This is a genomic window from Vogesella mureinivorans (assembly GCF_007644035.1).
GTDB lineage: Bacteria > Pseudomonadota > Gammaproteobacteria > Burkholderiales > Chromobacteriaceae > Vogesella > Vogesella mureinivorans.
Genome location: NZ_VMTV02000800.1, coordinates 1 through 57129 on the forward strand (window position 1 = coordinate 1; position 57129 = coordinate 57129).

General features: G+C 61.0%; 52 protein-coding genes (1 of these 52 only partly in view). 26 read left to right on the forward strand and 26 right to left on the reverse strand.

Annotation, left to right across the window (positions count from 1 at the left end):
- The first annotated feature begins 338 nt into the window (after positions 1-338).
- From FLQ44_RS19375 to serS, 4 genes are all read left to right on the forward strand, one after another.
- Positions 339-1931 carry an NAD+ synthase gene (locus FLQ44_RS19375; protein ID WP_147695689.1) on the forward strand — a complete coding sequence of 531 codons (1593 nt, stop codon included), beginning with the start codon at positions 339-341 and terminating at the stop codon, positions 1929-1931.
- Positions 1932-2074: 143 nt separating this feature from the next.
- On the forward strand, positions 2075-2680 hold the full coding sequence (gene lolA / locus FLQ44_RS19380) for an outer membrane lipoprotein periplasmic chaperone LolA (protein WP_147695690.1): 606 nt from the start codon (positions 2075-2077) through the stop codon (positions 2678-2680).
- 4 nt (positions 2681-2684) lie between these two features.
- Positions 2685-4001: a replication-associated recombination protein A gene (locus FLQ44_RS19385; protein ID WP_147695691.1), complete on the forward strand. Its 1317-nt coding sequence runs from the start codon at positions 2685-2687 to the stop codon at positions 3999-4001.
- Positions 4002-4004: 3 nt separating this feature from the next.
- Complete coding sequence (gene serS / locus FLQ44_RS19390; RefSeq protein ID WP_147695692.1) at positions 4005-5291, forward strand: serine--tRNA ligase; 1287 nt, start codon at positions 4005-4007, stop codon at positions 5289-5291.
- A gap of 146 nt (positions 5292-5437) precedes the next feature.
- On the opposite strand, the gene FLQ44_RS19395 is transcribed toward serS, so the two are convergent.
- A complete protein-coding gene (locus tag FLQ44_RS19395) occupies positions 5438-7951 on the reverse strand; it encodes an EAL domain-containing protein (protein WP_147695693.1) in 2514 nt (837 codons plus the stop codon).
- Between the two features lie 297 nt (positions 7952-8248).
- Between FLQ44_RS19395 and FLQ44_RS19400 the strand changes: the two genes are divergently transcribed.
- The 4 genes from FLQ44_RS19400 (at position 8249) to FLQ44_RS19415 (ending at position 15478) form a co-directional block, all read left to right on the forward strand.
- Entirely contained in the window at positions 8249-8902 is a 654-nt protein-coding gene (locus FLQ44_RS19400) for a hypothetical protein (protein ID WP_147695694.1), read from the forward strand.
- Between the two features lie 99 nt (positions 8903-9001).
- Entirely contained in the window at positions 9002-12955 is a 3954-nt protein-coding gene (hrpA, locus tag FLQ44_RS19405) for an ATP-dependent RNA helicase HrpA (protein ID WP_147695695.1), read from the forward strand.
- Between the two features lie 144 nt (positions 12956-13099).
- The gene (locus tag FLQ44_RS19410; RefSeq protein WP_147695696.1) at positions 13100-14257 is read left to right on the forward strand and encodes an HD-GYP domain-containing protein; all 1158 of its coding nucleotides are present in this window, start codon (positions 13100-13102) and stop codon (positions 14255-14257) included.
- Positions 14258-14311: 54 nt separating this feature from the next.
- The gene (locus FLQ44_RS19415) at positions 14312-15478 is read left to right on the forward strand and encodes an HD-GYP domain-containing protein (protein ID WP_147695697.1); all 1167 of its coding nucleotides are present in this window, start codon (positions 14312-14314) and stop codon (positions 15476-15478) included.
- 73 nt (positions 15479-15551) lie between these two features.
- Here FLQ44_RS19415 and FLQ44_RS19420 read toward each other — a convergent pair whose 3' ends face one another.
- The 13 genes from FLQ44_RS19420 to FLQ44_RS19480 all read right to left on the reverse strand — a co-directional run bounded on the left by FLQ44_RS19420 (position 15552) and on the right by FLQ44_RS19480 (position 27093).
- Positions 15552-16283, reverse strand: a complete 732-nt coding sequence (locus FLQ44_RS19420; protein ID WP_147695698.1) for a pseudouridine synthase — start codon at positions 16281-16283, stop codon at positions 15552-15554.
- A 93-nt stretch (positions 16284-16376) separates the two neighbouring features.
- Complete coding sequence (gene flgL / locus FLQ44_RS19425) at positions 16377-17276, reverse strand: flagellar hook-associated protein FlgL (RefSeq protein ID WP_147695699.1); 900 nt, start codon at positions 17274-17276, stop codon at positions 16377-16379.
- A 15-nt stretch (positions 17277-17291) separates the two neighbouring features.
- Positions 17292-19169, reverse strand: coding sequence for a flagellar hook-associated protein FlgK (flgK, locus tag FLQ44_RS19430; protein ID WP_147695700.1), 1878 nt, complete (start codon positions 19167-19169; stop codon positions 17292-17294).
- A gap of 51 nt (positions 19170-19220) precedes the next feature.
- Entirely contained in the window at positions 19221-20123 is a 903-nt protein-coding gene (gene flgJ / locus FLQ44_RS19435; protein ID WP_147695701.1) for a flagellar assembly peptidoglycan hydrolase FlgJ, read from the reverse strand.
- A gap of 134 nt (positions 20124-20257) precedes the next feature.
- Positions 20258-21355: a flagellar basal body P-ring protein FlgI gene (locus tag FLQ44_RS19440; protein WP_147695702.1), complete on the reverse strand. Its 1098-nt coding sequence runs from the start codon at positions 21353-21355 to the stop codon at positions 20258-20260.
- A 16-nt stretch (positions 21356-21371) separates the two neighbouring features.
- Entirely contained in the window at positions 21372-21941 is a 570-nt protein-coding gene (locus tag FLQ44_RS19445; RefSeq protein WP_240801346.1) for a flagellar basal body L-ring protein FlgH, read from the reverse strand.
- 134 nt (positions 21942-22075) lie between these two features.
- The gene (flgG, locus tag FLQ44_RS19450; protein WP_147695704.1) at positions 22076-22855 is read right to left on the reverse strand and encodes a flagellar basal-body rod protein FlgG; all 780 of its coding nucleotides are present in this window, start codon (positions 22853-22855) and stop codon (positions 22076-22078) included.
- A gap of 31 nt (positions 22856-22886) precedes the next feature.
- Complete coding sequence (locus FLQ44_RS19455; RefSeq protein WP_147695705.1) at positions 22887-23621, reverse strand: flagellar basal body rod protein FlgF; 735 nt, start codon at positions 23619-23621, stop codon at positions 22887-22889.
- Positions 23622-23644: 23 nt separating this feature from the next.
- Positions 23645-24931, reverse strand: a complete 1287-nt coding sequence (flgE, locus tag FLQ44_RS19460; protein ID WP_147695706.1) for a flagellar hook protein FlgE — start codon at positions 24929-24931, stop codon at positions 23645-23647.
- Between the two features lie 29 nt (positions 24932-24960).
- Positions 24961-25638 (reverse strand): flagellar hook assembly protein FlgD, encoded by a 678-nt coding sequence (locus tag FLQ44_RS19465; protein ID WP_147695707.1) that lies wholly within the window; start codon positions 25636-25638, stop codon positions 24961-24963.
- A gap of 15 nt (positions 25639-25653) precedes the next feature.
- Entirely contained in the window at positions 25654-26064 is a 411-nt protein-coding gene (gene flgC, locus FLQ44_RS19470) for a flagellar basal body rod protein FlgC (RefSeq protein ID WP_147684209.1), read from the reverse strand.
- A gap of 2 nt (positions 26065-26066) precedes the next feature.
- Entirely contained in the window at positions 26067-26477 is a 411-nt protein-coding gene (gene flgB, locus FLQ44_RS19475; RefSeq protein WP_147695708.1) for a flagellar basal body rod protein FlgB, read from the reverse strand.
- Between the two features lie 196 nt (positions 26478-26673).
- Positions 26674-27093: an OsmC family protein gene (locus FLQ44_RS19480; protein WP_147684212.1), complete on the reverse strand. Its 420-nt coding sequence runs from the start codon at positions 27091-27093 to the stop codon at positions 26674-26676.
- A gap of 106 nt (positions 27094-27199) precedes the next feature.
- Between FLQ44_RS19480 and tsaD the strand changes: the two genes are divergently transcribed.
- Both tsaD and FLQ44_RS19490 read left to right on the forward strand, forming a co-directional pair.
- Positions 27200-28225 carry a tRNA (adenosine(37)-N6)-threonylcarbamoyltransferase complex transferase subunit TsaD gene (tsaD, locus tag FLQ44_RS19485; RefSeq protein WP_147695709.1) on the forward strand — a complete coding sequence of 342 codons (1026 nt, stop codon included), beginning with the start codon at positions 27200-27202 and terminating at the stop codon, positions 28223-28225.
- Between the two features lie 130 nt (positions 28226-28355).
- Positions 28356-30269 carry an ATP-binding cassette domain-containing protein gene (locus FLQ44_RS19490; RefSeq protein WP_147695710.1) on the forward strand — a complete coding sequence of 638 codons (1914 nt, stop codon included), beginning with the start codon at positions 28356-28358 and terminating at the stop codon, positions 30267-30269.
- Positions 30270-30379: 110 nt separating this feature from the next.
- Here FLQ44_RS19490 and FLQ44_RS19495 read toward each other — a convergent pair whose 3' ends face one another.
- Complete coding sequence (locus tag FLQ44_RS19495) at positions 30380-31165, reverse strand: Cof-type HAD-IIB family hydrolase (RefSeq protein ID WP_147695711.1); 786 nt, start codon at positions 31163-31165, stop codon at positions 30380-30382.
- Between the two features lie 154 nt (positions 31166-31319).
- On the opposite strand from FLQ44_RS19495, the gene FLQ44_RS19500 reads away from it, so the two are divergent.
- Entirely contained in the window at positions 31320-32102 is a 783-nt protein-coding gene (locus tag FLQ44_RS19500; protein WP_147695712.1) for a DeoR/GlpR family DNA-binding transcription regulator, read from the forward strand.
- Positions 32103-32178: 76 nt separating this feature from the next.
- On the opposite strand, the gene rimO is transcribed toward FLQ44_RS19500, so the two are convergent.
- Together rimO and phaR are read right to left on the reverse strand one after the other, a co-directional pair.
- Positions 32179-33498: a 30S ribosomal protein S12 methylthiotransferase RimO gene (rimO, locus tag FLQ44_RS19505; protein ID WP_147695713.1), complete on the reverse strand. Its 1320-nt coding sequence runs from the start codon at positions 33496-33498 to the stop codon at positions 32179-32181.
- Between the two features lie 100 nt (positions 33499-33598).
- A complete protein-coding gene (gene phaR / locus FLQ44_RS19510; protein WP_147695714.1) occupies positions 33599-34171 on the reverse strand; it encodes a polyhydroxyalkanoate synthesis repressor PhaR in 573 nt (190 codons plus the stop codon).
- Positions 34172-34387: 216 nt separating this feature from the next.
- On the opposite strand from phaR, the gene FLQ44_RS19515 reads away from it, so the two are divergent.
- Positions 34388-34945 carry a phasin family protein gene (locus FLQ44_RS19515; protein ID WP_147695715.1) on the forward strand — a complete coding sequence of 186 codons (558 nt, stop codon included), beginning with the start codon at positions 34388-34390 and terminating at the stop codon, positions 34943-34945.
- A gap of 129 nt (positions 34946-35074) precedes the next feature.
- On the forward strand, positions 35075-36202 hold the full coding sequence (locus FLQ44_RS19520; protein ID WP_147695716.1) for a M14 family metallopeptidase: 1128 nt from the start codon (positions 35075-35077) through the stop codon (positions 36200-36202).
- A 55-nt stretch (positions 36203-36257) separates the two neighbouring features.
- Here the strand turns inward: FLQ44_RS19520 and FLQ44_RS19525 are convergent, their stop codons facing one another.
- The 3 genes from FLQ44_RS19525 to ygfZ form a co-directional block, all read right to left on the reverse strand.
- A complete protein-coding gene (locus tag FLQ44_RS19525; protein WP_147695717.1) occupies positions 36258-37931 on the reverse strand; it encodes a cyclic-di-GMP receptor FimW-related protein in 1674 nt (557 codons plus the stop codon).
- A gap of 138 nt (positions 37932-38069) precedes the next feature.
- The gene (locus FLQ44_RS19530) at positions 38070-38402 is read right to left on the reverse strand and encodes an H-NS histone family protein (protein ID WP_147695718.1); all 333 of its coding nucleotides are present in this window, start codon (positions 38400-38402) and stop codon (positions 38070-38072) included.
- Positions 38403-38499: 97 nt separating this feature from the next.
- Positions 38500-39486 (reverse strand): CAF17-like 4Fe-4S cluster assembly/insertion protein YgfZ, encoded by a 987-nt coding sequence (ygfZ, locus tag FLQ44_RS19535; protein WP_147695719.1) that lies wholly within the window; start codon positions 39484-39486, stop codon positions 38500-38502.
- 142 nt (positions 39487-39628) lie between these two features.
- On the opposite strand from ygfZ, the gene FLQ44_RS19540 reads away from it, so the two are divergent.
- Positions 39629-40441 carry a DMT family transporter gene (locus tag FLQ44_RS19540; RefSeq protein ID WP_147695720.1) on the forward strand — a complete coding sequence of 271 codons (813 nt, stop codon included), beginning with the start codon at positions 39629-39631 and terminating at the stop codon, positions 40439-40441.
- 97 nt (positions 40442-40538) lie between these two features.
- On the opposite strand, the gene FLQ44_RS19545 is transcribed toward FLQ44_RS19540, so the two are convergent.
- Both FLQ44_RS19545 and FLQ44_RS19550 read right to left on the reverse strand, forming a co-directional pair.
- Entirely contained in the window at positions 40539-40985 is a 447-nt protein-coding gene (locus tag FLQ44_RS19545; protein WP_147695721.1) for a hypothetical protein, read from the reverse strand.
- A 27-nt stretch (positions 40986-41012) separates the two neighbouring features.
- Complete coding sequence (locus FLQ44_RS19550) at positions 41013-41894, reverse strand: LysR family transcriptional regulator (RefSeq protein WP_147684239.1); 882 nt, start codon at positions 41892-41894, stop codon at positions 41013-41015.
- A gap of 327 nt (positions 41895-42221) precedes the next feature.
- Between FLQ44_RS19550 and FLQ44_RS19555 the strand changes: the two genes are divergently transcribed.
- From FLQ44_RS19555 to rraA, 12 genes are all read left to right on the forward strand, one after another.
- The gene (locus FLQ44_RS19555) at positions 42222-42530 is read left to right on the forward strand and encodes a DUF485 domain-containing protein (RefSeq protein ID WP_147695722.1); all 309 of its coding nucleotides are present in this window, start codon (positions 42222-42224) and stop codon (positions 42528-42530) included.
- Positions 42531-42538: 8 nt separating this feature from the next.
- Positions 42539-44212 carry a cation acetate symporter gene (locus FLQ44_RS19560; protein WP_439144951.1) on the forward strand — a complete coding sequence of 558 codons (1674 nt, stop codon included), beginning with the start codon at positions 42539-42541 and terminating at the stop codon, positions 44210-44212.
- A 68-nt stretch (positions 44213-44280) separates the two neighbouring features.
- Positions 44281-46248, forward strand: coding sequence for an acetate--CoA ligase (gene acs, locus FLQ44_RS19565; RefSeq protein ID WP_147695724.1), 1968 nt, complete (start codon positions 44281-44283; stop codon positions 46246-46248).
- 255 nt (positions 46249-46503) lie between these two features.
- Positions 46504-47085, forward strand: a complete 582-nt coding sequence (rsxA, locus tag FLQ44_RS19570; RefSeq protein WP_147695725.1) for an electron transport complex subunit RsxA — start codon at positions 46504-46506, stop codon at positions 47083-47085.
- On the forward strand, positions 47082-47645 hold the full coding sequence (rsxB, locus tag FLQ44_RS19575) for an electron transport complex subunit RsxB (RefSeq protein WP_147695726.1): 564 nt from the start codon (positions 47082-47084) through the stop codon (positions 47643-47645). The genes rsxA and rsxB overlap by 4 nt, the downstream gene beginning before the upstream one ends.
- Positions 47642-49726 (forward strand): electron transport complex subunit RsxC, encoded by a 2085-nt coding sequence (rsxC, locus tag FLQ44_RS19580; protein ID WP_147695727.1) that lies wholly within the window; start codon positions 47642-47644, stop codon positions 49724-49726. Before rsxB ends, rsxC begins: the two co-directional genes overlap by 4 nt.
- Positions 49723-50748, forward strand: coding sequence for an RnfABCDGE type electron transport complex subunit D (locus tag FLQ44_RS19585; RefSeq protein ID WP_147695728.1), 1026 nt, complete (start codon positions 49723-49725; stop codon positions 50746-50748). The genes rsxC and FLQ44_RS19585 overlap by 4 nt, the downstream gene beginning before the upstream one ends.
- Positions 50741-51361, forward strand: coding sequence for an electron transport complex subunit RsxG (rsxG, locus tag FLQ44_RS19590; RefSeq protein ID WP_147695729.1), 621 nt, complete (start codon positions 50741-50743; stop codon positions 51359-51361). Before FLQ44_RS19585 ends, rsxG begins: the two co-directional genes overlap by 8 nt.
- Positions 51358-52062, forward strand: coding sequence for an electron transport complex subunit E (locus tag FLQ44_RS19595; protein WP_147695730.1), 705 nt, complete (start codon positions 51358-51360; stop codon positions 52060-52062). The genes rsxG and FLQ44_RS19595 overlap by 4 nt, the downstream gene beginning before the upstream one ends.
- Positions 52059-52691: an endonuclease III gene (nth, locus tag FLQ44_RS19600; protein ID WP_147695731.1), complete on the forward strand. Its 633-nt coding sequence runs from the start codon at positions 52059-52061 to the stop codon at positions 52689-52691. The genes FLQ44_RS19595 and nth overlap by 4 nt, the downstream gene beginning before the upstream one ends.
- A gap of 73 nt (positions 52692-52764) precedes the next feature.
- Positions 52765-54243 (forward strand): DegQ family serine endoprotease, encoded by a 1479-nt coding sequence (locus FLQ44_RS19605; protein WP_147695732.1) that lies wholly within the window; start codon positions 52765-52767, stop codon positions 54241-54243.
- A gap of 94 nt (positions 54244-54337) precedes the next feature.
- Positions 54338-54817, forward strand: coding sequence for a ribonuclease E activity regulator RraA (gene rraA, locus FLQ44_RS19610; protein ID WP_147695733.1), 480 nt, complete (start codon positions 54338-54340; stop codon positions 54815-54817).
- On the opposite strand, the gene FLQ44_RS19615 is transcribed toward rraA, so the two are convergent.
- From FLQ44_RS19615 to panB, 4 genes are all read right to left on the reverse strand, one after another.
- Positions 54769-55218 carry a GFA family protein gene (locus FLQ44_RS19615; protein WP_240801347.1) on the reverse strand — a complete coding sequence of 150 codons (450 nt, stop codon included), beginning with the start codon at positions 55216-55218 and terminating at the stop codon, positions 54769-54771. The genes rraA and FLQ44_RS19615 overlap by 49 nt on opposite strands.
- A gap of 214 nt (positions 55219-55432) precedes the next feature.
- A complete protein-coding gene (panD, locus tag FLQ44_RS19620) occupies positions 55433-55813 on the reverse strand; it encodes an aspartate 1-decarboxylase (RefSeq protein ID WP_017509304.1) in 381 nt (126 codons plus the stop codon).
- A 29-nt stretch (positions 55814-55842) separates the two neighbouring features.
- On the reverse strand, positions 55843-56676 hold the full coding sequence (gene panC / locus FLQ44_RS19625) for a pantoate--beta-alanine ligase (RefSeq protein ID WP_147695734.1): 834 nt from the start codon (positions 56674-56676) through the stop codon (positions 55843-55845).
- A 58-nt stretch (positions 56677-56734) separates the two neighbouring features.
- On the reverse strand, positions 56735-57129 hold the final stretch of the coding sequence (gene panB, locus FLQ44_RS19630) for a 3-methyl-2-oxobutanoate hydroxymethyltransferase (RefSeq protein WP_147686875.1). The gene runs 397 nt beyond the window's last position; only the last 395 of its 792 coding nucleotides appear in the window; the start codon falls outside the window, past its right edge — the gene reads right to left on this strand; it ends in the stop codon at positions 56735-56737.

The following is a 57129-nucleotide window of genomic DNA, read 5'->3' on the forward strand; positions in this document are numbered from 1 at the left end:
CGAACCCCCGTCAGGGTATTACCCTGAACACGCTTTCCAGGCGTGCGACTTAAGCCACTCATCCACCTCTCCAGATGGCTCTTTTCGACCTGCCTTGCGGCGTTTTGTCGTCAGAGGCTGCGCATTCTAGTGAAGCCCCCCTGCCTTGGCAAGCTTTTTTACAAAAAAATGCCTACCCCCGCGCCATGCCAGCGCCAGGCCGCTGCCTGCCCGCCACACACAGCCACGGCAAGCCCTTGATCGCATTGCGCATTCCCGCTCCAGCACGCCACCTACCCCCAGCCTGCGCGGCTTCAGGTAGAATTGCGGCATTGCAAAACACACCCCGTGAAAACACGATGCGCATTGCCTTAGCCCAGTTCAACCCGGTTGTTGGTGACATCACCGGCAATACCCAGAAAATCCTGGCCCTGGCCCACGCCGCCATGGCACAGGGCGCCGATATCCTGGTCACCCCGGAGCTGGCCCTGACCGGCTACAGCCCGGAAGACCTGCTGCTGCGCGACCATTTCTACCGCGCCATTGCCGCCGGCCTGGACGAGCTGGAGCAGCTGGACGGCATTACCCTGGTGATCGGCCACCCGGCCAAGCTGGGTAACGAGCGCTTTAACGCCGCCACCGTGCTGCGCGACGGCCACCGCCTGGGCCAGTACCACAAGATGCTGCTACCCAATAACGAAGTATTCGACGAATGCCGCTACTTCACCCCTGGCGCGGCGCCGCTGGTATTCGAGCAAAACGGCGTACAGGTAGGCGTGCTGATCTGCGAAGACGTGTGGTCCATCGAGCCGGCAGCAGAAGCCGCCGACGCCGGCGCCGACGTGATCGTGTCGCTGAACGCCTCGCCCTTCCACCGCAACAAGATCGACACCCGCCACGACATGCTGCGCTACCGCGTACAAGAAACCGGCCTGCCCATCGCCTACGTCAACCTGACCGGCGGCCAGGACGAGCTGGTATTCGATGGCGGCTCTTTCGCGCTGAACAAGCAAGGCGAGCTGGTGGCCCAGGCCGCCGCCTACGACGACGAGCTGCTGCTGCTGGACTACGACGGCAGCGACCTCGCCCCCGCCAGCCAGGCCACCCTGCCCGGCGAGCTGGAAAGCGTGTACCGCGCCCTGGTAGTAGGTGTGCGCGACTACATCAATAAAAACGGCTTCCCCGGCGCGCTACTGGGCCTGTCCGGCGGCATCGACTCCGCCCTGACGCTGGCCATTGCCGTGGACGCGCTGGGCGCCGAGCGCGTGCACGCCGTAATGATGCCGTCGCGCTACACCGCCGACATCAGCGTGGACGACAGCCGCGACATGGTGCAGCGCGTGGGCGTGAAGTACGACGAAATCGAAATCTGGCCCATGTACGAAAGCTTCATGGCCGCGCTAGCACCGTCGTTTGACGGCCTGGCCATGGATACCACCGAAGAAAACCTGCAGGCGCGCATCCGCGGCACCCTGCTGATGGCGCTGTCCAACAAAACCGGCAAGCTGGTACTGACCACCGGCAACAAGTCGGAAATGACCACCGGCTACTGCACGCTGTACGGCGACATGGCCGGCGGCTTTGCCGTACTGAAAGACGTGGCCAAGACGCTGGTATTCGACCTGTGCCGCTGGCGCAATACCCAGGGCGACATCATCCCCGAGCGCATCATCACCCGCCCGCCGTCGGCCGAGCTGCGCCCGGACCAGAAAGACCAGGACAGCCTGCCGCCGTACGAGGTGCTGGACGCCATCATGGCGCGCTACGTGGAACACAATATGTCGGCCGCCGACATCATCCGCGACGGCTTTGCCGAAGCCGACGTGACCAAGGTGGTGCGCCTGCTGAAGATCAACGAATACAAGCGCCGCCAGGCGCCGGTAGGGCCGCGCATCACCCACCGCGGCTTCGGCAAAGACTGGCGCTACCCCATCACCAACCGTTTCAGTTAAGCAACGGTTGCGGCCAACCTGCACAGGTTGGCCGCACACCGCTGGCGGCACGCACTGCCCGCCAGTGTGTTAAGCCTTGTTAAGCAGTGCGAATCCCCCGCCGCCACGGCGGTCACACTGCCATCACCCCCACAAGGAACACCATGAAAACCCTCGCCAGCGCCCTGCTCTGCCTTGCCCTCGCCGCCCCGGCCCACGCCGCGGCCATTGCCCAGCTCAAACAGTTTGTCAGCAGCACCAAAACCCTGTCTGCCAGCTTTAGCCAGACCGTCAGCAGCAAAGGCAAGCAGGAAACCGCCAGCGGCATCATGGAGCTGCAGCGCCCCGGCAAGCTGCGCTGGGCGTACAGCAAACCGTTTGAACAGCTGATCGTGGGCGACGGCAATACGCTGTGGATCTACGACAAAGAGCTGGCGCAAATCACCAAACGCAAACAGGCCGGCGCACTGGGCAGTAGCCCGGCCGCCCTACTGGCCGGCAGCAATGCCATCGAGCGCGACTACCTGCTGCGCGAAATGGGCAAGCAAGGCGACGTGGAATGGCTGGCCGCCAGCCCCAAAAAGGCCGACAACACCTTTGAATCCATCAAGATGGGTTTCAGCAACAACCAGCTGGTGGAAATGGAGCTGGGCGACAGCTTTGGCAACCAGACCCGCATCCGCTTTAGCGACATCAAGAAAAACCCCGCGCTGCCTGCGGCCAACTTCAGCTTTACCCCACCCAAGGGCGTAGACCTGGTCAGCGAGTAAGCCCATGGACCTGTTTGCACGCGAGCCGCACAAGCCGCTGGCCGAGGCGCTGCGCCCCGCCACGCTGGACGACGTCATCGGCCAGCAGCACCTCATCGGCCCCGGCAAACCGCTGCGTATGGCCATCGAGGCGCAAGTACCGCACAGCATGATGCTGTGGGGGCCACCCGGCGTGGGCAAAACCACGCTGGCGCGCATTCTGGCCGGCGCGTTTGACGCCGAGTTCATCCCGCTGTCTGCCGTGCTATCCGGCGTAAAAGACATCCGCGAAGCGGTAGAGCGCGCCCACGCCACGCTGCAGCGCAGCGGGCGGCGCACCATCCTGTTTGTGGACGAAGTACACCGCTTCAACAAAAGCCAGCAGGATGCGTTTTTGCCATTTGTGGAATCCGGCCTGCTCACTTTTATTGGTGCCACCACCGAAAACCCCTCGTTCGAAGTCAATGCCGCGCTGCTGTCGCGCGCCCAAGTCTACGTGCTCAAGCCGCTGACCCAGGCCGACCTGCACGCCCTGTTCGACCGCGCTGCGGCCAACGGTGCGCTGGATGGTCTGACATTTGACGACGACGCCCGCGCCGCGCTGACCGGCTACGCCGACGGCGACGCCCGCCGCTTCCTGAACCTGCTGGAACAAACCCGCACCGCCGCACTGGCGCGCAAAACCGCCCGCATCGACAGCGCCTTTCTGGCCGAGGTGCTCAGCGTCAACGCCCGCCGCTTCGACAAAGGCGGCGACGCCTTCTACGACCAGATTTCGGCGCTGCACAAATCGGTACGCGGCTCCAACCCCGACGCCGCGCTGTACTGGCTGACGCGCATGCTGGACGGCGGCGCCGACGCGCGCTACCTGGCGCGGCGCATCGTGCGCATGGCGTGGGAAGACATCGGCCTGGCCGACCCGCGCGCCATGCAGATCGCCAACGACGCCGCCACCACCTACGAGCGCCTGGGCAGCCCCGAGGGCGAGCTGGCGCTGGGCCAGGCGGTGATCTACCTGGCCATAGCGGCCAAGAGTAATGCCGGCTACATGGCGTATAATGCTGCCCGCGCCTTCGTGGCAGGCGACAGCTCGCGCCCGGTACCGGTACACTTGCGCAATGCGCCAACCCGGCTGATGAAAGAGCTGGGCTACGGCCACGAATACCGCTACGCCCACGACGAGCCGCACGCCTACGCGGCGGGCGAAACCTATATGCCGGAAGGCCTGGAAGACGTGCGCTGGTATGAGCCGGTGCCGCGCGGGCTGGAAAGCAAGATTGCCGACAAGCTGGCGTTTTTACGCCAGCTGGATGACGAAGCCAATACCAAGAAACAGGACTGAAACATGCTGGACATTCAACTGCTGCGCAGCAATATCGATGAAGTAGCGGCCCGCCTGGCCGCCCGTGGCTACACTCTGGAAGTAGACGCTTTCAACAGCCTGGAAGCCGAACGCAAAAGCCTGCAAACCCGCATGCAGGACCTGCAATCCCAGCGCAACAGCAGCTCCAAGCAGATTGGCATTGCCAAGAAAAACGGCGAAGACGTGTCCGCCATCATGGCGCAGGTTGCCTCGCTGGGCGACGAGCTGAAAGCCGCCGAAGAAGCCTTTGCCGCCGTGCAAAGCCGCCTGGACAACTGGCTGCTCACCATCCCGAACGTGCCGCACGAATCGGTACCGGCCGGCAGCGACGAAAGCGGCAACGTGGAAGTACGCCGCTGGGGCACCCCGCGCAGCTTTGATTTCGATATCAAAGACCACGTAGACGTGGGCGCGCCGCTGGGCCTGGATTTCGAAACCGGCGCCAAGCTGTCCGGCGCACGCTTTACCGTGCTGCGCGCCGACATCGCCCGCCTGCACCGCGCGCTGGCGCAGTTCATGCTGAACACCCACACCGAACAGCACGGCTACAGCGAAACCTACACCCCGTACATCGTGAACAGCGACGTACTGTACGGCACTGGCCAGCTGCCCAAGTTTGCCGAAGACATGTTCCGCGTAGAACGCGGTGGCGAAGCCGCTGCCCAGGCGCAGTACCTGATTTCCACCTCGGAAATCACCATGACCAATATGGTGCGCGAGTCGGTACTGAAGCACGATGAGCTGCCGCTGAAATTTACCGCCCACTCGCCTTGCTTCCGCTCCGAAGCCGGCGCCTACGGCCGTGATACCCGTGGCCTGATTCGCCAGCACCAGTTCGACAAGGTGGAAATGGTACAGATCGCCCACCCGGAGCACTCGTTTGCCGCGCTGGACGAAATGGTCGGCCACGCCGAGGTGATTCTGCAGCAGCTGGGCCTGCCCTACCGCGTGATGGCGCTGTGCAGTGGCGACATGGGCTTTGGCTCGCACAAGACTTTCGACCTGGAAGTCTGGCTGCCGGCACAAAACACCTACCGCGAGATCAGTTCCTGCTCCAATATGGGCGATTTCCAGGCACGCCGCATGATGGCCCGCTTCAAGGACGCGGATGGCAAAAACCGTTACGTCCACACGCTGAACGGCTCCGGCCTGGCCGTAGGCCGTACGCTGGTGGCGGTACTGGAAAACTACCAGAACGCCGACGGCAGCGTGACCATCCCCGAGGTGCTGCGCCCGTACATGGGTGGCCGCGACAAGATCGGCGGCTAAGCCAGACCTGCACAGGGTTGGCCGCATGCGGCCAACCTGGCAAACAAAAAGCCGATGCACATGCATCGGCTTTTTTGATTGATGGCAAAGCGGCAGACTCCGCCATAGCGCCAGCCTGGCAGGCATAACCCGCCAGGCCGCCCCAGCTACACAGGGTTGTTCGCCAGCTCGGCCTGCAGCATGCTGCGGAACGCTTCTGCCGGCATGGGTTTGCCAAACAAATAGCCTTGCGCCATATGGCAGCCCTCGGCTTGCAGGAAATCGCGGTGCGCCGGCAGCTCCACCCCTTCGGCCACAATGGACAGCCCCAGGCTGCGGCCCATGGAAATAATGGCCGAAGCAATGGCCGCGTCGTCACGGTCGTGGTCCAGATCCTTGATAAAGGAGCGGTCGATTTTCAGCACCTGCACCGGCAGGCGCTTCAGATAGGCCAGCGAGGAGTAGCCGGTGCCAAAGTCGTCAATCGCCAGCGTCACGCCAATGGCACGCAGCCCTTCCAGCGCCTTCATCACCTCCACGTCGGTATCCATGGCCGTGCTTTCGGTCATTTCCAGCTCCAGGCAGGCGGCTGGCAAGCCGGTATCGGCCAGGGTTTCGCGTACGCTGTCCACGATCTGGCCGAATTTCAGCTGGCGCCCGGACAGGTTTACCGCCACGCGGCCCTGAAAGCCGAACTCGTCCAGCAAAGCCTTGCTGAAACGGCAGGCCTGCTGCAACACCCAGCTGCCCAGCGGCACAATCAGCGCGCACTCTTCGGCCACCGGGATAAAGTCCACCGGCGACACCATGCCCATTTCCGGGTTGTCCCAGCGTATCAGCGCCTCCATGCCCACCAGTCGGCCGCTGCCCACCTCTACCTTGGGCTGGTACCACACCTGGAATTCCTGTTTCATCAGCGCACGATGCAGGCTGTATTCCAGCTTGAGCCGCGCCATGGCACTGGCGTTCATGTCGGCGGTGTAAAACTGGAAGGTATTCTTGCCACGGCTTTTGGCCCGGTACATGGCCGCATCGGCATTCACCAGCAGGCTTTCGGCGGTATTGCCATCGTCAGGGAACATGGCAATGCCCAGGCTAGCCGACACAAACACCTTGTTACCCGCGCCCAGCACCACTTCGCCGGTAATATTCTCCAGCATGGCCTGCGCCAGGCTGGCCACGCTGTTAGGCTGGGCGATGCCCGATAGCAGAATGGTGAACTCGTCCCCCGCCAGGCGCGCCGCTACCGCCCCCGGCGGCAGCTGGTTCTGGATACGGCAGGCTATTTTCACCAGCAGCTCGTCTCCGGCTTGGTGGCCCAGGGTGTCGTTGATCAGCTTGAAGCGGTCCAGGTCGATGAAAATCAGCGCCAGGCGCTGCTCCTGCTCGATGGCGCGCTCCACGGCCAACTGCAGTTTTTCGCCAAACAGCGTGCGGTTGGGCAGGCCGGTCAGCGCATCGTGGTTGGCCAGAAAGTGCAGCCGCTCTTCGGCCTGCTTGCGCTGGGTAATATCGGTAAACACCGCCACATAGTGCCGGGCGCCGCCGTGGCCATCCGGAATCGCCGTAATGGTGAGGTGCTCGGTATACAGCAGGCCGCTTTTGCGGCGGTTGACTACCTCGCCCTGCCACATGCCCTGCTGCTTGAGCTGGCCCCACATGCGCTGGTAGAAATCTTCCCCTTGGCGGCCGGATTTCAGCAGCGCCGGGGTCTGGCCTACTGCCTCGTCGCGGCTGTAGCCGGTGATGCGGCTAAATGCCGGGTTCACCGACTGGATCACGCCGTTCGGGTCGGTAATCAGGATGCCTTCCATGGTGGACTCGAACACCTTGTCGGCCAGCTGCAGGCTCTCGCGCGAGCGCAGCAGCGCCTCGTCGCGCTCGCGCAGTACGGCGCGCAGCTCGGACAAATACTCTTGTTCGATAGACGCCAGAATATCCGCCATGCTAATGATGGCCAGCAGCTTGCCGTCTTCGCTTTCCACGCCCAGGTGGCGGATCTGGTACTCCATGAACACCTTGCGTGCGGCCAACAAGGTCATGCCGGCCGGCACCGAGCGCAGCGGGTAGCTGGCCAGGTCAGCGGCGCAGCGCGTTTCGTCTGGCTGCGCCAGGAAACGCACCATGTCACGGCGGGTGATAATGCCCCAGCTGCCGTCGGCGTAGCGCACCGCCAGCGCCTCTACCGAAAAATCGCGCATGCACTGCATCACTTCTGCGGCTGGCGCTTCGGCGTAAATCACCACCAGCGACTCGCGCGCCAGGCTGTCCAGCCGCTTCATGCGCAAAAACAGCTCGGCGTCCTGGTTCAGCAAAATATCGGTGGCCGATACCACGCCCACCATCCGCCCTGCGTCATCGCGCACAATCAGATGGCGAACGTTATTTTCCATCAGCACACGGGTAGCGTCCTGCAGCGGGCAGCCCAGCGCAATACCCAGCACCGGGGCGCTCATCACCTCCCCCATGCACTGGCTGGCCATATCGTCCTGGCGCAGGTCCAGCTTGATGGCGTCGGTTTCGGTCCAGATACCTACCGGCTCGCCCTGTGCATCCACCACCACAATCGAGCCGCACAAGGCGTCGCACATGGCACGTGCCGCCTCGGCCACCAGCATGGTAGGCGGGCAACACAGGACATTCCTGGACACAATGCTTTCAACGGTATGCGATAAGGACACGCCAGACTCCAGAGGACAACTGATAAGTAAACATATATTTACAGTTTACCAGCTCATTTGAAAGGCATAGCAAAGAAATGATGCCATCAGATACCGATGACGTACGCTAGCTCACACACTAGCCGCACGACGCTTGGCAAAGCGCAGCCATTCGTAAATATTACAACATCTTATCAAGAATGCTGGTTGCAGTCATAAAAGTAGCTTTTAAAAGCACGCAGTCAGAATGGCCTTCATGTTCTAGCCAAAACAGCCGATAAAGCAGATGCCTATCCGTACATTCTGACTGGAGCCACCATGGACATCAGCAGCATCGGCAGCCGCCCGCCCCTTCCGGCCAGCGCCCCTGCCAGCACTACCCCACCCGCCAGCCCAAGCAGCAGCGCCCCGCAAGAAACCGTGGCGCTAGGCCAGCGCCCCGTAGACGAAGCCCAAACCTACGGCGACCCGCGCAAAACCGCCGCCAAAGAAAAGCCGGACCTACAGAACATGCTGGACGAATCCAACCGCAAGGTGGACGAGTTCATGCAGCTGCTGGGCAGCCTGGTAGAAAAGCAGGGCTTATCGTGGAGCAAGCTGGTGAGCGGCGAACAGAAACTGAGCGCCGACGCCGAAACCATCGCCAAAGCCAAGGAAGCTGTGTCGGAAGACGGCGAGATGGGCGTACGCAAAACCGCCGAACGCATCCTGAGCTTTGCCAAAATGGGCATGGGGGATGACCCGGAAAAGCTGGCCACCTTCCGCAAGGCGGTAGAAAAAGGCTTTGATGACGCCGCCAAAATGCTGGGCGGCAAGCTGCCACAGATCAGCGAAGACACCCGCAAGGTGATCATGGCCGAGTTCGACCGCTGGGAAAAAGAAGGCATTCCCGGCGGCGACACCGTCAGCCTGAAAAAAGCAGACAGCGCCAGCCCTGCCCAAGCGCCAACCGGGGTCAACACCCGCGCCTGACACACTGCCCGCCACCACACCCGGCCCGCCCTGGCGGGCTTTTTGCTGCCTGCGCTCTGTTATACTGCCGCCTTGTCGATTTTTGCTCTTTAAGCCCGCATGACCACCCCCACCCTGCCCGAACTCAAAGCCGCCCTGCCCACCTGCCTGATTCGCGACCGCCACATCCTGAAGCGCAAGCTGCAAGATGCCGAACAGCGCGCGCGCAAACAGCAGCCTGCCGACAAACTGCTGGCCGACATTGCCGCGCAAATCGCGCGCTCTGCCAGCCGCGCCGCGGTGCGCGCCGAGCACCTGCCACGCCCCACGTTTGACGACGCGCTGCCGGTAAACCAGAAGCTGGACGACATCAAGGCGGCCATTGCGGCCAACCAGGTGGTGATTATTTGCGGCGAAACCGGCTCTGGCAAAACCACGCAGCTACCCAAGATCTGCCTGGAGCTGGGCCGTGGCGTGTACGGGCTGATCGGCCACACCCAGCCGCGCAGGTTGGCCGCACGCTCGGTGGCTACGCGTATCGCGCAGGAGCTGGGCAGCGAGCTGGGCACCCACGTGGGCTTCAAGGTGCGCTTTAACGACAAGCAGTCCGAGCGCAATGTCATCAAGCTGATGACCGACGGTATCCTGCTGGCCGAAACGCAGACCGACCGCTACCTGAGCAACTACGACACGATCATCATCGACGAGGCGCACGAACGCAGCCTCAACATCGACTTTCTGCTGGGCTACCTGAAGCAGCTGCTGCCGCGCCGCCCCGACCTGAAAGTGATCATTACCTCGGCCACCATCGACGCCGACCGCTTTGCCCGCCACTTTAACAACGCCCCGGTCATCGAAGTGTCCGGCCGTACCTACCCGGTAGAGGTGCGCTATCGCCCGCTGAAGCAGCGCGACGAAGACGAGCGCGAAATGGAGATGGAAGACGCCATCGTGGAGGCGGTGTCCGAAATCTCGCGCCACGGCGCTGGCGATATCCTGGTGTTCCTGCCCGGCGAGCGCGAAATCCGCGACACCGCCGACAAGCTGCGCCGCAGCGGCATTCGCCATTACGAGATCCTGCCGCTGTTTGCCCGCCTGTCCAACGAAGACCAGCAGAAAATCTTCAAGCCCTCCGGCGGGCGCCGTATCGTGCTGGCCACCAACGTGGCGGAAACCTCGCTGACCGTGCCGGGCATCAAATACGTAATCGACACTGGCCTGGCGCGCATCAAACGCTACAGCCCGCGCGCCAAGGTAGAGCAGCTGCAAGTAGAGAAAATCTCGCAGGCCGCTGCCCGCCAGCGCGCTGGCCGTTGCGGCCGTGTAGAGGCCGGCATCTGCGTGCGCCTGTACGACGAGGCCGACTTTAACGCCCGCAGCGCGTTTACCGACCCGGAAATCGTGCGCAGCAGCCTGGCCGCCGTGATCCTGCGCATGGCCGCGCTGCAGCTGGGCGTGGTGGACCAGTTTCCCTTTATCGAGCCGCCCTCCAGCCGCCTGATTGCCGACGGCTACCAGGTACTGCAGGAGCTGGGCGCGGTGGACGAACAGCTGGCGCTCACCGCCGTGGGCAAGGAGCTGGCGCGCATTCCGGTAGACCCGAAGGTTGGCCGCATGCTGCTGGCCGGGCGCGACTTTGGCTGCGTACGCGAGGTGCTGATCATCGCTGCCGGCTTGTCGATACAAGACCCGCGCGAGCGGCCGTTTGAAGCCCGTGAGGCCGCCGACCGCGCGCACACCCGCTTTAACGACGAAAAATCCGACTTCTTGTCCTGGCTGCACCTGTGGGACTTCTTTGCCGACGCGCTGGCCAACAAGCAAAGCAACCGCCAGCTGGTGAACCTGTGCCACGAGCACTTTCTGTCGCACCTGCGCATGCGCGAATGGCGCGAGCTGCACGCCCAGCTGGTAGACATTGCCGCCGAGCTCAGCCTGATCGACAAAGACAAGGCCCACGCCCCGGCCCCGGTGCAGGCCAACCTGGAAACCAGCGCCAAGAAACGCGCCCAGGCCGACACGGTGGCCTACGAAAGGCTGCACAAGGCGCTGCTGACCGGCCTGATCGGCAATATCGGCATGAAATCGCAGGAAAGCGACGACTACACCAGCGCCCGTGGCGGCAGCTTTCTGGTGTTCCCCGGCACCGGCCTGAAAAAACTGCGCCCCAAGTGGGTGGTGGTGGCCGAGCTGGTAGAAACCACCAAGCTGTACGGCCGCTGCGTGGCCAAGATCGAGCCGGAATGGGTCGAGGCCGTGGCGCCGCACCTGATCCGCCTGCATCACTTTGAGCCGCACTGGGAAAAAGCCCGTGGCGAGGTGGTGGCCAGCGAGCGCGTGACGCTGTTTGGCCTGACGCTGATCGCGCGCCGCCCGGTAAGCTACGGCCGCATCGCCCCCGAAGAAGCGCGCGAGCTGTTTATCCGCGGCGCGCTGGTGGCCATGGAATACGTCAGCAACGCGCCGTTCTTCCAGCGCAACCAGCAGCTGATTCGCGAGGTAGAGCAGCTGGAACACAAGGCGCGCCGCCAGGACGTGCTGGTAGACGAAGAAGCGCTGTACGCCTTTTACGCCGAGCGCATCGCCAGCGACGTGGTAGACGCCGCCAGCTTTGAAGCCTGGCGCAAAACCGCCGAGCAGGCCAACCCGAAAGTGCTGTTCCTCACCCGCGAGGAGCTGATGCGCCACGCTGCCGAGCACGTATCGGAAAACCAGTTCCCCGAGTGGTGCGAGCTGGCCGAAAGCCGCTGCCGCCTGCGCTACCGTTTCGAGCCGAACCACCCGCTGGATGGCGTCACCATCGACCTGCCGCTGGCGGTGCTCAACACCCTGCAGCCGGCCGAGTTCGAATGGCTGGTGCCGGGCATGATCCGCGAAAAACTGCAGGCCATGATCAAAGGCCTGCCCAAGCAGCTGCGCCGTAGCTGCGTACCGGTGCCGGACTTTGTCACCCAGTTCCTGCTGACCGAGCCGGACACTGGCAAACCGATCGGCCCGCAGCTGGCGCACTTCATCCTGCGCCACACCGGCGGCGTGAAGGTAGACCCGCTGGCGTTTGATGCCATCGAGCTGCCGGCGCACCTGCTGTTCAACTTCCGCATTGTGGACGATGGCAAGCAGGAAATCGGCATGGGCCGCGACCTCCTGGCGCTGCAAAAGCAGTTTGGCCAGGCAGCACAGCTGACCTTCCGTGACACCAGCGCCGAATTCGAGCGCGACCACGTAGAAGCCTGGGACTTTGGCGAGCTGCCGCAGGCGATACAGTTTGCCCGTGGCCGCCAGCAGCTTACCGGCTTCCCGGCGCTCACCATCGAAACCGACGCCAAGGGCGAGCACGTGGCCATCCGCCTGTTCGACACCGAGGGTGCGGCCAACGTGGCGCACCGCAAAGGCGTGATCCGCCTGCTGCAGTACCAGCTGAAAGAGCACATGAAGCAGATGAACAAGGGCCTGCCGGGCATGACCCAGCTGGGCCTGCAGCTACGCACCGTGTGCAATGTGGACGAGCTGCTGCAGGACGCCATTGCCGCCATCTGCGACCGTGCCTTTATCGGCGACGACGAGGTGCCACGCAGCGAAAAAGCCTTTAACGACCAGAAAGCCCGTGCCCGCACCCGCCTGCCCGCCGTTACGCAGGCCGTCACCGGCTACCTGAACCAGATTGCCGCCGAGTACGGGCTGCTGAGCACCAAGCTGCAAAAGCACAAGCTGGGGTTCGAGCTGAAACAGCAGCTGGAGCGCCTGGTGTACAAAGGCTTTCTGTACGCCACGCCGTGGGGCCAGCTGCCGCAGCTGCCGCGCTATATGAAAGCCATGAGCTTGCGCATGGACAAGCAGCCAACTAACGCCCAGCGCGATGGCCAGCGCGGCGCCGAAATCCGCCAGCTGTGGGCACGCTGGGAAGCCCGCATGGCCGAAGAAGCCGAGCGCGGCCAACCTTCGCCACAGCTGCAGGCCTTCCGCTGGCACATCGAGGAGCTGCGTGTGGGGCTGTTTGCGCAAGAGCTGAAAACGCCGTACCCGGTATCCGGCAAGCGCCTGGAAAAGCTGTGGAGCGAGCTGCCACGCGGTATCTAAGCGCGAAACTGCCACGGCCACGCGCCGTGGCAGGCCAAAAACAGCACCTCGGTACAGGCCGGCTGCCATTATTGCTACGCATGCCAGCCACCGTAACGGATTTGTGCCAGAATTCCCCCATCAGCCCACTAGCCTCTGTCCACCATGCCAAGCACAGAAAAAAAAGCCCCGCTCGACAGCATACTGAAGGTAGGTGAAACCCTGCCGGCCGACATCTATGCGGCCAACGGCTTGCTGCTGCTACGCAAGGGGCACTATGTGCTGAACGAAAAGCAGCGCGAGCGGCTGGTCGCCCTGGGCATGACCCACCCTGCCAGCGCCCTGCCGCCAGTGGAAAGCGACCTGGCCAGGATTAGCGGCGAATTCAGCCCGTTCGAAGAGATTCAGTACGCTGCGCGCCATCTGGACTACCTGCTGGGTGCCGGCCTGTCGGCACGCGGCTTCGAGCAGCGCGTGCGCGCCCTGGCCAACCGCCTGATCGCTTTTACCGAAAAAGCACCAGATGGCATGCTGGCCTCGCTGCTGCTGGTGCCGCTGTCCAAGTATTCCTCCGCGCACAGCATCCATGTGGGCATCATCCTGGCGGTACTGACCCGCCGGCTGGACCTGGAGGCGCCACCACGCAACAGCCTGATTTCGGCGGCCCTCACCATGAATTTGTCCATTGCCAGCCTGATGGACGACCTGCATCACCAAAGCAGCCCGCTTAGCCAGGAGCAGCGCAACCTGATAGAAGGCCACCCGCTGCTGTCGTCTGCCATGCTGCGCGAACTGGGCATTACTGACGAATTGTGGCATTTGCTGGTACAAACCCACCACGAAAAATGGGACGGCAAAGGCTATCCTTACCGGCTGGATAAAGAAAACATCGAGTCGCTATCGCACCTGTTGCACCTGGCGGATGTGACGGCGGCCAAGCTGGTGCCGCGTACCTACCGCTCGGCCATGAAACCCAATACCGCGCTGGCGCAGATTTTCATGGAAGCCAACGCGCTGTTTGACTACCGCTTTACCTCTTTGCTGGTGAAAGAGCTGGGCATTTACCCGCCAGGCAGTTTTGTGCAGCTGGCCAACCAGGAAATGGGCGTGGTACTGAGCCGGCGCGAGCGTGCCGACGAGCCCTGCGTGGCGGTACTGCGCCGTAACGATGGCGCACCGTACAACAAGCCACAGCTGCGCGAGGCCAGCACGCACGAGTACCGCATTCTGCAGGCCATCGACCAGAAACAGATCGGCATCCGCCCGCAATACCTGGCCAGCCTGTGGGCGCGGCACCGATCAGGAAGCTCGGCTTATAAATAAGCCGACAAGTGATACACTGTATTTATATGCATAACCCGTAAACCCCCTAATGCCATGACCGAAAAAAGCAAGCTGTCGGCCGACATGATTCTGGTAGGCAAACAACTACCCGTGGATGTATACCACCGTAGCGGCATGCTGCTGGTAAAGCAGGGGCACTACGTACTGACGCCGGAACAAAAGCAGAAACTGGTCGAACACGGCCAGCTGGATAACACGGCCAAAGCGGCGCTGGCAGAAAAAGAGCTGCGTGAACGGCGCGAGCGGCAGGAACAAGAGCGCCGTCAGGCGGCCAACCAGGTACTCAACCCACTGGTAGAGCTGGACCAGCTGGCCCACAAGGTGAATGGCCTGCTGAACCGCTACTTCCATGCTCAGCACTTCAGCCATGAGGTGGGCCATGTCGCCAGCCGCTTGCTTACCCTGGCCGAAAAGCAGCCCGACGGGCTGATTGCTGCCTGTTTGCTCGTACCCTTCAACGACTACGGCAGTATGCATAGCCTGCACACTGCCGCCATGCTGGGTATTCTGGGCCGCCGGCTGAACCTGCCTGTCAAAGAAATGCAGGTTTTGCTGTGCGCCGCGCTCACCATGAATATTGCCGCCACCAAGCTGCATACCGACTTGAGCAAGCAAGAGTCGGCGCTGGATGCATCGCAAAAGTCGGACATGTACGCCCACCCCCTGCTGTCATCTGCCATCTTGCGTGACCTGGGTGTAGACGACGATCGCTGGCACTTGCTGGTGCAACAGCATCACGAAGAATGGAACGGCTCGGGCTACCCTTACGGCCTGAAAAAAGAAGAGATCGACCCGGGCGCTCACCTGATCCGCCTGACCGATGTGCTGACTTCTCTGCTGGTTACCCAGGCGCATCGTGCCGGCCGCTTGCCGTCTATTGCGCTAGGGCGGCTATTCAAAGGTGAATTCAGCGAGTTTGACCCACGCTTTGTGGCGCTGCTGATCAAAGAACTGGGCATTTACCCGCCTGGCAGCTTTGTCCGGCTGGCCAATAACGAGATTGCCGTGGTGACGCACCGCCCGACTGACAGCAACACCAAGCACCCCAAAGTGGCAGCCATACGCTCGGCCAATGGCGAAATGTATGGCGAACCCCTGCCACGCAATACCCGCACCACCGAGCAAGCCATTACGGAGCCTGTGTCATTGAAAGAAGCAGGCGTGCGCCCGGCGTTTCTGGTGAAAATCTGGAATACCTGACGCCATTACCGATACATGCAACACACGCAAAAAGACCCGCAACAGCGGGTCTTTTTGATGGTACAGAGCAGGCTCAGGAGAAATGTTCTTCCGCCGACAGATAGCGCCATTTGCCGGTGGGCAGGTCGCCCAGCATGATGGTGCCGATACGGATACGCTTCAGGCCCACAACGTGCAGGCCTACCAGCTCGCACATGCGGCGTATCTGGCGCTTTTTGCCTTCTTTCAGGATAAAGCGCAGCTGATCATCGTTTTGCCACCAGACTTTAGCCGGCAGTAATGCATCACCGTCCAGTGACAGACCGTGATTCAGCAACTTCAGGCCTTCAGGTGTCAGGTTGCCTTCCACCCGCACCAGATACTCTTTTTCCACATCCGAACGCTCGCCAATGATTTCTTTGGCCACACGGCCGTCCTGTGTCAACACCAGCAGGCCTACCGAGTCGATATCCAGACGGCCTGCAGGTGCCAGGCCTTTCATATGATCGCGCGAGAAACGGATACCGGATTTGTCTTCCGCCCAGTGGTTATCCGGCGTGATCAGCGCGGCGGCAGGCTGGTAGCCGTTTTCTGCCTGGCTGGACACATAGCCCATGGGCTTGTTGATCAGGATAGTGACGCGCTGCGCCTGCGCCTTGCCCAGGCGGTCGTCCAGCTGGATCTGGTCGGCTGGTGTGACTTTTTGCCCCAGCACCGCTACCTCGCCATTGACGCGCACCCAGCCTTGCTCGATATAGCTATCCGCCTCGCGACGGGAACACAAGCCCATCTCGGCCATGCGTTTTGACAAGCGTACTGGTTCCATAATGACTCCGCGTAAAGGGCAGACAAAACAATAGCGCCTACCTGTGATGAGGGGCGCTATTGTACGGCAGCAGGGGTTGGCCGCAAAGCGGAATCAGATGTGGTTGAACAGCGTCAGCTGGCCGATCTGGGCATAGGTTTTCTGGCTGGTCTGCAAGGCGGTCATGGCCATCTGGAACTCGGAAGTAGCCTTGGCAAAGTCCAGGTCTACCAGGTTACTCATCTGGCTGGCGTACTGCACCGCCATGCTTTCGCCCAAATCTTGCAAGGAGGTAATTTCCTGCTGGCGCCCGCCCACACTGGCCTGCCCGGCCAGTAGCGTGGCCAGCCCTTTATCCAGCCCGGACATAACGGCCTGCAGGTCTGCAGTGTATGTCGGCGAGCCACCAGGGCCCTGGGTCAGTGCCGTATCCAGGCTGGCCAGGCTGGCCCACAGGCCCGGCGTGAAAATATCGTTACCCACCTCGGTGATGGGTAGCTCGCGACCAGACGCAATAGGCACTTCCTGCCGTTGCTGATCGCCCTGGTAGGTAGCGCCTGCAGCGCCTGCCTGCACAAACGGCGCCACGTCCTTGCGCGTACCACCAAAGATGAAGTTACCCGAGCCGTCTGATGTGTTAGCCAGGCCGATCAGCTCTTTCACGCGCTCGCGCATCTCGTTCTGGATGGCTTTGCGGTTGTCGTTGCTCAGCGAGCCATTACCGGCCTGAATAGCCAGGGTCTTGATGTTGGCAATAGTGGTCGAGGCACTTTGCAGCGCCGTATCGGTAATCGCCAGCTGGCTGGCCGCCATGCCTGCGTTCTTGATTTGCTGCTCGTTCATGGACTGCGACTGCGCCACCGATACCGCCTGCGTTGCCGCTACCGGGTCATCAGAAGGGCGCACCACACGGCGCAGGGTGGAAAGCTGCTCCTGCAAATGGTTCAGCTGTGCCTGCTTGGTTTGCAGGCCATAGGTACCCAACATGTATTGGGAGTTGCTACTTACGCGCATGATTTATCCTCCCGCTTAGCGGAGCTCCAGCAAATTCTTGAACATGTCCTGCGCTACCTGAATCACCCGGCTGGAAGCCTGATAAGCCTGCTGGAAACGAATCAGGTTGGCCGCTTCTTCGTCCAGGTTGACGCCGGAAATTTCCTCACGGTTCAGCGACACTTGTTGCTGCGAAGCCTCCTGAGCGGTAAGCGCAATACTGGCCACGTTGGCCCGGTTACCGACATAGCTCACCATCTGGCCGTAAAAGGACTGCAGATTGGTGGTGGGTTTATCGGTAAGCGGCGGTACCAGATTGGACGACGCAGTCGGCGTTGGCCGCACCAGCGGCTTGGTTTGCAAGCGCGACATTTCCAGCATATTGGCGTTGTCTTGCGCGGCCAGGGTGCCCGGCACCTTGGTGCTCAGGGTGATATCTTGCGCCGCAGTCGACACCCCTTCCGGTTTGAACTGGATACTTACTTTGTCATCGCCGCTTTGCACCGTAAATTCGTATACACCCGATTGCGTGGTAGACAGTGTTATCGGGCTAATCGCCAGACCCGGCACAGCGGTAATGGAAAACTGTACGCCTGTGGCAGCGGGGTCGTAATGCAGGTTCAAGCTACTTACTGCCGGTGTGGCCTGGGCCAGCACCTGGCTCAAACTGGGGTTGGTATCCTGTGCCGCCGTGGCGGAACGATGCAGGTTGGCCGTTTGCCAGATCGACGCAATACTCGGTTTGCCAGCCACGGGGTCGGCCACATTCTTGCCTTGCAAAGCAGAGGAAGCGGCAATTTTGGACGGGTCGGCAATCACCACGGCAAACTTGTCCAGCGCCTGGCGCATGTAGAACGCCTGTTTGTCCGGGCTAGCTCCTGTAGCTTCGGCGGCGGCTCGCTCGGCGGTAAGGTCGGTGAAGAACAACGCACCCGCTGCAGGCTGGCCGGTGAGGTCATAGCCCAGCGAATGCTGGCGGTTGAATGCATCGGACAATTCTACTGCCATCCGGCCCAGATCTGTCTGGATGCGGCGCACATCGGTACCCAGCACGCCCATGATGCCCTCCAGCTTGCCCCCCCCCATACGCGACGAGTCGATGGCAATGGTGCCGTTGACATTGGGGATGGCAATGCCTACCGAAATGGCATCCGGGTCATCCGGATTAACGCGCTGCAACACCATTTTGCCAGCCTGGTCACCCAGCACCAGCGCCTGCCCCTGGCCAACAAAAATACTGTAGCTGCCATCGTCTTGCACCACTACATCCGTCTTGATCATGCCGTTGAGCTTTTGCACCAGCGCATCACGGCGGTCCAGCAAGTCGTTTGGCAGCCTGCCCGCGCCCTGCTGCAAGGTGGCAATCTGGCGGTTTATGTTGGCTATTTCGGTCGAGTAGGCATTAATGCTTTCCACGCTGGAGTTTGCCTGGATAGACAAGCCCTGGCGCAGCTCTTCCACACGGCTGCCGATTGCCGCAAAGCGACCGGACAGGGCCTGAGCCTGGCTTAATACAGACTGGCGCGCTGCAGTGGAAGACGGCTGGGCATTCAGCGTTTGCATACTGCTGAAAAACCCCTGTATCACCGACGACAGGCCCGCATTGGAGTCGGCCATCAGGTTGTCCAGATCATGCAAAGACTGTGTCTGTGCGTCTAGCGAGGCGACTTTGGCATTCACATCCCGCAGCTGAGCTTCGGTAAACTGGTCGTAGATACGGTTCACGCCAGTCAGGTTGGCACCCGTGCCCACAAAACCATACCCCTCAAACAACGGGTCACTTGCCTTCTGCGTGGTTGTCTGACGGGTATAACCTTGCGTGTTGACGTTGTTAATATTATGACTGGTGGTTTCCAGCGCCGCCTTGGCCGCATTAAGGCCAGTGACGGCAATACCGAAAATGCTGCCGCTCATATCAGTTCTCCTTAATACTGTTTATCGACGCCATTGCCAATTAATGAAGCATCAAATACTGGTAACGGTACGAATCACAGCCTGTAGCTTCTGCGCATAAGCCGGGTCAGTGGCATAACCGCCACGCTGCAAGGCCGTAGCGAAACCCGCGCCGTTCTGCCCCTGGTTCAGCGCCTGCTGGTAGCGCGGGTTGTCAGACAACAAACGGGCATAGTCATCAAATGCCGCCTGTAGCGACGGATAAGCACGGAAAGCACCTATCTGCTTCTGCGCCACGCCGCCTTCGTACTCGGTGGTCATGGTAGCCACGACATCACCCTTCCACCCTGGCGTAGCCTTGATACCGAACAGGTTGTAGCTATTGCGGCCATCCGGGTGGCGGATAGCCCGCTGCCCCCAGCCAGACTCAAGCGCGGCATGCCCTACCAGCACCTCGGGCGCGACACCAAGCTTGGCTGCAGCCTGGCTGGCATGGGGTAGCATGGTGTCCACAAACGACCGTTTGCTGCCGGATAAGGCCTCGTTACTACCACCTACCGCCACCGCTTGCGCCGGCGCCGCTACGGCCTCGTAGGCATCCAGGGCTTTTCTGACAATCGGCGCCACGGGCAATGCCGGCTGGTCTGCGGCAATCTCTGCCGGTACATCCGGCATGGATTTCAGCAGATAGCCGGACAAAGCGTCGGCCAGGCCAAAACCACCCGCCTGCACCAGGGTCTGTACGATTTGCTGGTCGTACATGCCGCGGTAGGTATCCATTTCCTGGCTGTCTTCTTCGTCACTCAAAGAAGAAGCACGCATGGAAGACATCAGTTGCCCCATCAGCATGGCCTCAAACTGGCCAGCCGCTTGCCTGACTGCCTCTTTGGGGTCTTTTCTTGCCAGATCGCTCATGGCCCGGGTGGCTTCCGGGTCCATGGCCAGGCGATTGGCCGTACTGTTGGGGTTGATCATGGTGACAAATCCTCTATCGACCAGGCAAAAGAGCAAATATCAGGCCAGCTTGCAAGCACCACAAAAAAAAGGGGCGATACCCAAGGTATCGCCCACCAAAACTCCATAAATAACGGAGTGCCTATCAACTTGTGTCAAATAATCTGCAGGTCTGCCTTCAAGGCACCAGACGATTTCATCGCCTGCAGAATCGAAACCAGATCTTGCGGGGTTGCCCCCACGGAATTCAATGCGCTAACCACCTGCGACAGCGAAGCACTGCCTGGCAGGCTCAACACCTTGCCACCGTCAGCCTTGATCGCAATATCGGCCTGGTTGGTGACCGTAGTCTGCCCGCCACTCAAGGCCGGCGGCTGGCTGACACTGCTATTGCCACTCACCGTCACCGACAGGTTACCGTGCGCGATAGCGCAAGGCTCGATCTTGACCGCGCGGTTCATCACAATAGAGCCAGTGCGAGCATTCACGATGACTACCGGTGAAACTTCTGCCGGTTCTACGGCAATATTTTCCAGCCGGGCCAAAAACTGTATGCGGGCATTACTATCCTGTGGTGCACGCACCTCGATCAAACCACCATCTACAGCCCGGGCCACACCAGGGCCAAATTCTTTGTTAACCGCCTGTACCACACGGTTGGCCGTCGTAAAATCAGACTCTTGCAGGTTTAGCGCAATCACTTCGCCACTGGCAAAGGCATTGGGCACTTCGCGCTCCACCGTTGCACCGGCGGGAATGCGGCCAACACTGAGGTGATTTACCTGAGCCTTGCTACCGCCCGACGAGGCACCAGCACCACCCACCACCACATTACCCTGTGCCAAGGCATAAATCTGGCCATCAGCACCTTTCAGAGGCGACATCAGCAGCGTACCGCCGCGCAAACTCTTGGCATCCCCTACCGACGATACCGTCACATCCATTGCCTGGCCACGGCGCGCGAAAGGCGGAATGGTTGCCGTCAGCGTCACTGCCGCCACATTTTTCGGGTCCAGCTTGGTACCCACCGGCACCTGCACACCCAGCTGGTTCAGCATGCTGGCAAGCGACTGGCTGGTAAAAGGCGACGATCCGGCTTTGTCACCACTGCCATCCAGCCCCACCACCAGACCATAGCCCAGCAAGGGGTTGGAGCGTACACCGGCCACATTAACCAGCTCTTTCAGACGCTGCGCTGCCATGGCCTGCGAGGCTAGCAAACAGATACCCACCATCAGCCAGATACGTTTCATCACTTGGCCCTAGCCGCTAAAAAGGCAGTACAGACAAAAAAATCTTCTGCAGCCAACCGGTATCATTATACGCGCGGCCTCGCCCCTCATTCAGCTGCTCGATCCGCGCATCAGCAATGCGGGTGGACTCCACCGTATTGCCCTGCTTGATATCACGCGGGTTCACCACGCCGGATAAGCGGATAAATTCGTGCTCGCTGTTGATCTTCATTTGCTTTTCACCACTCACCAGCAAGTTACCGTTCGGGTAAACATCTACCACGGTTACCGTAATGGACGAGTTGAAAGAGCTACTGTTATTACTACTGGTTTTACCTTGTTCGCTCGCCGAGCCAGTGCCACTCAGGCTGGTACCGGCCAGCTTTTTCTCCACTGCCCCCGGAAAAAACGGCAGCGAGAGGTTGGCCGCAATACTGCCATTAATGCTGGAATTACGCTGCCCGGCAGAATCTTCCTTATTGGAAGACGTCGTACTTTCCCGAATCTGCACCGTCAGCAAGTCCCCCACTCGTACCGGGGTTTGGTCTTCAAAAAACGGTTTGTAATTACTGGTCTGGAAAATCGATCCATCCGTTGGCATGGCCATGGGCAGCTGCTGCGGTCGCACAGACATCGGCTGATGCGTAATGGGGGCAGACTGTGTACTGCACCCGGCCAGGCACAATAGCGCGAGCGCCATGCCTGCCATGCCTAGCAACTTAGTCATCGCCATTCCTCACATTAAAGCTGGGTCAGCCTTTGCAGCATTTCGTCAGAAGTCTTGATGGCACGCGAGTTCATCTCGTAGGCGCGCTGCGCCTGAATCATGCTGACCAGTTCTTCTGCCACATTAACGTTCGACTCTTCCAGAAAGCCGGATTTGACCTTGCCAAAACCCAGCAGACCACCGGTACCCGTTACCGCCGCACCCGAGGCGGCTGTTTCCAGATACAAATTGCCGCCAATCGCATCCAGACCTGCCGGGTTGATAAAGTCGGCCAATTCCAGCTGACCTGCCTGGGTACGATCCGTTGCGCCAGGCGCCAGATACGACACCGCACCGTCTTCAGATACCTGATACGCCGTGCCGTCCGGCACGGTAATTTCCGGCTGCACCGGGTAACCCTCTGCCGTTTCCAGGCGCCCGGTGGCGCCACGCTGAAACTGGCCGTTACGGGTGTAGGCGGTTTGGCCATCCGGGGTTTGTACCTTGAAGAAACCACGGCCATTTACTGCCAGGTCAAACACATTGCCCGTGGTACTCAGGCCACCTTCGGTATGCACACGAGCGGTAGCCATGGGGGCAGAGCCCAAGCCCACGGTCAAACCGGTAGGCAGGGTTTCACCTGTTTGCAGGCGAGAACCCGGTGTACGCAGGGTCTGGTACATCAAGTCTTCAAAAACAGCAGCGCTACGCTTGAAACCCTTGGTTCCCACGTTGGCCAGGTTATTGGAAATCACATCCAGACGAAACTGGCTGGATTCCATACCCGACTTGGCCGTATAAAGCGAACGCATCATAATTAAATACCTACCCGGTGTTATTTTCTATTTAGCCAACAGACAATATTTGCGTTGCCTGCTTGCCGTTCTGCTCGGCATTTTGCATCAATTTTACACTAAGATCGTAATGTTTGGCATGGCTAATCATCTGAACCAGGCTATCTACTGCATTAACATTACTACCTTCCAGATAACCGGCCCGTACTTTTACTACCGGGTCGGCATCTGCATCCTGGCCGCTATTCAGGCGAAACAAACCATCTTCACCTTTATATACTTCATTGGCAGCTGGATTCACCAGTTTCAATCTACCGATTTCCTGCGGCTGGCCACCGTTAGCCGGTATGGCAAACAAGGTACCGTCCTGCCGCAAATCTGGCAGAGAACCTTCAGGCATCACCAGCTGCCCACCATCACTAGCAATAGCCATGCCAGTTCTGGTACGCACGACACCGGCCGAATCCAGCATAAAACCGCCATCTCGCGTGTATGCCTCACCACCATTTGGCGCTTCTACGGCAAAAAAACCCGGACCGGCAATGGCAAAATCGAAATTATTGCCGGTCACCTGCATGGCACCCTGGGACAAATCGTGGCCCACGGTATTATCCACTTGATAAATACGGGTAGGCGCGCCATCGCCCACCACTGGCAGGGCGCGAAAAGCATTCAGCTCTGCCTTGAAACCGGTAGTGTGAATATTGGCCAGATTATTTGCCGTGGTTGCCTGCTGCAGCTCCACGTGTTTGGCACTTGTCATGGCCAGGTAAATCATCTTGTCCATATCACACTACCTATTCAGTTTTATTAGCGCAGGTTCAGCAGGGTTTGCAGGATGGCATCCTGCGTTTTGATGGTTTGTGCGTTAGCCTGGTAAAAGCGCTGCGCCACGATCATATTAATCAGCTCGGCCGTGGTGTCCGCATTGGATTCTTCAATGGCAGACGATTGCAGCTTGCCAAAACTACCCTCACCCGGAAAACCTGGCTTGGCATCACCCGAGGCAGCGGTCGCTGCCCAGTTGTTCTCGCCGTTTGGCTGCAAGCCCTGGGCGTTATCGAAGGTGTACAGGCGAACACGACCCACGCTTTGCGCCTGGCCGTTGGAATACTTGGCGATGATATTGCCATCATCCGCAGTCTCCACCCCGACCAGCTCACCCTTGGGGTTACCATCCACCTTGGCCCGGGCAACGGTAAAGCTGCCAGAATATTGGGTCGTACCGGCAAGATTCACCACGATACCGCCATCATCCAGCTGGTTCGGCTGGCCAGGCACCGGCAAGTTGGCCGCAGTTGCACCACCCGGCACGGTAAACGAGAAGGGGGCAGTCAGCTTGCCGTCTGCAGTAAACGATACCGAACCCACGTTTTGCACGGCGTTGTTATTCAGTTTGTACGACACGTTCCAGGTGTTATTCACCGCAGGCGGGGTACCTGCCACAGCCTGACGCTGGAAGTACAGGGACACGGTGTGCGCACTACCCACTTTGTCGTACACACGCATACTGGTGGTGAAGTTGTACGTGCTGGCATCGCTAGGCGTAATGGCCGGGACCGGGGCTTTCAGCGCAGCAGGCGACGCAGTGTAATCAATCAGCGGCGACTTCTGGTCGGCATCCAGGTTGAACTGCCAGTCCAGCTCAGTAGACGGTGTACCAGGCAGGCCCGCGCGGTCGATCTTGATCGGCGCATCGTCGCCGCCACCCACAGGCTCGCCTACCAGGTAGTTGCCGTTATTGACGAAAAAGCCGTCTTTATCCAGCTTGAACTGGCCGTTACGGGTAAAGAAGGTGGACGTGGCCGTCGGGTCGCTCCACAGCTTGAAGAAGCCGGCACCGGAAATCGCCATATCCAGCGGGTTTTTGGTAGCCGTGATATTGCCCTGCTGGAACTGCTGCGCCACCTTGATGGTTTGCGAGCCGATACCGGACTCGGTGTCGCTCACACCATACAGGCTGGTAGCGTACAGGTCGGAAAACTCTGCACGGGACGATTTGAAACCTACGGTACTGGCGTTGGAAACGTTGTTACCGATCACATCCAGTTGCTTGGCTGCGGCATTGAGACCACTCAAACCTTGCTGAAAACTCATGATTCTCTCCTAAACTCTCACACCGCAAATCAAAGGATCTGACTGATCTTGCTGACCGGCAAACGCTCGCCGGTAGACACCACAAACATCGGCACACCTTTTTCCCACGCCACACTGGTAACTTTGGTTGGCGCCATCATGGTGGCATCCACCGCAGTACCATCTGCCGTTGCCTCTACCTTGAAGCTGTATTCGCCGTTGGCCTGGGTAGCGCCATTCGCACCCTTGCCATCCCAGCTAAAGACAAACTGGCCCTGCTTTTGCGGGCCCATTTCGAAGCTATCGACTACAGCACCGCTGCTATTGGTGACCGTCACCACTACCTGGCTGGCTGGCTTGGCAAATTCGATGGTGCCCACGGCCTTGCCATCGGTCAGCGTCAGCTTGTTATTCGGGCTCAGCACCTGGCGGCCAATCAGCATGGTGGCCAATAGCGACTGGCTGGCAGCCTGGCTTTCGGTCATGCTTTTTACTGCCAGATTCACGCTTTCCAGGCCGCTTACCGTACTGATCTGCGCCATCTGACTGGTCATCTGGCTGTTATCCATCGGGTTCATCGGGTCCTGCGCTCTCAGCTGTGTGGTCAGCAGCGTCAGAAAGCGGTTCTGGATTTCAGCCGAAGAGTTGCCTGTCGCCGTGTTGCCGGTGGCCGAGGTTGGGTTCAGCGAGCTGTAGTCAAAATTGGTCGATGCAATACTGGTAGCCATGATTTAGTCCTTGCCTTACTGGCCCAGCTGCAGGGTTTTCTGCAGCATGGTTTTGGCAGCATTCACAATTTCTACGTTGGTCTGATAGGAACGGGATGCCGAAATCATGTCAGCCATCTCCTCTACCGGATTCACGTTCGGCATGCGCACATAGCCTTTTTCATCCGCCAGCGGGTGGCCCGGCTGGTACTTCATGCGAAATGGCGAGGTATCCTCGGCCACGGCAGTTACCCGCACACCCGCTACCTGCGGCGTATTGGCACTGACCGGCACGGCGGTAAACACTGCGTGGCGGGCACGATAGGGTTCGCCAGTAGACGACGCCGTGCTTTCGGCGTTGGCAATATTGCTGGCCACCAGGTTCAGGCGCATGGACTGCGCAGTCAGTGCCGAGCCGGCAATATTGAACACATTAGACAGCGACATGATTACTGGCCTCCTTTGATAACATCCATCAGCCCGCTGATGCGCTTGTTCAGGAAGGTCAGGGTGGACTGGTATTTCATGGCGTTATCGGTAAAGGCCGAGCGCTCCACGTCCATATCCACCGTGTTGCCGTCCAGGCTGCGCTGTACTGCGCTGCGGTGCTGCAGGCCACCTTCTACCGCACGACTACCGGTGGCAGCCATGTGGCGGTTATCGGTTTGCGCCAGGGCCACCCCGCTGGCTTGCAGCGCGGCGGTCTGGCTTTTCAGCGCTTTGCCAAAGTCAAAATCCACCGCCTTGTAGCCAGGGGTATCGGCGTTAGCGATATTGCTGGCAATGACCTCGGCCCGCGCCGCGCGCAGGTCCAGCGAGCGCTGGAAGAAGTCTAGGTGGGAAGAGATTTTGTTCAGCATGGCTATTTTTCCTTGAGTCAGCCCATTTCAGCACAAAGCGTGCCAGCTTTTTTTGCCCGAAACCCTCAAGAAAACCCGCCCGCTGCCGGCTAGCCGGCCACCCACACCCGCCAGGCGGCAAAGGCGGCGGCAATATTTGCCGCAGCATGTAAAACGCCGCCCGCAGGCGGCGCTATCACAGGCATGCCAACACGGCTTAGTCGTCTTCGCGAATCTCGAAGTCGTGGCTGATATCGGCGGTCTTACCCAGCATGATGGACGCCGAGCAGTATTTTTCGGCAGACAGGCTGATGGCGCGCGCCACCACGTCTGCTTTCAGGCTGCGGCCAACTACCACAAAGTGGAAATGGATCTTGGTAAACACTTTCGGGTCGGTATCGGCACGCTCGGCGTCCATTTCCACCCAGCAGTCACGCACGTCCTGGCGCGATTTTTTCAGGATGGACAACACGTCGTAGCTGGTGCAGCCGGCCGTGCCCAGCAGCAGCAATTCCATCGGGCGCGGGCCCAGGTTGCGGCCGCCACCTTCCGGTGCGCCGTCCATCACCACGGCGTGGCCACTGCCGGTTTCACCCATGAAACACACGCCATCTACCCACTTCAGTCTTGCCTTCATGCTTGCTCTCCGATTGAAACAGGGCATCAGCCTAACATCGCCGATTTGGGCGGACAAAGAATCACCGGTAAAATGAAAAGATTATTTAGTTTTGAAGTGCACACACATGCTTGTTCTTGGTATCGAATCGTCCTGTGACGAAACCGGCGTCGCCCTGTACGACACCGAACGCGGCCTGATTGCCGACCAGCTGCACTCCCAGATGGCCATGCACGCCGAATACGGCGGCGTGGTGCCCGAGCTGGCCAGCCGCGACCATATCCGCCGCGTGCGCCCGCTCACCGACGCCTGCCTGGCAGAAGCTGGCGTCACCCTGCAGGACATCGACGCCATTGCCTACACCCAGGGCCCCGGCCTGGGGGGGGCGCTACTGGTCGGCGCCAGCTACGCCAACGCCCTGGCCTACGGCCTGGGCAAGCCGGTGATTGCCGTGCATCACCTGGAAGGCCACCTGCTGTCGCCGCTGCTGGCCGAGCCACGCCCGGACTTTCCTTTCCTGGCGCTGCTGGTATCCGGCGGCCACACCCAGATCATGGCCGTGCGTGGCGTGGGCCAGTACGAGATTCTGGGCGAGACGCTGGACGACGCCGCCGGTGAAGCCTTCGACAAAACCGCCAAGCTGCTGGGCCTGCCCTACCCCGGCGGCCCGCTGCTGTCGCGCCTGGCCGAAGAAGGCGACCCGGCACGCTTCGAGCTGCCGCGCCCCATGCTGCATTCGGCCAACCTCGACATGAGCTTCTCCGGCCTGAAAACCGCCGTGCTGATGCTGAGCAAACAGGTAAAAGCCGAACACGGCAGCATCGACGAGCAAGCACGCAAAGACATCTGCCGCGCCTTCCAGGAAGCCATCGTCGAGGTGCTGGTAAGCAAGTGCATCAAGGCGCTGAAACAAACCGGCATGCAGCGCATCGTGGTCGCCGGCGGCGTGGGCGCCAACAAACAGCTGCGCGCCGCGCTGGACGACGCCACCCGCCGCCGCCAGTACCAGGTGTTTTACCCGCCGCTCAAGCTATGTACCGACAACGGCGCCATGATCGCCTTTGCCGGCGCCATGCGGCTGAAATACGCCACACCGGCCGGCGGCTTTACGGTAAAGCCACGCTGGGAGCTCTCCAACCTGCCGGCGGTATAAGCGCCCCCATAAACCGCACGGGCAGACGCTGCCAGACGGCGTCGCCCGCCAACTACCACCCGCCATACCGGCTGTACGCGAGCGCTGATTGTTCGTGTTTTCGGTGTGCTGCCGTGGCAAACAAGCCAACATGATCCAGCTAAAAAACCTTACCTTGCGCCGCGGCCTGAAAGAACTGCTGCTTGCGGCCAACCTCACCATCAACCCCGGCAACAAGGCCGGCATCGTGGGGGCCAATGGCGCGGGCAAATCCAGCCTGTTTGCCCTGCTCAAAGGCGAGCTGCACGCTGACAGCGGCGACGCCATCGTGCCGCCACACTGGACGCTGGCCCACGTGGCGCAGGAAACCCCGGCGCTGGCGCAATCGGCGCTAGATTACGTGCTGGACGGCGACGCCGAGCTACGCGGCCTGCAGCACAAGCTGGCCGCTGCGGAGGCCAGCGGCGACGGCCACGCCATCGGCAGCCTGCACGGCGAGCTGGAGCGCATCGGCGGCTACGCCGCGCCGTCGCGCGCGGCCAAGCTGCTAAACGGCCTGGGCTTTGCCCCCGACAGCCACGAGCGCCCGGTGTCCACCTTCTCTGGCGGCTGGCGCATGCGCCTGAACCTGGCGCAGGCGCTGATGTGCCGTTCCGACCTGCTGCTGCTGGACGAACCCACCAACCACCTGGATCTGGAAACCGTGCTGTGGCTGGAAGACTGGCTGAAAGCCTACGAAGGCACGCTGCTGGTGATCTCGCACGACCGCGATTTTCTGGACAGCATCACCAGCCATATCGTGGACGTATCCAGCCAGAGCCTTACCCTCTACACCGGCAACTACAGCCAGTTCGAGGTGATGCGCGCCGAAAAGCTATCGCGCCAGCAAGGCGACTACGAAAAGCAGCAGCGCCAGATCGCGCACCTGGAATCGTTCATTACCCGCTTCAAGGCCAAGGCCAGCAAGGCGCGCCAGGCGCAAAGCCGGGTGAAGGCACTGGAAAAGCTGGAACGCATCGCGCCCGCCCATGTGGCCTCGCCGTTTGACTTCCATTTCGATACACCGGACAACCTGCCCAACCCGCTGCTGCGGCTGGATGCGGCCAACGTAGGCTACGGCAGCACCACCATCCTGCACCGGCTGGCGGTATCGGTAGAGGCCGGCAGCCGCATTGGCCTGCTGGGCGTCAACGGCGCCGGTAAATCCACGCTGGTCAAGCTGCTGGCCGGCGAGCTGCCGCCACAGAGCGGCGAGCTGATCTGCGCGCAAACGCTGAAAATCGGTTACTTCGCCCAGCACCAGCTGGACACGCTGCGCCCGGACGAATCGCCGCTGCGCCACATGCAGCGCCTGGCGCCCGAGGTACGCGAGCAGGAGCTACGCACCTTCCTGGGTGGCTTCAACTTCCGTGGCGATATGGTCAGCGACCCGGTGGGCCCGATGTCCGGCGGCGAAAAATCGCGCCTGGCGCTGGCGATGATCGTGTGGCAAAAGCCCAATCTGCTGCTGCTGGATGAACCCACCAACCATCTGGACCTGGAAATGCGCCACGCGCTGACGCTGGCGCTGCAGGACTTTGGCGGCGCGCTGGTGGTGGTGTCGCACGACCGCTCGCTACTGGAATCCACCACCGACGTGTTCTGGCTGGTGGCCGACGGCACGGTGCAGCCGTTCGACGGCGACCTGGAAGACTACCGCCAATGGCGCCTGGCCCAGCTGGCCGAGGCCAACCGCCCGTCCAGCGGCGACGCGCAAGCCGTCAACCGCAAAGACCAGAAGCGCCAGGAAGCCGAAGCACGGCAGAAGTTGGCCGCAGCCAAAAAACCGCTGCTGGCCAAGCTGACCAAACTGGAAAAATCGCTGGAAAGCCTCAGCAGCGAAAAGGCCGCACTGGATGGCTTTTTGTCCAGCGAGGATGCCTACAGCGACGCCAACAAAGCCAAGCTGGCCGACAGCATCCGCCGCCAGGGCGAGGTCGCCACGCAGCTGGAAAGCGTGGAAGAAGAATGGATGCTGCTGCAGGAAGAAATCGAAGCAGTGGAGCAGCAGCACGCCACCGGCTGAGCAGCCGCCATCCCGCTAGATAAGCAAAAGCCCTTGCTGCAACAGCAAGGGCTTTTTTTGTTGTCGGCCACGCCACAACGCGACGTGCGGCCAACCTTGCGCCTGCCGCCTCAGGCAAACCAGCGCGCCAGCGCCTGCGCTACCGCGGCCTCGGTGTGGTGGCCAATCACGGGTGCCTGCGGCACGCGCTGCCGCAGCGCGGCGCTGGCGTTAGCCATCACGTGCGGGTGGCCCACCAGCGCCAGCATCTCGGCATCGTTCAGCGCATCGCCAAACGCAGCGCACTCTGCCGGGTCGATGTCCAGCTGCTGCAGCACAGGCAGCAGCGCACTGCCCTTGCTGACACCTGGCGCCATGGCCTCCAGATAGCAGTCTTGCGAATACGTCAGCGCCAGCTGGCCCTCAAAGCGGTACAGAATGTCGGCCTCGATACGCGCCAGCAGCGCCGGCTCGCCGCAGTAAACAATCTTGGCCACGTCGCGGCCGTGGTAGTCGGCCAGGCTGTCCAGCTGCTCGGCCGCCTGCGCGTACCAGTCCAGCCCGCCGCCGTTGTAGCGGCATGCCAGGCGGCGGTCGTCCAGATACAGCGCCATCTCCGCGCCCATGGCCAGCTCCGGCTGTACCAGTTTTTGCACCAGCGCCGGTGCCAGGTTGGCCGCAGCAAACAGGCTGCCATCCGGCGCGTGCACGCGTGCGCCATTGGCGCTAAGCACCCAGGCCGGCACGCCCAGCTGCTGCAGCAAAGCCTGCACAAAGGGGTAATGGCGGCCGGTGGCCACCATGACGTGGCAGCCCGTGGCGGCAGCCCGGCGCAGGGCGTCCATATTGGCCGCCAGCGGCTGAGAATCTGCCCCCAGGAAGGTTCCATCCAGATCGGTAATCACGGCGCGTAGCATCACAGGCTCCCAAGGAATAATCTGGCATGATTGTGCACAATCATGCAAAAACAGGCAAGCACTCCGCCACACAACCCAGCAGAACTCGGCAAAATCTTGACCCAACCATGCCGAGTATTGCACGATGTGGTTTTACCTTGCCCGATTACCCGCCATGACCCAGCCCGCCCCGCTTGGCCTGCCCAGCGACCGCCAGACCTATATCCGCCAGCGCCTGCAGCAGGATGGCCGCGTGGTGGCCACCGAGCTGGCGCAAACACTGGGCGTGTCGGAAGACTCCATCCGCCGCGACCTGCGCGAGCTGGCCAGCAGCGGTATCTGCCAGCGCGTATACGGCGGCGCCATCGCCATGACGCCCAACACCGGCAACTTCAGCCAGCGCAGCCACGAGAACATCGCGCGCAAAGCCAGGTTGGCCGCAGCGGCGGTGCAGCTGCTGCGCCCCGGGCAGTTTGTGTTTCTGGATTCCGGCACCACCAACCTGGAAATCGCCCGCGCCATCCCCGACGGGCTACCGCTGACCATCGCCACCAATGCCATCCCCATCGCCGCCGCCCTGCTGGGGCGCACCGCGCTGGAGGTGCTGGTGGTAGGCGGCCGCATGGACCACCGCATTGGCGGCACCATGGGTAGCAGCGCCATGCTGGATATCCAGACGCTGCGGCCGGACGTGTGCTTTCTGGGCACCTGCTCGCTGGATATCGAGCTGGGCGTGGGGACCACGCTGTCGGAAGAAGCGGCGCTCAAGCGCGAGCTGGTGCGCCACAGCAGCCAGGTGGTGCTGTGCGTCACCAACGAAAAGCTGGATACCGCCAGCCCGTTTTCGGTAGCGGCGATGGCCGATATCAGCCAGCTGGTGCTGGAGGCCGATGCCGAGCCACACAAGCTGCAACGCCTGCGCGACTGCGGCGTGCCGGTACTGCTGGCCAGCAGCTAAGCCCACGCCGGCGGCAGGCATGAAAAAACGGCGCCGGGGTATACCGGGCGCCGTTTTTGGTGACCGAGGCTTGCGCTTACACGCGCTCGCCCCACAGGTCGTGCTCGCTGGCATCCACGATCTCTACCTGCACAAAGTCACCCACGTTCAGGCCATCGGCGTCTTCAATGAACACCAGGCCGTCGATTTCCGGCGCATCGGCGTAGCTGCGGCAGATGGCCGTGCCTTCTTCGTCGATCTCATCCACCAGCACGGTCAGCGTGCGGCCAACCCGTGCCGCCAGGCGGGCGGCGGAGATTTCTGCCTGCACGGCCATGAAACGCTCCTTGCGGGCTTCTTTCACGTCTTCCGGCACCGGGTCGGCCAGCTCGTTGGCCGCGGCGCCTTCTACCGGCGAATAGGTGAAACAGCCTACGCGGTCCAGCTGCGCTTCTTCAATAAAGGCCAGCAGCTCTTCGAAGTCTTCTTCGGTTTCGCCGGGGAAGCCCACGATAAAGGTGGAGCGGATCACCAGGTCCGGGCAGATCTCGCGCCATTTCTTGATACGGCCCAGCACGTTTTCGCTGTTGGCCGGGCGTTTCATCAGCTTCAGGATCTTCTGGCTGGCGTGCTGGAACGGGATATCCAGATACGGCAGGATCTTGCCTTCGGCCATCAGCGGGATAATCTCGTCCACGCTAGGGTACGGGTATACGTAGTGCAAGCGCACCCAGATGCCGTGCTTGCCCAGCTCTTCGCACAGCTCCAGCAGGCGGGTCTTGATGGGGCGGCCGTTGTAGAAGCCCAGCTTGTACTTCTGGTCCACACCGTAGGCAGAGGTGTCTTGCGAGATGATCAGCAGCTCTTTCACGCCGGCCTTGGCCAGGTTGGCCGCCTCGGACAGCACGCTGTCGATGGCACGGCTGTCCAGGTCGCCACGCATGGACGGGATAATGCAGAAGGTGCAGCGGTGGTTACAGCCTTCGGAAATCTTCACGTAGGCGTAGTGCTTGGGCGTGAGGCGCACGCCGATATCCGGCACCAGGTCCACAAACGGGTCGTGCGGCTTGGGCAGGTGGGTGTGCACGTGGGTCATCACCTCGTCGGTGGCGTGCGGGCCGGTAATGGCCAGCACCGACGGATGCGCTTCTTTCACCACGTCGCCCTTGGCGCCCAGACAGCCGGTAACGATCACCTTGCCGTTTTCGTTGAGCGCCTCACCGATAGCATCCAGCGATTCCTGCACGGCTGCATCGATAAAACCACAGGTATTGACGACCACCAGGTCAGCACCATTGTACGTACCGGAAATTTCATAACCCTCGGCGCGCAGGCGCGTCAGGATCTGCTCGGAATCCGAAGCTGCTTTTGGACAGCCCAGGCTCACGAAGCCTACTTTTGGAGCAATGTGCGACATGTAAACGTCAACCCTGTAGATCAATAAAGACAGAAAGCCGGGCGCTGCAATCAGCGCCCGGCTAGATGGGGTGGATTATAAAAAATTCTGCGCAATAAAACTACTTGCCCGGCTCATCCTTGCCGTCTTCGCGCGCCGGCGGGTAGGCGGGGAAGCCAAAGCCGGTAAACATGGTGCGCGCTTGCTCCTGCATGCGGTTTTGCATATCCAGGAACATATTGGTGCTCTGGTCCAGGTAGCTGGACATCATGTTCTGCATGGCCGGGCCCTGGAAATTCAGGAAATCGCCCCACAGCTTGGCACCCAGCAGCGGGTTATCGCCGTACATGGCCTTGGTTTGTTCCTGCATTTTTTGCTGCAGTTGCACAAAAACCTGCAGGTTTTTTTCCAGGAAGGGGCCCATCATGCCTTGCATGGCCTGGCCGTAGAAGCGGATGAACTGCGTTAGCACCTCGTAGCTGAACATCGGCGAGCCGCCATTTTCCTCTTCCAGAATGATTTGCAACAACACGCCACGGGTAATGTCATCGTGGGTTTTGGCATCCACTACCTGAATGTCCACATTGTCCAGTACCAGCTGTTTTACATCGCCCAGCGTGATGTAGGAACTGGTTGCAGTATCGTACAGACGACGGTTCGGGTACTTCTTGATCACCCGTTTTTCTACGCTCATGAAACACTCTCCCAGCTTATCTGTTTTGTTGTGTGCCGCCACATTACCATAAATGCAACAGCCTAGAGCAAAACTCCTAGTCAGCCAGCCGCAGCCAAGCTAACATTCGATCAGCATTGTGCATCGCACAAAAACACCGCTTCAGACGGTGCGACCACAGAACACTGCTGTGCCAATCCATGCAATCAACATCTATTGTGTTACGAGGATCCCAGTATGACTACTTCTAACGAACAATTCGCCAAACTCTCCGCAAATGGCTTCGAAGCCGCTTTCCGCGTTGCACAAATCACACTGGACAGCGCCGAACGCTTTGCCAAACTGAGCCTGGAGCTGTCCAAGCAGAGCCTGGAAGAAAACGTAAAACTGGCTCGCGAGCTGGGCAGCGTGAAAGACCCGCAAGAAGCCCTGTCCCGCGTGAACAAGCTGGCCGCACAAAACCTGGAACAGGCTGTTGCCAACAGCCGTAACGTTTACGACATCGTGTCGCAAACCCAGACCGAGCTGAGCAAAGTCGCCGAGAGCAATATCGCCGACCTGAACAAAACCCTGATCGGCAATGTTGAAGCACTGACCAAAAATGCACCGGCCGGTTCCGAAACTGCCGTCAACGCACTGAAATCCGGCCTGGCTGCCAGCGCAGCTGCTTTCAGCACCCTGAGCAAAGCCGGCCAGCAAGTAGCCGAATTTGCCGACAGCAGCGTAAAAGCTGCCACCAGCGCGACTGCCGATGCGGTAAAAGCTGCGGCCAAGCGTACTGACCCTACCTCCTGATCGCAGGCAGTAGCCAGATAGAATCCCCGCCCCATGGCGGGGATTTTTCTTTGCTGCGCGCACGTAGTAGCTTGCCCGCGTAAGGGTTACAATGCGCAGCATCAAGCCAACGACTGGAAGCATTGCAGCATGAAAATCAGTAGCAATTTCGACGCAGGCAGCATCGAAGTAGTAGCCATCAACGGATTTGAAGACATTCAATTGCGCATCCGTAAAGACAATGCCTCGGACTTTGCGCAATGGTTTTACTTCCGGCTGCAAGGCGCGGCATACGAAACCTGCCGCATCCGCTTTCTGGATATTCAGCATACCGCCTACCCCAAAGGCTGGGAGGGCTACCAGGCCGTAGCCTCGTACGACCGGGTAAACTGGTTCCGCGTCCCCACCTATCTGGATGGCGACGAGCTGGTGATCGAGCACGCACCGCTGGCTGGCAGCATCTACTACGCCTACTTCGAGCCCTACTCGCACGAACAGCACCTGAACCTGATCGGTATGGCGCAAAGCTCCGGCCTGTGCCAAGTAAGCGATCTGGGTTCAACCGTACAGCAGCGTGACATCAACCTGCTGACCATCGGCCACGAGGTTGAGTCTGACCTGAAAATCTGGGTGACCGCCCGCCAGCACCCTGGCGAAACCATGGCTGAGTGGTTTGTAGAAGGCTTCCTCACCCGCCTGCTGGATTCGCAAGACCCTACCTCGCGCGCGCTGCTGGACCGCGCCACTTTCTACGTGGTGCCCAATATGAACCCGGATGGCTCGGTACTGGGCAACTTGCGTACCAATGCCGCCGGGGCCAACCTGAACCGCGAATGGCTGAACCCCAGCCTGGAAACCAGCCCGGAAGTCTTCCATGTGCGCAACAAGATGCTGGAAACCGGCGTAGACCTGTTCCTGGACATTCACGGTGACGAGGCGATTCCTTATGTCTTCGTGGCCGGTACCGAAGGCGTACCCAGCTACAGCCCGCGCGTTGCCGAGCTGGAAGAACAGTTCAAGCAGCAGCTGAAAGTCGCCTCGCCAGACTTCCAGGACGAACACGGTTATGAGCGCGACGAGCCGGGTGCGGCCAACCTGTCCATGGCCACAGCGTGGGTAGGCAACCAGTTCCAGTGCCTGGCGTATACGCTGGAAATGCCGTTCAAGGACAACGACAACCTGCCAGACGACGATACTGGCTGGAACGGCCAGCGCAGCCTGCGCCTCGGCGAGGCTACGCTTAGCGCCATTTATGGCGTACTGAAAACCATACGCTAAGCAGCAAACCCGTAAAAAAAGCCGCTTGAAGCGGCTTTTTTTACGGCAGGCTAATTTACGACAGAGTCTTGATCAGCTCGATCTCGGCCTGACACCATTCGGTTCCCTTTTCCACCACCCGCCCCAGGCTAATCAGGAATACCTTGCCCCGTGCCACCATCTGATACTGCTTGCCCATGGCGTAGGTACCAATGGAAATCAGCACGGTATTGAGCTTCCTGCCCTCGCGCAACAAGGGGACAAACAAGGCAATCTCACCCTGGTTCCATACCATCTCGGCAGGTGTTGCAGGGTCTACCGAGCGCCCCTCTTCCTGACGTAAAGCAGCGGCTACCGGCCGGTTGGTAAGAATATGCACGCCAAGGTACAGCTTGTCCTGCCCCGGGCGCTGCAAGCGCCGCACCACCCCTAGCGACCAGTCACTGTCGCCACGCTGGCGAAAGCCCAGCAAGGTACCCAACGCGACCCATTCGTTGCCTTGCGCGGGCAAGCTCAGGCCCAAGCCGGTTTCGCTGCGGTTGTCTACATCCCAGAACGGAAACTGCTCTTTTTGCTGCAGCAATGGCGCCACTTGCCGCTCGCGCCGGCGACTGGTAACAAAACCATAGATACGCACCTCGTCGGCGGTATCGAAATTGTCATCATTTCCGCCTGCACGCCGCGTATCTTCACGGGCCTTTTCTTCCTGTTCACGTACCAGCTTGTGTAGCTGCGCAAAACGCTGTGCCACTTCGATCTGCTGGCTATCCACACGCACGCGCTGCGCTCGCTCGTACATATACGGCCTTACCGACCATTCGCGGCACAGATAACGCAGCAAGCCTGCATCCACGCCCGCCGTCATGATGGCTTTCAGCTCGGAAGGTACCGAGCCAGACTCGAATACCGACACCCAGCTGGTCAGTTGATCGATCAGGTCTGCGGTACTCCACACCCTGACATGCCCTTTTGGTATGGCATCCCGCAGTCTGGCAGGCGGCTGGCCGGCAGTCAGGTTTACCATGAAGCTGGCATTGCCTTCGTAGTCCTGCCCTAGCGCCATGTGGCGGGATGTCAGCAAAGAAAGCTGGTAGGCAAAACGGATCTGGCGAATGGCCAGATTACCGCTGGTCAGCGTGGACACCATCAACAGCGACAAATACAGGTCGTGAATGGTAGTGGCATGCTCTTCCCCGAACAGCTGCACCGGCACCGCATCGATATGATGCTGCTCGGCATAAGCAAACAGCTGGTTGGCGTTGCGCCAGAACATTTCGTCGGGCTGGAAGTGCCGATAGTATTGCCATAGGGCAAATTCGGTCAGGTAGTGCATCATGCGCGCGATCACCACCGGCAGCATGATGCGTACCGTGGCGGCCGAGCTGTCATCCGGGTCGAAGCCCATAAAGCGCTGGTAGGCCGCGAGGATCTGCCGGCCATAGCCCAGTATCTGCGCGCGCAGCTGTGCTTCCAGCGCTTTGGGCATACGTGTATTGAGCAAGTACTGCTCGCACAGCTGCTGGTGCTGCACGGAAATCAGCCGATCCAGCTCCAGCACTGCCTCAAGTGCGTCCGGGCTGTAGTTTTCGCTTTGGGCGTTAAACTGCATCAGCAGCTCGCTGACCTTTGCGTGGGCTACCGGGCCAGTTTCACGCGCCAGCGGGGCATACCACTCTGTAATCAGCTTGACCGAGTCGAGCGGATGCGAGGCTTTTTTGCTGCCAAAAGAGAAGAAATCAAGCTTGACCATGGGTTGAGCACACCAGCTTATACAAACAGTGCCAGACAGCTGCACAGGATTCAATACAAGGAGTATACGCGATGAACCCGCTGCAAAAAACAAAACGCCATGTAGATACATGGCGTTTTGTCTGGTGATGCAACAGCCTTACTTGATTTGCAAGGCTTCCAGGTCGCGACCGGAGTCAATCCATGCCACCACCCACAGTGGCTTGCGGCCACGGCCAGTCCACGACAGGCTGGCGTCATCCGGGTGACGATACTTGGCTTCTACCGGCTTGCGGCTGCTCGCAGCAGGTGCCGAGCCCAGCTTGGCAGATTTGCTGGCGATATCTTCGATATCCAGGCCATGGGTACGAATCAGTTCCAGTACTTGCTTGGCAGCTTTGGCTTTTTCTTCGCTTTCACGACGACGGATTTCAGCATCCACATCAGCGCGCAGTTGCAGCAGTTCTGCAAAATCAACAGTAGACAGTTCCATTTACAACTCCCCTTGAATGAACAATATTAATCTGTAACTAAGTTAGTCATACTGATAACTTTAGTCAAGACTATATTGCATAATCAGGCCATTACAATCAATCAGCATCAGGAAGAATATAGGGCAATGCCTGTTTTTCAATTACTGCCTGTGGATTATCTTGCAACATGGGCCGCCCTTCCCACGCACTGTGCTGCACTACCAGCAAGCACGCTACGCTAGCATCTGCCATTTCTGCCGCCAGCACGACCCGGCCAATAACCTGATCGCCGGTTGATTCCGCAATAATGGCTGCACCTTCTTTTACACTGGCGCCACGCACAGTGGCCCGGTAGAGGCGGCGCTTCACTTTACCCAGATATTGCGTACGCGCCACGATTTCCTGCCCAGGGTAGCAGCCTTTCTTGAAGTTGATACCGCCGAGCAATTCCAGGTTCAGCATCTGCGGCACAAATTCTTCAAATGTGGCCAGAGAAACCCAGCCCAACCCGGCGCGAATAAACAGATAATCGGCGGCGGCGCTGCCTACGGCTTGCAGGCCTTGCTGCCAGGTATTCGCCAATGGCAGACACGCCAGGCGCAGCATCAAGCCAAAGCCGATAGACAATACCAGCCCCCCCTGCGCGGCAGAAACCAGCCCAGGCTGCTGCGCTTGTGCGTCCTGCACCAGCCAGAGTGCATAGTGCTCGCTTACCGCATCGACTTTCACTTTGGCACGCAAAATAAACATGCTGAGGCGGCGGCGGAATGCGTCGGCAATATCCTTGCGCAGCAGCAAATAATACTGGCCATCCACACCTGCCAGGATAAAGCTGGCTTGCATGCGGCCTTTGGCGGTGGAATAGCTGCCCAATGTCACGCCACCAGCAGAAACGGCGGCAACATCGCATGAAAACTGCCCCTGCAGAAAGGCCGTGGCATCCTCGCCGTGGATATGCAGCAAGGCAAACTTAGTCAGCAATGAATAAGCCTGGCCGGCTTCCACTGCGGCCAACTGCTGTGCGTAGCCTGGCAATTTCAGCTCGTCATTTTCGATGATTTCACCCTGATTCTCTACCAACCATTGCGCTATTAGCTGCTGCATTGCACACCTCAATAAATATTGATCTAAGCAGGCGCAGCATTCAGAATGTCCGAACGCTGCTGCCCCATACGAATAAAAAACCCGTCACATCACCATGCCACATACACACAAAACAGCAATACACCCGCTTGTCTATGCACTGATGGCCATTTTACTGTGGTCATCGCTGGCCAGCCTGGGCACTTTCACCCAGCGGCTGCCGCCATTTCTGGTAACCGCCATCGCACTGGCCATTGGCGCACTGCTCAGTATCCGGCATATTGCTCAATGGCGCGTTCCACTAAAAACCTTTGCCACAGGTGTCGCCGGCATTTTTGGTTACCACTGCCTGCTATTTACCGCATTTCGCACCGCGCCTGCACTGGAAGCGAATTTGCTGAATTACCTGTGGCCCTTATTGATTGTGCTACTTAGCCCCGTTTTCAAGCTGGGCACACTACGTTGGCCGCATATTGTGGCTTCGCTGTGCGGTTTCGCCGGCGCGGCCCTGATTGTGACCAAAGGCCAGCTACACGTGCCGGCAGTATTGCCAGCGGGGTTTCTGTTTGCCATTGCCGCCGCTTTTACCTGGGCCTGCTACAGCCTGCAAACCCGCAAGCTGCCTGCCTTCCCCAATGCCGCAGTAGGCGGATTCTGCCTGGCATCGGCGCTACTGGCCGGGCTATGCCACCTGGCCTTCGAGCCGGCCATCCTGCCAGACAGCGGGGAATGGCTAGCACTGCTGGCCATGGGCATCGGCCCACTGGGGCTGTCGTTCTTCTTCTGGAATATCGCCATGACATCGGCCGACCCGCGCCAGATCGGCGCCGTGTCCTACCTCACCCCCCTGCTATCTACCATGATGCTGGCGGCTACCGGCCTGGGCACCATGAACCGTACCAGCTGGATAGCAGCCGGGCTGATTCTGGGCGGCGCCATCATGGGCAGCCTGGCGGGGCGCGCAGAACGCGACTAAAAGCAAGACACCCAGCTTGCAGCACAAACCGTGCGCAGGCTGGGTGACGGGTATTTTAACGAGGCTTGTACAACAGGAACACCAGCAAAGTGCAGGGTTATTTCATGCTGCGGCGGTAGACGCGCTGGGCACCACGCACGGCATTCAGCGGCGCGGTGCTGAGCTGGGTAGAGGCAAAATGGTGAATCTGGCGCGAGGCACGGCTCGCGATCATACAGCCGGACAAACCCGCGTCCAGCGGCATGAAACAGGGTGCCAACGCCCGCGGGGTTTTATCGAGGTACTGCAGCCATTGTTTCTGCTGCGAGCCCACCCAGCGCTCGCCCAGCACCAGCAGCTCGTGATTGATGTCTGCCGAAACCTGCATCATGGCCGCGCCGGATTGCAAGGTGTCTTCCAGGCGCTGGTTGATCTGCTGGTGGTTGAATGGCACATCGTCCAGCGCGCGCGGGTAAAAATGGCGCAAATAATCTGCCTGGGCCGCCATCCAGCGCTGCTGGGCGCGCTGGCATACATCCAGATACTGCTGCAATACCTTGACCATATCGACTCCTGCCTGGGTTTTACCCTGTCAATGCAGCTGCCACACGGCAGACAGCTCGCCTACCAGCACAGACAATACCGGATCTGCGGCTTTGTCTGCTGAAAATACAAACTGCAGCTCGGCACTCTTGACGATGTCCGGCACTACCTCCAGCAGGCCTTGAGCAGCTGCCTGCTGGGCATCCTGCTCGCGAATCAGCGACAGCCCTACTCCGGCCTTGACCAACTCTATGGCGGTAAACAGGTTATCGCACTCGGATACTTTTTTCGGGGAAATATTCAGCTCGCGCCACAGCTCGCTGACAATTTTGGACAAACTGGAAAACTGCGAAATACCCACCCACGGCAGGCGGCCCAGCTCTTTGGGGTTGGCCGCATTAATGCGCGAAAGCCAGCCTGGCGGGGCCACAATCCGCAAAGGCAGGTGGTCCAGCAACACGGTGTGTACGTTAGCGTAGGGGTTTTTGCCCAGATAAAAACCACCGTCCAGCTCTTTCTTGCGCACCGCATTCAGCACATCACCGGTGACACCTTGGTGCAGGCAGACCTCCAGCAAGGGGTAGCGCTCTGCCATGCGCGCCACCAGCTCGCCCACGCGCAAGATATCCGGAGTCAGGGTGATGCCCAGCTGCGCCCGGCCGCTGAGCTGGCCCTTGAGCCCGCGCGCGTGGTTCAGCAGCTGGCGGGCGGCCGCCAGGATGTCTTGCGCTTGCGGCAACAGCTCCTGCCCGGCCAGCGTCAGCACCACGCCACCGGCGGTGCGCTCGAACAAGGGCATGCCGACTTCTTCTTCAATCGCCTTGATCTGCGCCGTCACTGCCGGCTGGGACAAATGCAAGACCTCAGCGGCCTGTGTCAGGTGGCCCTGCTGCGCCACTGTCACAAAGGTCCTCAGCTGATAGATTTCCATCCCTGTACTGCCCTCTAGATTAGCTTGCGCACCAGGCATGCACGGCGCCTGCCCGTTTCGATAAATTGGCAATCATTCTGTACAAGCCCCTGCAACAGGACAAGGGCTGTGTCACAAAAAGATGCATCAGATTCGCTTATGTCATGCATCAATAAAGCAAATGCTCGACTGCAACGTACTGTAAATAATGAGTTTTTTACATGGCACACGCCAAACCTTATCCGTCACATCAAAAAAAACGATTAGCGGCAGCCTGCACCAAAGTCGTAATTTCCCCTTAGCGATTACTGTCTTTCGATAGTTCGCAACAGAGATTAGGGAGGAACAATGAACGAAGACATCCTGAAACGGGTGCAGGCTAATCCGAAATTTGCAGAGCTGGTCCAGAAGAGATCCAGCCTCGGATGGCTGCTCAGCATCGTCATGCTGGCAATTTACTATGGCTTCATCCTGGTACTTGCCTTCTCGCCGGCCACATTGGGCGCGTCGCTGTCTGGCGGCGTGACCACGGTTGGCATCCCGGTGGGTATTTTCATCATCGTGTCGGCGTTTGTTTTGACCGGCATCTATGTTCGCAAAGCCAACACCGAGTTTGATCAGCTCAATCAGCAGATTGTCGAGGAGGCGAAACAATGAAAAGCTGGATGAAATCCGCCGCACTCGGCTCGCTGTGCCTGCTACCGGCTTTTGCCATGGCAGCTGGCGCGCTGGAAGGTGACGTACAAAAGCAGGCCACCAACTGGACGGCCATCATCATGTTCCTGCTGTTTGTTTCCGGAACACTCTACATCACCTACTGGGCAGCACGCCGCACCCAGTCCGCCTCCGACTTCTACACCGGCGGTGGTGGCATTACCGGCTTCCAGAACGGCCTGGCCATTGCGGGTGACTACATGTCCGCCGCGTCTTTCCTGGGTATTTCGGCCATGGTGTTCGAAAAAGGCTACGACGGCCTGATCTACTCCATGGGCTTCCTGGTGGGCTGGCCTATCATTCTGTTCCTGGTCGCCGAGCGCCTGCGTAACCTGGGTAAATTCACCTTTGCCGACGTGGCCTCCTATCGCCTGCAACAGACACCGGTACGTACCTTTGCCGCTACCGGTACGCTGGTGGTGGTAGCGCTGTACCTGATTGCACAGATGGTGGGCGCAGGCAAACTGATCCAGCTGCTGTTCGGCCTGAACTACAGCACCGCTGTGATCCTGGTAGGCGTGCTGATGGTGATGTACGTGATGTTCGGCGGCATGCTGGCCACCACCTGGGTACAGATCATCAAGGCGGTTATCCTGCTGTCCGGTGCCACTTTCATGGCCTTCATGGTGATGGCTTCCGTGGGCTTCAGCCCGGAAACACTGTTCCAGAAAGCCACCGAAGTGCATGCCAAAGGCTTGGCTATCATGTCGCCTGGCAAAGCAGACCCGATTGACTCCATCTCGCTGGGCCTGGCCCTGATGTTTGGTACCGCTGGCCTGCCGCACATCCTGATGCGCTTCTTTACCGTAAGCAACGCCAAAGAAGCCCGCAAATCGGTGTTCTACGCTACCGGCTTCATCGGCTACTTCTACATCCTCACCTTCATCATCGGTTTCGGCGCCATCGTACTGGTACTGAACCAGCCTGCTTTCATGGAAACCATCGTGAAAGACGGCAAGCCACTGACCCAGCTGCTGGGTGGCAACAACATGGCGGCGATTCACCTGTCGCACGCTGTAGGTGGTGACCTGTTCTACGGCTTCATCTCCGCAGTGGCTTTTGCCACCATCCTGGCGGTGGTAGCTGGCCTGACCCTGTCTGGCGCATCGGCCGTATCGCACGACCTGTACGCATCGGTTATCAAGAAGGGCAAGGCTAACGAGAAGGACGAAATGCGCGTGTCCAAGCTGACCACGCTGGCGCTGGGTATCATCGCCATCGTGCTGGGCCTGGTATTCGAGAAACAGAACATCGCCTTCATGGTGGGCCTGGCCTTCTCGATCGCAGCATCGGCCAACTTCCCGGTACTGTTCCTGTCCATGTTCTGGAAGGGTCTGACTACCCGCGGCGCCGTAATCGGTGGTGCCATCGGCCTGGTGTCTGCCGTGGTCATGATCATCCTGGGGCCAGCAGTATGGGTAGACGTGATGGGCCATGCCAAAGGTTCGGCACCGTTCCCGTACAAAAACCCTGCCCTGTTCTCCATGAGCCTGGCCTTCTTCTTTACCTGGTTGTTCTCGGTACTGGATACCTCCAAAGCCGCAGAAGAAGAAAAAGCCAAGTTTGACGCACAGTTTGTCCGCTCCATGACCGGTATCGGTGCATCGGGCGCCTCCAAACACTAAGCCCTACCCGTAGCAAAGGCCGCACCGTTCGCGGTGCGGCCAACCAAAGAGATAATTAAGGAGCCACTATGTCTACCCTCGAATCGATCCTGAAGGAAACCCGCAGCTTCCCGCCTAGCGAAGACTTCCGCCGCAAGGCCACAGTCTCGGGGATGGATGCCTACAACGCCCTGTGCGAACAAGCTGACGACCACTATCTGTCCTTCTGGGGTGACCTGGCCCGCGAACTGATTACCTGGAAAAAACCGTTTTCCCGCGTGCTGGATGACAGCAACGCCCCGTTCTTCAAATGGTTTGACGACGGCGTGCTGAACGTGTCCTACAACTGCCTGGACCGTCACCTGGCGGTGAACGCCAACAAGATTGCACTGATTTTTGAAGCTGACGACGGTGAAGTCACCCGCGTCACCTACTCCGAATTGCACCGCCGCGTGTGCCAGTTTGCCAACGGCCTGAAGAGCCAGGGTATTGGCAAAGGCGACCGCGTCGTGATTTACATGCCGATGGTGATTGAAGCCATCGTGGCCATGCAGGCCTGCGCCCGTATCGGCGCTATCCACTCCGTGGTGTTTGGCGGCTTCTCCGCCGGCGCCGTGCGCGACCGCATCCAGGATGCCGGCGCCAAAGCCGTGATCACGGCCAACGAAGGCCTGCGCGGCGGCAAAACCGTTCCGCTGAAAGCCACGGTAGACGAAGCCCTGGCCATGGAAGGCTGCGAATCCATCAGCACCGTGGTGGTATACCAGCGCACCAATGGCGGCGCCAACTGGGCCGAAGGCCGCGACGTATGGTGGCACAAGCTGATCGAAGGCCAGGCCGAGTACTGCGAACCGGAATGGATGAACGCCGAAGACCCGCTGTTCATTCTGTACACCTCCGGCTCCACCGGTAAGCCTAAAGGCATCCAGCACAGCAGCGCCGGCTACCTGCTGGGCGCACTGAACAGCTTCCGCTGGGCATTCGACTACAAACCGAACGACGTGTACTGGTGCACCGCCGACGTGGGCTGGATTACCGGCCACTCCTATATCTGCTACGGCCCGCTGGCCACAGGCGCTACCCAGGTGGTGTTTGAAGGCGTACCGACCTACCCGGATGCCAGCCGCTTCTGGAGCATGATCGAGAAACACAAGGTGTCCATTTTCTACACCGCCCCTACCGCGATCCGCTCGCTGATCAAACTGGGTGCCGACCTGCCCAAGCAGTTCGACCTGTCCAGCCTGCGCATCCTCGGTACCGTGGGTGAGCCGATCAACCCGGAAGCATGGATGTGGTACTACGAAGTGGTAGGCGGCGGCCGTTGCCCTATCGTGGACACCTGGTGGCAGACCGAAACCGGCTCCGCCATGATCGCCCCGCTGCCAGGCGCGGTCCCCACCAAGCCGGGTTCTTGCACCCTGCCGCTGCCGGGCATCATCGCCGACATCGTCGATGAATCCGGCGCGCAGGTAGAGCCGGGCCGTGGTGGCTTCCTGGTGATCAAAAAGCCGTTCCCGTCGCTGGTACGCACCATCTGGAACGACCCGGAGCGCTTCAAGAAAACCTACTTCCCGGACGAGTTCAACGGCCAGTACTACCTGGCGGGCGATTCGGCCAACCGCGACGAAAACGGCTACTTCTGGATCATGGGCCGTATCGATGACGTGCTGAACGTGTCCGGCCACCGCCTGGGCACCATGGAAATCGAGTCGGCACTGGTGGCTAACCCGCTGGTAGCCGAAGCCGCCGTGGTGGGCAAGCCGCACGAGATCAAGGGCGAAGCCGTAGTGGCCTTTGTGGTACTGAAAGGTGCCCGCCCGCAGGGCGAAGAAGCCAAGAAAGTGGCCGCCGAGCTGAAGAGCTGGGTAGCGCACGAGATTGGCAAGATCGCCCAGCCGGACGATATCCGCTTTGGCGAAAACCTGCCCAAGACCCGTTCCGGCAAGATCATGCGCCGCCTACTGCGCTCCATCGCCAAAGGCGAAGAGATCAGCCAGGACACCTCCACGCTGGAAAACCCGCAGATTCTGGAGCAGCTGCAAGAAGCCGCGACCTGATCTGCTGCCGTACCCGGCCTGTGCCCCGGCACAGGCCACGCCGGGCAGCCGCCCGGCGAGTAGTTCCCTAGTAGATGTGCTGCTTTACCCTCTTTGGCCGCGCGCGTGCTGCAATCACCGCGCGGCATTTTTACGCCTGTCTGTCAGCAAACCCGGTGCAATCCCCCGCCTGCGGCCAACCCTGCGGGAATGAAGGTTGAAGCGCGGCGGCCTTATCAAGGATAATCCGGCGATTAACGCCACCCCGCCCCCTCAATGGATCTCGGACACTACCTGCTCATCCTCGTCAGCACCGTACTGGTCAACAATGTGGTGCTGGTACGCATGCTGGGCCTGTGCCCTTTCATGGGTGTCTCCAGAAAACTGGAAGCCGCTATCGGCATGGGCGCTGCCACCACCTTTGTCCTCACGCTCGGGGCCGGCAGCAGCCATCTGGTCAACCAGCTGCTGATCGCGGCAGACCTGACCTTCCTGCGCACGCTGTCGTTTATCGTGATCATTGCCGCCATCGTGCAGTTCACCGAAATGGTCATCCATAAAACCAGTCCGGTGCTGTACCAGGTGCTGGGCATCTACCTGCCGCTGATTACCACCAACTGCGCGGTGCTGGGCATTCCACTATTGAACGCGCAACAAAACCACAGCCTGGCCGAGTCGCTGGTATTCGGTTTTGGCAGCGCAGTAGGCTTTTCGCTGATCCTGATCCTGTTTGGCGCCCTGCGCGAGCGGCTGGAAGGCGCTGACATCCCCGCGCCGTTCCAGGGCACCGCTATTGCACTGGTCACTGCGGCGCTGATGAGTCTTGCCTTCATGGGCTTTGGAGGCCTGACACGATGAACACCCTGTTGCTTGCATTACTGGTCATGGTGGCGCTGGCCCTGTTGCTGGGCGCCGTCCTGGGCTACGCCTCGGTGCGTTTCAAGGTAGACGCCGACCCGCTGGTAGACAAAATCGACGACATCCTGCCGCAAACCCAGTGCGGCCAGTGCGGCCACCCCGGCTGTCGCCCCTACGCCCAGGCCATTGCCAGCGGCGAAGAAGACATCAACAAATGCCCGCCCGGCGGCGAAGACGGCATCCACAAGCTGGCCGAGCTACTGGGCGTAGACTTCAAACCGTTTGACGCCGGCGCCGCGCAGCCCAAACCCAAAGCCGTGGCACTGATAGACGAAGCCACCTGTATCGGCTGTACGCTGTGCATCCAGGCCTGCCCGGTAGACGCTATCCTGGGCTCGGCCAAGCAGATGCACACCATCATCGCCAGCGAATGCACCGGCTGTGAGCTCTGCCTGCCGCCCTGCCCGGTAGACTGCATCCGCATGATTCCGCACGGCACCGACCTCACCAACTGGAAATGGCGCTACCCCACCATTCCCATCAAGGCGGTCAAGCCATGAGCCAGCTGTATGACTTTCACGGTGGCATCCACCCGCCGCAGCACAAAGACGCCGCCACCGGCCGCCCCATCCAGCAGCTGCCCTTGCCACCGCAGCTGTACATTGCCCTGGCGCAAAGCGTAGGCAACCCGGCGCGGCCAACCGTAAGCGTGGGCCAACCGGTGCTGAAAGGCCAACAGCTGGCCGAGCCGGATGGCCGCCTGTCCGCCGCCGTGCACGCGCCCACCTCCGGCACCATCACCGCCATCGGCCCGCACCCGTTTGCCCACCCGTCCGGCCTGCCGGTAGCCACCATCACGCTAGCGCCCGATGGCCTGGACAGCTGGCAGCCGCGTAGCCCGCTCGCATGGCAAGACGCCAGCCCGGCGCAGCTACGCAGCCACCTGCAAGACATGGGCGTGGTTGGCCTGGGCGGGGCGGTGTTCCCCACCCACCTCAAGCTGGGTGCCAGCCCGCTGGCCACCCTGGTGGTGAACGGCGCCGAGTGCGAACCCTTTATCAGCTGCGACGACATGCTGATGCGCGAACGCGCCGCCGGCATCGTGGACGGCATCCGCATTGCCGCGCACGCGCTGCAGGCAGGCCAGGTGCTGATCGGCATCGAAGACAACAAACCGCAAGCCATCGCCGCCATGCAGGCCGCCTGCGCCGGCACGCCCTACCGCGTGGTGAGCATCCCCACCAAGTACCCCAGCGGCGGCGCCAAGCAGCTGATCCGCCTCCTCACCGGCATCGAGGTACCGCACGGCACCCGCGCCACCGACCTGGGCGTGCAGTGCCTGAACGTGGGCACGCTGTACGCCATGGCCCGCGCCGTGCTGCACGGCGAGCCGCTGCTGAGCCGCGTCGTGACCGTGACCGGCGCCGTAGCCTATGCGGCCAACTACGAGGTGGCCATCGGCACCCCGCTGGCCTGGCTACTGCAACAAGCCGGCATGGCCGACGCGCAGACCGAAGTCATCATGGGCGGCCCGATGATGGGCATCACCCTGCCCGACCTGCACGCCGGCCTGCCCAAAGCCGGCAACTGCCTGATCGCCAAAAGCGCTGCGCTGTTCCCGCCGCGCCCGCCCGAGCAGGCCTGCATCCGCTGCGGCGACTGCGCCAGCGTGTGCCCGGCGCAGCTGCAACCCATGGACCTGTTCTGGTTTGCCAAATCGCGCAACTTCGGCAAAGCACAAGAACGCCACCTGTTCGACTGCATAGAATGCGGCGCCTGTAGCTATGTGTGCCCCAGCCAGATACCGCTGGTGGACTACTACCGTTTTGCCAAAAGCGAAATCTGGGCCGCCGAGCGCGACAAGAAAAACGCCAGCCTGGCACGCCAGCGCCATGAGTTCCGCCAGTTCCGCATCGAGCGCGACAAATCCGAAAAAGCCGCCCGCCTGGCCGCCCGCGCCGCCGAGCAGGCCGCCAAGCTAGCCTCGCAAGCGGCCACCCCGGCAGCAGCCAGCACCGCCCCCGCCGCCAGCGGCATGGACGACGCCAAGAAAGCCGCCATCGCCGCCGCGCTAGCCCGCGCCGCCGCCCAGAAAGAAGCCAAGCCGCTGTCCGAGCAGCACACAAGCGGCCTGGACGATGCCAAGCAGGCCGCCATACAAGCCGCCATGGCGCGCGCTGCCGCCCGCAAAGCCGCCTCAGACGCCGCCAAAGCCGCCGATGCGGCCAACCCTGACAGCCCGCCAGCCACTACCCCAGCACAAACCGGCATGGACGACGCCAAACGCGCTGCCATCGAAGCCGCCATGGCGCGTGCAGCCGCCCGCAAGGCCGCCGCCGACGCCGCAAAAGCAGCCGATGCGGCCAACCCTGACAGCCCGCCCGCCGCCGCCCCAACGCAAACCGGCATGGACGACGCCAAACGCGCCGCCGTCGAAGCCGCCATGGCGCGCGCTGCCGCCCGTAAAGCCGCCTCAGACGCTGCCAAAGCCGCCGATGCGGCCAACCCTGACAGCCCACCAGCTACTACCCCAACGCAAACCGGCATGGACGACGCCAAACGTGCTGCGGTCGAAGCCGCCATGGCGCGCGCTGCCGCCCGCAAAGCCGCCGCCCAGGCACAGAAAGACGCATCCGAATGAGCCGCCACGCTACCCATATCGCCCAGCCCGTTACCGTTTCGCGGGTGATGCTGAAAGTGCTGGCCGCCCTGCTGCCCGGCATTGCCGTCTCGGTGTACTGCTTTGGTCCCGGCGTGCTGGTGCAGCTGCTGCTGGCTACCCTCACCGCGCTGGGTGCCGAGGCCGCCGTACTGCGGTTGCGCCAGCGCCCCGTCGCCCCCGCCCTGGCCGACCTGTCGGCGGTGGTTACCGCCTGGCTGCTGGCGCTGTCCATGCCGCCGCTGGGCGCGTGGTGGATGATCGTCGTGGCCACGCTGTTTGCCATCGTGCTGGGCAAGCAGCTGTACGGCGGCCTGGGCAACAACCCGTTCAACCCGGCCATGGTGGGTTTTGCGGTGATGATCGTATCGTTCCCGGCGCAGATGGCGGCCTGGGGCACACCGTTGGCCGCACTGGACGCCACCGCGCAGCTGCAATGGATCTTCACCCACACCCTGCCTGCCGGCAGTAGCGTGGACGCGGTGTCCAGCGCCACGCCGCTGGACGTGCTGAAAACCGGCCTGCTGCAAGGCGGGCAGGATGTCGCCCAGCTGCTGCTGCAGCCGCGCTTTGGCCAATGGGGCAATGCCGGCGGCGAATGGGTGGCACTGGCGTGGGCACTGGGCGGGCTGTGGCTGTGGCAGCAAAAGCTGATCCCGTGGCGCACACCGCTGGCCATGCTGGCCGGCGTGCTGGCGGTGAGCCTGCCGCTATGGCTGTGGCAGCCGGCACACTACGCCAGCCCGCTGTTCCACCTGCTGAACGGCGCCACGCTGCTGGCGGCCGGCTTTATCGTGACCGACCCGATTAGCGGCAGCACCACGCCGCTGGGGCGGCTGATTTTCGGCTTTATGGTGGGCGTACTGGTGGTGGTGATCCGCGTGTTTGGCGGTTTTCCCGACGCGGTAGCGTTTGCCGTGCTGATCATGAATATGGCGGTGCCGTTCATCGACCAAACCACCCAGCCGCGTGTCTTCGGCCGCAAAGGGGGCCGCCATGCGTAAGGCCGCCACCCAGGCCCGCCGCAGCGCCATCACGCTGGCTGCTTTTGCTACCACCGCCACCGTGCTATTGGCTAGCACCTGGCTGGCCACGCATCAGCAAGTGGAAGCCAACGAAGCCGCCACCCGCGCCGCGCTGCTGGCGCAAGCGCTGCCCGCCGGCAGCTTCGACAACGACCTGGCCGCCAACGCCCTGCCCCTGCCGCGCAGCGTCGCGCAGCAGCTGGTACAGCGTGATGCGGCCAAGGTGTACCTGGCGCGCCAGCATGGCCAGCTCAGCGGCGTGGTGCTGGAAGCCGCCGCACCCAACGGCTACGGCGGGCGCATCGAGCTACTGGTCGGCATCGCCCGCGATGGCACGGTGCAAGGCGTACGCGTGGTGAGCCACCGAGAAACACCGGGGCTGGGTGACTATATCGACCTGGCCGTCAGCCCGTGGGCACGCCAGTTTGCCGGCAAGCCGGCCGACAGCCGCTGGGCGGTGAAAAAAGACGGCGGCGATACCGATTACATCAGCGGCGCCACCATATCGGCCCGCGCCGTGAGCGCGGCGGTGGCACGCTGCAGCGATTACTACCGCAGTGCGCAAGCGCGCCTGCTGCAAGGACAACCATGAGTACGCCCCCTACCGTGTGGCAAGACATCGCCCGCAAGGGCCTGTGGCAACAAAACCCCGGCCTGGTACAGCTGCTGGGCCTGTGCCCGGTGCTGGCCATCAGCAATAACGTGGTGAACGCGCTGGCGCTGGGCCTGGCCACCACGCTGGTCACCGCGCTGTCCAGCGCCACCGTGTCCAGCGTGCGCCACTGGGTACCGCACGACATCCGCAACCCGGTGTTCATCATGATTATTGCCAGCCTGGTCACCTGTGTCGACCTGGCCATGAACGCCTGGCTGCACGAGCTTTACCTGGTGCTGGGCATTTTCATCCCGCTGATTACCACCAACTGCATCGTGATGGCCCGTGCCGAGGCCTTTGCCTCGCGCCAGCCAGTGCGCGAAGCCGCCTGGGATGGCGCCATGATGGGCCTGGGGCTAACCGGCGTGCTGGTGGCGCTGGGCGCGCTGCGCGAGCTGCTGGGCAAGGGCACGCTGCTGGCCGGCGCCGACAAGCTGTTTGGCCCCGCCGGCCACCACCTGAGCCTGCAGCTGGCCGGGCCCGATTACCAGTTCTTGCTGATGCTGCTGCCACCGGGCGCCTTTCTGGGTCTGGCGCTGCTGATTGCCGGCAAGAACGCACTGGACGCCCGCGCCCGCCAGCGCCAGGCCGCTGCGGCCAACCCTGCCACCCTGGCCAACACCGGTACCACGCCATGAACAAGACCATCCGCCAGGAAATTTTTGCCCGCCTGCAGGCCCATAACCCGCACCCCACCACCGAGCTGGAATACGCCAGCCCGTTCCAGCTGCTGATTGCCGTGCTGCTATCGGCACAGGCCACCGACGTGGGCGTGAACAAAGCCACCCGCGTGCTGTTCCAGGTGGCCCCTACGCCGGACAAAATGTACGCGCTGGGCGTGGCCGGGCTGGAGGACTACATCAAGACCATCGGCCTGTACCGCACCAAGGCCAAGAACACCATCGAAACCTGCCGCATCCTGCTGGCACAGCATGGTGGCCAGGTGCCGGAAAACCGCGAGGCGCTGGAGGCGCTGCCAGGGGTTGGCCGCAAAACGGCCAACGTGGTGCTGAATACCGCCTTTGGCCACCCCACCATTGCGGTAGACACGCATATTTTCCGCGTAAGCAACCGCACGCGCCTGGCACCCGGTAAAGACGTGCGCGAGGTAGAAGACAAACTGTTACGTTTTGTGCCCGCAGAATACAAACAGGACGCGCATCATTGGCTTATCCTGCACGGGCGCTACGTTTGCAAGGCCAGAAAACCCGACTGCGAACGCTGCGTGATCGCAGACCTCTGCGAATATCCGGCAAAACCGCTATGATGAACGCCTGTCGATTGATTTTTACTGTCATCGCTGCCCGGCAGCGATAAACGAATCTAAAAGGATTGCCCAGGTGAACGCCTGCACACGCTTGGCCCTCATCACCGCCGTCGCCCTGTCCGTAGGGGGTTGCGGCAAAATCGAAGCACTATTCAAGGACGACAAGGGTGCCCCCGTCGCCGTACCGGCCAAGGCCGACGGCAGCGTGGCCATGCTGCTGCCGGACTTTACCCAGCTGGTAGAGCGCGAAGGCCCGGCCGTGGTCAATATCCAGGCCATGCGCGCCGAAGCCCGCGCCAGCCAGAGCGACAACCCCTACCCGGTGCCGGAAGACGACCCGTTTTACGAGTTCTTCCGCCGCTACATGCCCAACCCGAACCAGCAGCAGGAAACCCCGCAGCCCTCGGAAAGCGTCTCGTTTGGTAGCGGTTTCATCTTTACCGACGATGGCTACATTCTCACCAATGCCCACGTGGTAGCTGGCAGCAGCCAGATCAAGGTCATGCTGACCGACAAGCGCGAAATGCGCGCCCGCCTGGTAGGCCTGGACAAACGCACCGACGTCGCGGTGCTGAAGATCGATGCGGCCAACCTGCCCACGGTGAAGACCGGCACGCCGGACGAGCTGAAAGTGGGCGAATGGGTCGCCGCCATCGGCGCGCCATTCGGCTTTGAAAACACCGTCACCGCCGGCATCGTGTCGGCCAAAGGCCGCAGCCTGCCGGACGAAAGCTACGTGCCCTTCATCCAGACCGACGTGGCCATCAACCCGGGTAACTCTGGCGGCCCGCTGTTCAACCTGAAGGGCGAAGTAATCGGCATCAACTCGCAGATCTATAGCCGCAGTGGCGGCTTCATGGGGATCTCGTTTGCCATCCCGATCGACCTGGCCATGAAAGTAGCCGACCAGCTCAAAGCCAAAGGCAAAGTGAGCCGTGGCCAGCTGGGCGTGCATATCCAGGAAGTCTCGCAGGAGCTGGCGCAGTCCTTCGGGCTGGACCGCGCCCGCGGTGCGCTGGTGGTGCGCGTAGAGCCATCCGGCCCTGCCAGCCGTGCCGGTGTGCAGATTGGCGACATCATCCTGCGCCTGAACGGCCAGAACGTGGAAAGCTCGCGCGACCTGCCACGCATGGTGGGCGACCAGCCGCCGGGCGCGCAGATCAAGCTGGGCGTATGGCGCAAGGGCAAAGAGCAGAATATCGATGCCACCCTGGCCGAGCTGGCACCCGAGCAAGCACAAGCCACGCCGGAGCAAAGCCAGCCGGACGTGCCGCAAAGCTACCAGTTTGGCAAACTGGGCCTGACGCTGTCAGAGCTGAGCGCCAGCGACAAGCAGGAGCTGGGCATCCGTGGCGGGCTGTTTGTGCAAAAGGTACAGGGCTTGTCTGCCCGTGCCGGCCTGCAGCACGGCGATATCATCATCGGCCTGAACCAGGTGGAGGTCACCACGGTAAAGGGCTTTGAAAAAGCCCTGAACGACGCACGCGGCAATATTGCCCTGCTGGTAAGACGTGGCGACAGCACGCTGTTTGTGCCGCTACGCATGAACTGATTTCCAGCCGCCGCCAGGCGGCTTTTTTACGCCGGTACGGTATGGCCGAACATACGGCCAACCACACGGCGGCGCTCGAAACAAAGGAGAAACCATGAGCTTTCTGACAACCGACCTGTACGATGCCCACGAAGGCCGCGTGGCCGTGCTGGAACCCATGCTGAAAAGCTACGGCGGCAAGCCGCGCTTTTGCGGCCAGGTCGTCACCCTGAAGCTGTACGAAGACAACACCCTGGTACGCGAGATGCTGGCCGAGCCCGGCGCGGGCAAGGTGCTGGTGGTAGACGGTGGCGGCTCGAAACGCTGCGCGCTGCTAGGCGACCAGATTGCCGAGCTGGCGGTGAAAAACCAGTGGGAAGGTGTGGTGATCTACGGCTGCATCCGCGACTCGGTGGCCATCGGTGCGCTGCCGCTGGGCGTGCGCGCGCTGGACACCAACCCGAAAAAATCGGTGAAGCGCAACGAAGGCACACGAAACCTGGTGCTGAATTTTGCCGGGGTGGACTTTACCCCCGGCCACTGGCTCTACGCCGACGAAGACGGCGTACTGCTCTCCCCTGTGGCCTTGCTCTGATACGTCACCGCCTGGCGGTGGCGCGGGTGTGCCGGCAGCAGCGGTGACAGGCTGTCGCGCACCCACAGCAGCATCTGGTCGGCCCAGGTGTGATCCTCGGGCATCAGCAGCTCCGGCTGGTCCAGCGTCGCCGCGGTAATGTCGATTTCATCCGGCGAGCCTTCGTGCCGGTAGCTCAGCGTGGTGCCGCACTGCGGGCAAAAGCCACGCTTTACCCCTAGCGACGAATGGTAAAGGCGCAACTCGCCCTGCCATTGCAGGTCGATACTGCGCACGGTAAACCAGGTCACAAATGGCGCGCCGCTGGCCTTGCGGCAGGACGCGCAGTGGCAATGGGTGACATGGTAAGGTTGGCCGCGAAAACGGTAACTTACCGCACCGCACAAGCATCTGCCTTGCATGATGTCCTCCTGTTGCGATAAATCCGTCACTTAGCCACTATAAGCCAAGCCCTGCCGGCGGTGAAAGCGTTGCACTGCAAAATGCCGGCGGTCTGCCCGGCCTGCCGGTCACGCTGCAACACCTTGCTGCCAAGACAGCGCGACACCAGCAAAAAGCCCCTGCTGCTTGCACAGTCAGGGGCTTTTACGTTGGCCGCAACCAGGGCGGCCGGCATCAGGCCGGCTGTACCGGCGTGGCGCCTTTTACCTCGGTGATCACGTTCTTCTCGTCGACAAACACCAGCTTGGGGCTGTGGCCGGCCAGCTCGCTGTCTTCATACGCCGCAAAGCTGGCAATGATCAGCAGGTCGCCCGGGGCAGCGCGGCGCGCGGCCGAGCCATTCACCGAAATGGTACCCGAGCCACGCTCGGCGCGGATGGCGTAGGTGGCAAAGCGCTCGCCATTGGTGACGTTCCAGATCTGGATTTCTTCGTACTCGCGAATATCCGCCGCTTCCAGCAGGTTTTCGTCGATGGCGCACGAGCCGATGTAATGCAGCTCGGCATGGGTGGTGGTAACACGGTGAAGCTTGGATTTCAGCATGGAACGCTGCATGGTTTTTTCCTGTTACTGGCGCTGCAATGTCAGCGCGTTACTTCGATATTATCAATCAGGCGGGTACGGCCCAGGCGGGCGGCCGCCAGTACTACTAGGCGCGGTTCGCCAGCGTGGGCCACTTCCAGCGTATCCGCCTGGCGCACCTCGATATAGTCCACACGCCAGCCGTGCGCGGCCAGGTCGTCGGCAGCGGCTTTTTCCAGCACGGCGTAGCGGTTGTCACCGGCCAGCAGGGCGTCGCGGATGGCAGACAGGTGGCGGTACAGGCGCGGCGCTTCGGCACGCTCTTCGGCACTCAGGTAACCATTGCGCGACGACAGCGCCAGGCCATCTTCGGCGCGGCCGGTGTCCACCGGCACGATCTCGATCGGCATGTTCAGGTCGTCCACCATGGCACGGATCACGTGCAGCTGCTGGAAGTCTTTCTTGCCGAAACAGGCCACGTCAGCCTGCACGATATTGAACAGCTTGCTCACCACGGTGGCCACGCCGCGGAAGTGGCCGGGGCGGAAGGCGCCGCACAGCTCGTTCTGGATATGCGGTGGCTCGACGTTGAAGTCTTGCTTGATGCGCGGGTACAGCTCGCGCTCGTCCGGGAAGAACAGCACGTCTACGCCAGCGGCGTCCAGCTTGGCGCAGTCGGCCTCGAAAGTACGCGGGTAGGCGTCAAAGTCTTCGCCCTGGCCAAACTGCAGGCGGTTCACAAAGATACTAACGACGACCTTGTCGGCGTGCTGGCGCGCGGCTTCTACCAAAGCCAGATGGCCGGCGTGCAGATTACCCATGGTGGGGACAAAAGCCAGGCGGCCAGCGGTTTTGCGCCAGGCGCGCAGCTGGGCGATGCTACGAATGATTTGCATGGTGCTCACTCAGTGAGGGCGCGCGACCCGGCGTATTGCACGGGTCGCGGCATGTGACTCAGAAACAGTGCTCTGGCGCCGGGAAGCTGCCATCCTTGACGGCGCTGACATAGGCGCCGACGGCACCCTGGATGCTGTGCGCTTCGTCCATGAAGTTTTTCACGAAGCGGGCCTTCTTGCCCGGGAACACGCCCAGCACGTCGTGCAATACCAGCACCTGGCCGGAGACATCGGGGCCGGCACCAATGCCGATCGTCGGCACGCCAATGCTCTCGGTCACACGCTTGGCCAGCGCAGCCGGTACGCACTCCATCAGCACCATGCTGGCACCGGCATCGGCCAGAATGCGTGCTTCTTCCACGATACGCTCGGCATCGCTTTCGCTCTTGCCCTGTACCTTGTAGCCACCAAAGGTATTCACAAACTGCGGGGTGAGGCCGATATGGGCGCACA

What these genes read in the sequence shown, in the direction of transcription:
- FLQ44_RS19530 (WP_147695718.1), bottom strand. Translation starts at nt 38,402, where the DNA reads ATGGAACTGTCTACTGTTGATTTTGCAGAACTGCTGCAACTGCGCGCT.
- flgL (WP_147695699.1), bottom strand. Translation starts at nt 17,276, where the DNA reads ATGCGCGTAAGTAGCAACTCCCAATACATGTTGGGTACCTATGGCCTG.
- flgE (WP_147695706.1), bottom strand. Translation starts at nt 24,931, where the DNA reads ATGAGTTTTCAGCAAGGTTTGAGTGGTCTCAATGCCGCAGCCAAGCAA.
- FLQ44_RS19525 (WP_147695717.1), bottom strand. Translation starts at nt 37,931, where the DNA reads ATGGTCAAGCTTGATTTCTTCTCTTTTGGCAGCAAAAAAGCCTCGCAT.
- FLQ44_RS19500 (WP_147695712.1), top strand. Translation starts at nt 31,320, where the DNA reads ATGACCCAGCCCGCCCCGCTTGGCCTGCCCAGCGACCGCCAGACCTAT.
- FLQ44_RS19455 (WP_147695705.1), bottom strand. Translation starts at nt 23,621, where the DNA reads ATGGACAAGATGATTTACCTGGCCATGACAAGTGCCAAACACGTGGAG.
- acs (WP_147695724.1), top strand. Translation starts at nt 44,281, where the DNA reads ATGTCTACCCTCGAATCGATCCTGAAGGAAACCCGCAGCTTCCCGCCT.
- serS (WP_147695692.1), top strand. Translation starts at nt 4,005, where the DNA reads ATGCTGGACATTCAACTGCTGCGCAGCAATATCGATGAAGTAGCGGCC.
- FLQ44_RS19415 (WP_147695697.1), top strand. Translation starts at nt 14,312, where the DNA reads ATGACCGAAAAAAGCAAGCTGTCGGCCGACATGATTCTGGTAGGCAAA.
- FLQ44_RS19375 (WP_147695689.1), top strand. Translation starts at nt 339, where the DNA reads ATGCGCATTGCCTTAGCCCAGTTCAACCCGGTTGTTGGTGACATCACC.
- flgB (WP_147695708.1), bottom strand. Translation starts at nt 26,477, where the DNA reads ATGCTGAACAAAATCTCTTCCCACCTAGACTTCTTCCAGCGCTCGCTG.
- FLQ44_RS19555 (WP_147695722.1), top strand. Translation starts at nt 42,222, where the DNA reads ATGAACGAAGACATCCTGAAACGGGTGCAGGCTAATCCGAAATTTGCA.
- FLQ44_RS19420 (WP_147695698.1), bottom strand. Translation starts at nt 16,283, where the DNA reads ATGGAACCAGTACGCTTGTCAAAACGCATGGCCGAGATGGGCTTGTGT.
- FLQ44_RS19520 (WP_147695716.1), top strand. Translation starts at nt 35,075, where the DNA reads ATGAAAATCAGTAGCAATTTCGACGCAGGCAGCATCGAAGTAGTAGCC.
- FLQ44_RS19595 (WP_147695730.1), top strand. Translation starts at nt 51,358, where the DNA reads ATGAGTACGCCCCCTACCGTGTGGCAAGACATCGCCCGCAAGGGCCTG.
- FLQ44_RS19585 (WP_147695728.1), top strand. Translation starts at nt 49,723, where the DNA reads ATGAGCCGCCACGCTACCCATATCGCCCAGCCCGTTACCGTTTCGCGG.
- rsxC (WP_147695727.1), top strand. Translation starts at nt 47,642, where the DNA reads ATGAGCCAGCTGTATGACTTTCACGGTGGCATCCACCCGCCGCAGCAC.
- hrpA (WP_147695695.1), top strand. Translation starts at nt 9,002, where the DNA reads ATGACCACCCCCACCCTGCCCGAACTCAAAGCCGCCCTGCCCACCTGC.
- rraA (WP_147695733.1), top strand. Translation starts at nt 54,338, where the DNA reads ATGAGCTTTCTGACAACCGACCTGTACGATGCCCACGAAGGCCGCGTG.
- FLQ44_RS19560 (WP_439144951.1), top strand. Translation starts at nt 42,539, where the DNA reads ATGAAATCCGCCGCACTCGGCTCGCTGTGCCTGCTACCGGCTTTTGCC.
- FLQ44_RS19515 (WP_147695715.1), top strand. Translation starts at nt 34,388, where the DNA reads ATGACTACTTCTAACGAACAATTCGCCAAACTCTCCGCAAATGGCTTC.
- FLQ44_RS19545 (WP_147695721.1), bottom strand. Translation starts at nt 40,985, where the DNA reads ATGGTCAAGGTATTGCAGCAGTATCTGGATGTATGCCAGCGCGCCCAG.
- FLQ44_RS19410 (WP_147695696.1), top strand. Translation starts at nt 13,100, where the DNA reads ATGCCAAGCACAGAAAAAAAAGCCCCGCTCGACAGCATACTGAAGGTA.
- FLQ44_RS19490 (WP_147695710.1), top strand. Translation starts at nt 28,356, where the DNA reads ATGATCCAGCTAAAAAACCTTACCTTGCGCCGCGGCCTGAAAGAACTG.
- flgJ (WP_147695701.1), bottom strand. Translation starts at nt 20,123, where the DNA reads ATGATCAACCCCAACAGTACGGCCAATCGCCTGGCCATGGACCCGGAA.
- FLQ44_RS19540 (WP_147695720.1), top strand. Translation starts at nt 39,629, where the DNA reads ATGGCCATTTTACTGTGGTCATCGCTGGCCAGCCTGGGCACTTTCACC.
- rimO (WP_147695713.1), bottom strand. Translation starts at nt 33,498, where the DNA reads ATGTCGCACATTGCTCCAAAAGTAGGCTTCGTGAGCCTGGGCTGTCCA.
- tsaD (WP_147695709.1), top strand. Translation starts at nt 27,200, where the DNA reads ATGCTTGTTCTTGGTATCGAATCGTCCTGTGACGAAACCGGCGTCGCC.
- nth (WP_147695731.1), top strand. Translation starts at nt 52,059, where the DNA reads ATGAACAAGACCATCCGCCAGGAAATTTTTGCCCGCCTGCAGGCCCAT.
- panD (WP_017509304.1), bottom strand. Translation starts at nt 55,813, where the DNA reads ATGCAGCGTTCCATGCTGAAATCCAAGCTTCACCGTGTTACCACCACC.
- FLQ44_RS19440 (WP_147695702.1), bottom strand. Translation starts at nt 21,355, where the DNA reads ATGAAACGTATCTGGCTGATGGTGGGTATCTGTTTGCTAGCCTCGCAG.
- FLQ44_RS19465 (WP_147695707.1), bottom strand. Translation starts at nt 25,638, where the DNA reads ATGGCTACCAGTATTGCATCGACCAATTTTGACTACAGCTCGCTGAAC.
- rsxB (WP_147695726.1), top strand. Translation starts at nt 47,082, where the DNA reads ATGAACACCCTGTTGCTTGCATTACTGGTCATGGTGGCGCTGGCCCTG.
- lolA (WP_147695690.1), top strand. Translation starts at nt 2,075, where the DNA reads ATGAAAACCCTCGCCAGCGCCCTGCTCTGCCTTGCCCTCGCCGCCCCG.
- flgK (WP_147695700.1), bottom strand. Translation starts at nt 19,169, where the DNA reads ATGAGCGGCAGCATTTTCGGTATTGCCGTCACTGGCCTTAATGCGGCC.
- FLQ44_RS19550 (WP_147684239.1), bottom strand. Translation starts at nt 41,894, where the DNA reads ATGGAAATCTATCAGCTGAGGACCTTTGTGACAGTGGCGCAGCAGGGC.
- FLQ44_RS19495 (WP_147695711.1), bottom strand. Translation starts at nt 31,165, where the DNA reads ATGCTACGCGCCGTGATTACCGATCTGGATGGAACCTTCCTGGGGGCA.
- FLQ44_RS19385 (WP_147695691.1), top strand. Translation starts at nt 2,685, where the DNA reads ATGGACCTGTTTGCACGCGAGCCGCACAAGCCGCTGGCCGAGGCGCTG.
- rsxG (WP_147695729.1), top strand. Translation starts at nt 50,741, where the DNA reads ATGCGTAAGGCCGCCACCCAGGCCCGCCGCAGCGCCATCACGCTGGCT.
- phaR (WP_147695714.1), bottom strand. Translation starts at nt 34,171, where the DNA reads ATGAGCGTAGAAAAACGGGTGATCAAGAAGTACCCGAACCGTCGTCTG.
- flgC (WP_147684209.1), bottom strand. Translation starts at nt 26,064, where the DNA reads ATGTCGCTGTCTAATGTGTTCAATATTGCCGGCTCGGCACTGACTGCG.
- FLQ44_RS19445 (WP_240801346.1), bottom strand. Translation starts at nt 21,941, where the DNA reads ATGGCCATGCCAACGGATGGATCGATTTTCCAGACCAGTAATTACAAA.
- rsxA (WP_147695725.1), top strand. Translation starts at nt 46,504, where the DNA reads ATGGATCTCGGACACTACCTGCTCATCCTCGTCAGCACCGTACTGGTC.
- panC (WP_147695734.1), bottom strand. Translation starts at nt 56,676, where the DNA reads ATGCAAATCATTCGTAGCATCGCCCAGCTGCGCGCCTGGCGCAAAACC.
- ygfZ (WP_147695719.1), bottom strand. Translation starts at nt 39,486, where the DNA reads ATGCAGCAGCTAATAGCGCAATGGTTGGTAGAGAATCAGGGTGAAATC.
- FLQ44_RS19400 (WP_147695694.1), top strand. Translation starts at nt 8,249, where the DNA reads ATGGACATCAGCAGCATCGGCAGCCGCCCGCCCCTTCCGGCCAGCGCC.
- FLQ44_RS19480 (WP_147684212.1), bottom strand. Translation starts at nt 27,093, where the DNA reads ATGAAGGCAAGACTGAAGTGGGTAGATGGCGTGTGTTTCATGGGTGAA.
- flgG (WP_147695704.1), bottom strand. Translation starts at nt 22,855, where the DNA reads ATGATGCGTTCGCTTTATACGGCCAAGTCGGGTATGGAATCCAGCCAG.
- FLQ44_RS19615 (WP_240801347.1), bottom strand. Translation starts at nt 55,218, where the DNA reads ATGCAAGGCAGATGCTTGTGCGGTGCGGTAAGTTACCGTTTTCGCGGC.